Source organism: Mesorhizobium huakuii (assembly GCF_030160235.1).
GTDB classification, from domain to species: Bacteria; Pseudomonadota; Alphaproteobacteria; order Rhizobiales; family Rhizobiaceae; genus Mesorhizobium; species Mesorhizobium huakuii.
Window position 1 is genome coordinate 1 of record NZ_BSNY01000049.1, and the last position, 56621, is coordinate 56621.

Sequence of the window (56621 nt, forward strand, 5' to 3'; positions counted from 1 at the left end):
GCGCGCGCCTAACATGCTGACTTAATGACATATTCTCACAGGCGGTGTTTAAGTCGGGCAAGGCGGGGCTTCGCCATGGTCAGGTCCCTACAACCTGGCACGTCCGCCAGTTGCAGCACACTAGGCTTTGGCTGGTGCCTTGCGGATCTTCTTCAGCGACGACTTAACGGCTGCCGCAGTCGTTCTCGCTGCTACCGCACGAACAGTTCGTTTTGGTTTTTCCGCCGCGGCAGGAGCGGGCGCAGCCACCTTGCGCCCGAGCCCTGATGCCTTCGCCAAGGCCGAACGCGTGGCCGCGTAATTTGGCGCCACCATCGGATAGTCCGCTGGCAGATTCCACTTCTGACGATATTGGTCAGGGGTCAGGTCAAAGTGCTGAAGATGCCGTTTGAGCGATTTGAATTTCTTTCCATCTTCCAGACAGATGATGAAGTCGGGCGTCACCGACTTCCTGATCGAGATCGCCGGTTCCTGCTTGATCACCGGTTCCGTCGCCGGCGTGCCGATGCCACTCAGTGCGGCATGGATGTCGCCGATTAGTTTCGGCAACTCGCCAACCGGTACTGGATTGTTCGATACATAGGCGGCGACGATGTCAGCCGTTATCGACACGGTATCCAGTTTGTTGCCTTGCTCGAGAGCAGTGGTCATATAATTTCCTCTAGTGTATGGGCGAATTGAGCGACGTTTGGTTTCCTCACCCTGCCAACGAGGCAAATAGTACATCTCGTTGTAAAATCCACGTCTTTTGCGCAACATTATAAGAGTAAGCTTCGTTTTTATCGTTCTGATCGACTGTGATACCCTTTCGATCCATTGGGAAGCGAGGAATTTCCCCTCGCTTCCCCGCCATTGCCCCCTGTGCACAGCAGGGCCGCCGGCTCCCCAAGCTGCCAACTGCAGCAATAGTTGGGATCAAATTCCATCAGCTCCGCTCGACCGTGTATAATACCCCATTCAGACAGAAGTGGGCGGCTTGGACCGTCCGCCGCTAGCCAATCAACTCAATGTTCGCTGGTTTCTATGGACTTCATGCCGTTCAGTTCGAATGCCTGCTTTCCCTTCGCGGCCCAAAGGCCCCGCGCATGCCCGCCTTCATCGCTCTGCAGCTTGGCGGCGATCCAAAGCAGCGCTCCATAAATGATGGTGCGATCATCATTGGTCAGATCGACAATGCCTGCTTTGACGACAAGACCGCCAAGTTCGATGAGCTGCCGTGTGCGCTTGCGACGCTCGACCTGCCACGTGCGCATGTCATTGCGAGCCTGTGCCGCCTGCCGGCGATTGTGGGCTGCCCGGTTGTACTGAAGCGCCGCGAGGGTTGCGCTGAGATGCCGGAGCAATTCGCCGGGACCGGCTCTCGAAAAACATCACTCCACGCTTGGCCCATGCCTCGCGCTTTGCGGCGTCTTTCGTCTCGGCAATTGCAACCAGCGCGCCGGCCAGTTCGTCGCTGCTGAGCTCATCGGCGCCGGTGGCGATCACCAGCTCGCCAAGCTGCTGCACCTTTCGCGTTTTGAGCTCTCGCGCTTTTTCTTCCAGCGCCTTCAGTTCGGCGTCGAAATCGCGTGCTTTGCGCATGGCTGCCTCCATCGGTTGTTGATACGGCGATGATAGTGGAGCGCCCGCCGGAAGGCTTCAATGTTGCCGAGACAGCCCGGGACGGGCTGGTCCATCCCGAGATTTTTTCGAGGGAGGGCGCGCTTATACGTCGTGCCGACGTGCGCTTTGACGTGCAAATGATCTGGTCGCTATGGCGATCTATCACCTTCATGTCAAAGTCATTGGCCGCAAGGCAGGCAGCAGCGCCGTGGCGTCGGCCGCCTACCGCTCTGCCTCGCGGCTGCGCGACGAGCGCACGGATCGAAGCCACGACTTCTCGGCCAAGCGCGGTGTTGTCCATTCCGAGGTGATGCTGCCGGAGAACGCGCCGGAAGCCTGGAGCGACCGCCAACGGCTGTGGAACGACGTCGAGGCGTTCGAGGTGAGGAAGGATGCGCAGCTTGCCCGCGAGGTGGAGTTTGCCCTGCCGCGTGAACTGAGCCAGGCGCAAGGCGTCGAGCTGGCGCGCGACTTCGTGCAGGCCGAGTTCGTCAGCCGAGGCATGGTCGCCGATCTGAATGTCCATTGGGACAGGGCAGAGGATGGCAGTCCAAAACCGCATGCTCATGTCATGCTCACCATGCGCTCCGTCGATGAGAACGGCTTTGGCGCGAAGGTACGAGATTGGAACCAGACGGAGCTGGTCGAGCGCTGGCGCGAGCGATGGGCGGAGCTTGCCAACGAGCGCCTGGCCGAACTCGACATCGACGCCCGCATCGATCATCGCAGCCTGGAAGCGCAGGGCATCGCCTTGGAGCCGCAAACCCAGATTGGTGCGCCGGCCCAACGCATTGAAGGCAGCGGCCTCGACGCTGCTGACATTGAAGCGGATCGCGCCGAACAGCATCGTGAGATCGCGCGCAACAATGGCGCGCGCATCATTACCGATCCATCTGTGGCGCTGGATGCCATCACGCATCAGCAATCGACCTTCACGCGAAAAGACATCGCGAAGTTTGCGCATCGCCACAGCGACGGCATCCAGCAGTTCGACGTGGTGGTGGCAGCCATCAGCAACGCACCCGATCTGGTCGAACTCGGCAAAGACGGCCGTGGAGACGATCGCTTCACCACGCGGCAGATGATCGAGACGGAACAGCGCCTTCATCGCGCGGCGGAACGCATGGCCCGGGAAGAACAGCATGCGGTGAGTGACCAGGATCGTGTGACTGCGTTGGCGGATGCCAGGCACCGCGGCCTTGTTCTGTCAGGCGAGCAAAGCGATGCCCTGGATCACATCACCGACGGCCGCGGTCTTGGTGTCGTCGTTGGTTTTGCCGGAACGGGAAAGAGCGCCATGCTCGGGGTCGCGCGCCAGGCATGGGCAGCAGCAGGCTACGAGGTTCGAGGTGCGGCACTTTCCGGCATTGCCGCCGAGAATCTCGAAAGCGGTTCCGGCATCTCTTCTCGCACCATCGCAAGCATGGAACATAGCTGGGAACAGGGCCGTGATCTGCTCACCGCGCGCGATGTCCTGGTGATCGACGAGGCAGGCATGGTCGGCACGCGCCAATTGGAGCGCGTGCTTTCCCATGCGGCGGACCTTGGCGCAAAAGTCGTGTTGGTTGGCGATCCGCAGCAATTGCAGGCGATCGAAGCCGGCGCTGCGTTCCGATCGATCCACGAACGCCACGGCGGCGTCGAGATCGGTCAAGTACGCCGGCAGCGCGAGGACTGGCAGCGCGACGCCACGCGCGATCTTGCAACCGGCAGGATCGGCGCCGCGATTGGCGCCTATGACGCACAAGGCATGGTGCACCAGGCTGCGACGCGCGTCGAAGCGCGCAGCGATCTTGTCGAGCGCTGGGATCGCGACAGGCAGGCAGAGCCTGAAGCAAGCCGGATCATTCTCACCCACACAAACGACGAAGTGCGCGCGCTCAACAATGCGGCGCGCGAGCGTATGCGCGCCGCTGGGGATCTCGGCGACGAGGTTCAGGTGGATGTCGAGCGCGGTGCAAGAAGCTTCGCACGCGGCGACCGGGTCATGTTCCTGCGCAACGAGCGGTCACTTGGCGTCAAGAACGGCACGCTCGGTGTGATCGATGAGGTCAGCACACAAAGCATGGCCGTACGCACCGACGACGGCAGGTCTGTGCGCTTTGACCTGAAGGACTATGCCCACATCGACCACGGCTATGCCGCGACCATCCACAAGGCGCAGGGCATGACGGTCGACCGCACTCATGTGCTGGCGACGCCAGGCATGGATGTGCACAGCGGCTACGTGTCCCTGTCGCGACATCGCGACAGGATGGACCTGCATTACGGTCGTGATGACTTCGCGACGAGCGAACGGCTCGTCCGGACGCTGTCACGCGACCGCGCCAAGGACATGGCGTCGGATTACGATCAGATCGACCCGGTGCAACACTATGCCGAGAGACGGGGGATCACCTTCCGTGAGCGCGTGGTCGAGATCGTGCGCCGGGTCGTTCCGGAGAAGTTGCGCGACAGGATCGGCGGGTTGCTCGACGGGTTGCGCTCGCCCGCAGACGCCGAGCCCGGAAAAGACCGTGGTCATCAGCCGGGAAGGGAAGACGGTCGATCGCAAAACGGCGATGCCGCGCCTGGAAGAGAAGCTTACGCCAGGGGAGCGCAGCGGGAGGCGGATGCGCGGGTGGACCCGGAAGCGGCGTTGCGTAGAGATCGCACGAAGGCGCTTGTGCGCCACGCGAGTGCTCTCGACGCTGTTGCGCGTAGCGGAAATGCGGACGGGCAGGGGACGCCTGACCAGATGCGCGAATTGCGTGATGCGCGCGATGCCTTCGAGAAGGTTCGGCCGCATGGCTGGCGCGATGCCGAAGCGGCTTATGTGAAAAGCCCCGAGCTTGTCCGTGAGGCCGGCGCCGGCCGGGTCAACCGTGTCGTCTTGGCTCTCCAGCTTGAAACCGAAATCCGCACTGATCCAGGCCGCCGGGCCGGCCGTTTCGTGGAAGACTGGCAAAAGCTGAAAAGGACAAGCCAGCACCAATACGAGGCCGGCGATATGTCCGGCTACAGGTCAACGCGCTCGGCCATGTCCGACATGGCCAAGAGTCTCGAGCGCGATCCGCAACTGGAATCGCTGCTCGCCAATTATAAGAAGGCGCTTGGCATCCAGATCGAATCTGGCCGGCGTCTAGGTGTGGAGCTCGCGTTCAGCCACGGCATTGGCAGGGGGCGCGGCATAGGAATCTAAACCCGATTATATACTTTACGTACCAAGAGAACTTCTTCCTATGATTCGCGGCGATAAGGCTGCACGCCCCGGCATCGTCCGGGGCTTTTCGTTAGTGACGAGAGACACCATAACGACTTGGACCGCCACGCCGGCTGATAGTTCCATCTTCAACTCGACCGGCTCGCTGGACATCGGTCGCAACTTCGCCACCGCCAATGTCAACGGCAATATCAAGGAACTGCGCATCGCCAAGGTTGTCTGCCGCTACGGCGCCGATGGTTCGACCTCCGTACCCACTGCGGCGTTCCCGCGAAGCTAAAAGAGATCAGCTACTTCTAAAATTTGTGGATGGGCGAATTGTTTGGCCGCAAGAATTAAGTCAATGGCCAAGGACAAGTTCACCATTGCGGACCTCGATGAGGAGCTGCGGCGCCGCAGCGCAAAGGCGAAGGCGTCGCTTCCAAAGGCCGCTCCTAAGAAAGACTACCCGAACGCCGATCGGTTCGAAGAGGGTGGCCGACGCCTGTACAGCGCTTATGACGCTGCAGATGTTCAGCCCCAGCAAGAGCCTGGACGAAAGGTCTGGATAAAGCTTCGTGGGCTGGCGGCGATCGTTCTGGTTATTGTCGGTGCAATTCTGGTCGCCATCGCCATCAAGGCGCTGCCGTAGCTTACTGAACGAGGCGCACCGCACTGCGCTTGACCGTGATCCCGAGATCCTTGCCGCCGACCGTGACGGTGTCGTCGTCGATGCGAACGACCGCGCCGGTCAACTCGATTTTCTCGCCGCTGCTGATGTTGGGCGTGGTGTTCGCGATCGAGTGCGGCTGAGGATAGGATGGGTTCAATACGCTGATCTTGTCGTCGGTCACCCGCTTGCGCACGGTTGCCGTGATTGCGACGGTGTCGCCTACCTTGATGTCGCCCTTTGCCGTGCCGTCACTCTGGCGTGGCTGGCAACCCGATTCAAGCGATTGCTAATGTTCGCCGATAACCCGCCGCTGGTGTGCCCCCACATAGCGACGGGCTACAGTGGCCGGCGCCTTCCATCCATTGGGGTGGAAATTGCCTGAAAGGCACCGGCCTGGCGGCCCTGGGAGGTCCGCCGCATATTCAAGCTAGCTAAATTTCTCGTTTTCCTCATGGCGTGATCACCTACCCCTCGGCAGAAGCGTCGACAGGAATATATTCCGGAGGCGGAGGGGCGACCTCTTTGGAGATCGCCAGTGGGCAAGGAATACCCGTTCGTAGAAGACACCCTTGGCAAGAAGCTGGAGGCCGGCACCAGCCTGTCGGTGCACTGCATGACATGCCAGCGCAAGGCCGTGCTCGACGTCGCCGAGATGACGAACGGTTCGGGCCGGATCAGCGATGCCTGCATTGGGATTTGCTGAAGATCGTCTTTTGTCATGAATGCCGCGCCGCCTGTCGGAATGACCGGAACCTCCAGTTTACGGGAGGCGGACCTGGGGTCCCGCGTGGCATTCTCGGTCGAAGGCTTCGCTCACGGCGAATTCACCGACCAGCGGCTCGATCACTTCGAGGCGCTTGCCATCGGCAAGATGGTCTGATCCGCATTCTTAGCCACTCCCTTGGTAAGGGAGTGGCCCATCACTGCGAAAGGCGGATTGCGTCGGCGATATCAGCGAGTTAGCCGTTTTGCCTTTTAGGCACTGGTGTGGGCTGGTGCACGTATGACGCCCGGCGGGCGGCCGGGCCCCAGCGCCTACAGGTCGATCTCGCCTTCGTCTTCCGTAAGCTCAAAAGAGCGCGGATAGAAGGCCTTTTCGGTGGCCGCAACCGTCCGGCCGCAGACGATTGCAGCCCTCACTTCAAACCCGCGCTCTTCCAACCGCTTCTTTGTTGCCAGCAGGGTGCCGCCGGTGGTGACGATGTCGTCGATGAGCACCACGGGTCCAGGCTTCACCTTCGGCGCGACCTCCAGATACGGATAAACGGCGTCGAAGCCGCGCAAGCCACCCTTGGACGCCGATTCCAATTTCTTGGTGAACCGTACGATTGGAAGGATCGGATTTGCCATGCTGTCAGGGATAGATTCTTGGACCATTTGAAATGATCGGAAAAATTCCTTGTCGCAGGAGTCTTTTGAAGGCACCGGCACGAGGCCACAATCCCCGTATTCAGCATTCACCCTCTGGGCGATAAAGCGTCCAAATATCGGTCGGGTCTTCTTCGCTTCCTTCTCCTCAATCCTTTGCGGGCCCTTTTTCCACGGTACCGTCAGATAGCCGTTCATCACGCCATGCTTTACTGCACCGCAGAACTTGTAGGACTGCCAGAGCTCGCTCGGACGGGGGGCAAGGTTGTTGTGCGCCCACTGACTGTAGTAGGCGCAGAGGTAATGCACCTTCATGGGCTTTAGCCAATCGCGTCGAGGATATCTTGGACAGAGCTGAGCACCGCGACCTTTGGCGATTTTAGGAACTTGGCGGGCCACTCGAGGTCTCGATTGTCGGCCACCGCTTTCATGATGAACAGCCACCGTCCAAGCCGCACGCATTCAGCCGCCTGGTGAAGCGTTCCCGAACTGTCGGATGCCTCCACAATGACGCTCGCGTCGGTCAGAGCGGCCATCAATCGATTGCGTTTGGGAAAGTCCGAAGGGAATGTCCGGGCGCCTGGCCGGAACTGGGAGATCAACAGATGATGGGTATAGATCTCGGTTTGTATGTCGGCATGGTCTGCGGGGTACGCCTTGTCGAGAGGCGTACCGATCACCGCGATCGTGCTTCCACCTTCCTGAAGGGCTCCGGTATGCGCTGCGACGTCGACACCCTTTGCCAAGCCGCTGGTAACCACGACGCCCGCGTCGACCAGCCCTCGAGCTACGCGGCGGGCGCGCGCGGCGCCGTTTTCCGAGACGTCGCGGGCCCCAATGACAGACACGCATTTCCGCTGCAGCAGCGAGAGATCGCCGGCATAGAATACGTCCATGTCGGCGTCGTTTTGTTCGCGAAACAGGTTTCCTTGGTCGACGTTTGTCGACCGGTGTATTGACGCGAGCAGCTCGGAGAGACGGATACTGGCACCCTTGGGTGCGACATAGCGGCTGCGCCGTCCGGATACTTCCTCGCTCTCGCTCATTCGCTGAAGCACAACGCTCTCCGGCATTTTCGCCGGCTCCTCGATCGTTGATCGTCTTTTAACCTAGCGCGAATCGCCCAGCCTTCAAACAACAGTAGTTGCGACTCCTGTTGAAAATGGAAGGGGTGCCGCCTCCTATGCGAGGGCTAGGGCTATCGCGATCCCGGCACCAACTGCCAAGGCGGTCACGAAATCCGCGGTAAGGTCAATGGCCCAATCCCAAGCGGCCGCGCGCCAGCGCCGTATCGGCCGCCTCTTCTGCAGGCTGATCAATTCATCGAATACGCGTTCCATGGCCCTTCGCGCCGTCGGTCCGAGGTGTAGATCGGCGCCTAGCGAAGTCGAGTTGTGTAGATATGCTGTAGATCAGCCGTTTTGCGGCTGTTCCTGAAAACTCTGTAAGCCTTGGAAATGTTGGCTCCCCGGGCCGGATTCGAACCAGCGACCAACCGGTTAACAGCCGGTTGCTCTACCACTGAGCTACCGGGGAACGGAGGCTCTTTGAGCAAGTGGCGCAGCCTATAGCAAACACCTTTCGGCTTTGCAAAGAAGCATTTCGCTTTTTTCCGAGACTTTTTCGCGCGGCGGTTTCTCGCAATCGGTGGCGTGCGCCCTCATATTAGCCGTCTTGGCGACAGACGCGGAACCGAAAAGGTGCTCGCGGCTTTCGTAAACAGGCTTTTTCGAGTGACCAGCGGGCAGCCATTGGCGATGACGGCAGCAGACGAAAACCGGATACCGGCACGAAAGATCTCGATTTTCGGGCGCGAATTCACCATGCCGCAATCGCGCGGCCTTAGAATCACGATCGGCATTCTTTTGACCATCGGCGGCATTCTCGGCTTTATGCCGATTCTCGGCTTCTGGATGGTTCCGATCGGATTGCTGGTGCTCTCCTACGAATTCGCCATGGTGCGCCGCCACCGGCGCCGCTTCGTCGTCTGGTGGGAGCGGCGGCGGCGACCGGATGGAACGACGAGCACCAGGCCGGGCCTTTGACCGTACGTCCTTCCGCGGCGTTATGCCCTTGTTCGGGTTTCGGATTCTGGCGAATCGGCATTTCGGTTCGCACTTCTCGCCAAATCCTCACGGATTTCCCTGAGAACGGCGGCAGCCGAGGCGAGACGCGCGCAGTCGCGCGGCGAAAGCCTGGCAAAACCGTCTATCGCAAGACAGTCGATGGCATGGCGCAGCAACGCCTCGCATCCTGATCGCGACAAGCCGTCCCAGGTGTTCGTTCCGCTGTCCGGACTTGTCGGCCGCATGGCGCAGTCCTCCTCGTTGCTCAACGGCGGCGGGGGCGTGGAGTTTCTGGTGATCTCCTGCTATACTTAACGATCAACTAATATGCGTCGTGACCCGGCGTGGCCACGGCGCTTGATGTGGAGGGTCGGATTCTTGCAGAGGAAACCGCGCGGATTGCGTGGTGGCCGCTTGACGCCATTTTCGCCGCAACCTATTGGAACCGGGTGGAACGCCGGGAGCAACGAGGCCTCGTGGCGGAGTGGTTACGCAGAGGACTGCAAATCCTTGCACCCCGGTTCGATTCCGGGCGAGGCCTCCAATACCCGGGCTCCCGCGCGCTCAGCGCCGGGGCCTGACGTTCTCATCGAAATGAACCGCGGTTCTGGCGCGGCAAGCGGATTGGTTGGAACATGAGCGCTGATTTCTCCGAGCTTCGCGTCAAGATGGTCGACGGTCAGGTTCGCACCACCGACGTGACCAGCGCCCCACTGCTGGAAGCCATGCTCACCGTGCCGCGCGAGGTTTTCGTCGGCGACCGCCAGCGCGATCTCGCCTATATCGACGAGGACATCCGTATTGGCGACGGCACCGGTGGCGCGCGCTATCTGATGGAAGCATCGCCGCTGGCCAAGCTGATGCAGCTGGCCGAGATCAATGCGACCGATTCGGCGCTCGATGTCGGCTGTGGCACCGGCTACGCCTCGGCCATCCTGTCGCGGCTGGCGAGGTCGGTCGTGGCGCTCGAAAGCGATTCGGCGCTGGCGCAAACCGCGGCGTCCACCCTTTCCGGCCTTGGTTGCAGCAATGTGACCGTGGTCGAGGGCGCGCTGGCGCAGGGACATGCTGCCAAGGCACCTTATGACGTCATCTTCATCGGCGGCAGTGTCGAGAAAGTGCCTGCGCCGTTGCTCGATCAGCTCGCCGAAGGCGGCCGACTCGTCGCGGTCGAAGGGCGGGGCAATTCCGGCGTGGCGAGACTTTTTTTCAAGGCTGGGGGGGTTGTAACCGGGAGACGGGCATTTAATGCGGCAATTAAGCCACTACCGGGATTCGAACGTGAGCATGCTTTTGAATTCTGAATGATTTAGCCTTGCAGCAGAGGCTTTGTCATGGTCGCTTGCATTTGAACAATCGTTGCTGATCCTAGACTGGGGGCACTTTGGGACCGAGCGACAGGGAACGAAACACGTCACTCCGGCTGCTCTAACGAGAAGCTGGCGCGGCGAAGTTCCCATGGAAAACGAATGAGGGATATACCCGTGCCGTCTGTATCCAAGACCCTTTTTGCCGCTGTCCTCGTCTCCGCGACCGCGCTGTCCCCACTGACCGCTTCGGCGGAAACCATCATCGGCGCGCTCGCCAAGGCCTATCAATACAATTCCACGCTGAATTCATCCCGCGCCGGTGTGCGCGTCACGGACGAAGGCGTGGCCATCGCCAAATCAGGCTGGCGCCCGACGATCAACGGATCGGTCGATGGCAATTATCGAAACACACGCGGTAGCGGTTTCAGTCAAAGGACGACGACGGGCAGTGTTGGTATCGTGATCAACCAGAGCCTGTTTGACGGCTTCCAGACCAGAAACAACGTGGCGGCGGCCGAATCCCAGGTCAAGGCGTCGGTCGAGAGCCTGCGCAACACCGAAGAGAATACGCTGTTCAGCGCCGCGACGGCCTATATGGACGTGATCCGCGACCGGCAGATCGCTGTGCTGACCGAGCAGAACCTGCAGTTCCTGACCGAGCAGGCGCGTGCGGCAAGGTCACGTTTCGAAGTTGGTGAAGGCACCCGCACCGACGTCGCGCAGGCCGATGCGTCGCGCGCCTCGGCGGTGGCCTCGCTGAGTGCCGCCCGCGCGCAGGCGCTGGCCAGCGCCGCAACCTATCACCAGGTGGTCGGCGACGAACCCGGCAAGCTCAAGCCTGCTTCGCCGTTGGGCAAGCTGCTGCCGTCGAGTCTCGATGCGGCGATTGCGATCGGGGCGAATGAACATCCGGCCATTCTCGCCACCCAGCATCTGGTCGACGCGGCCGCGTTTTCGGTCAAGTCGGCGGAAGGCGCGCTGTTGCCGCAACTGTCGGCGTCGGCGGGCATTTCAGAGGACTATTTGCACAACAGTCCCCCGGGCAGCAGCCCCAACGGCAATTCGACGTCGGCCAATATCGGCGCGACACTGACCATTCCGATCTATTCGGGCGGGCGGACCCCGGCGGTGGTGCGGCAGAGCAAGGAATCGCTTGGCCAGGCCCGCATCCAGGTTGACGTCAGCCGCGACCAGGTGCGCCAGGCCGTGGCCACCGCATGGTCGCAATACACCGCCGCGCAGCAGAGCGTCTCGGCCAACAAGCAGGTTATCGACGCCGCGCAACTGGCGCTGAACGGCGTCATCGAAGAGCGCAATGTCGGCCAGCGCACCACACTCGACGTGCTCAACGCGCAGGCCGCCGTCATCACCGCCAAGATCAACCAGGCCAATTCCGAACACGATGTGGTGGTGGCGAGCTATGCCATCCTGTCGGCGATGGGGCGTCTTTCGGTCGACCGGCTCGGCGTGCCGGTGACCAAGTACAAGCCCGAAGAGCACTACAACGCCGTCAAGGACAAGTGGTTCGGTCTGCGTACGCCGGACGGCCGCTAAGCGCCGGCGGTCCGACTTGCGTTAGGTCATCCGAGCGGAACCTGGCTTGAAAACCGGTTCCGCTCCGGTTTCTTGATCCATGCCTTGGCATTGGCGCAATTCCCCAGGGAAAGCGCTATACGCTTCCGCCGGAAACCGTTTTCACACTTTTCTCGGAATTGCTTCTAATCTGTTGAAATCCCACATGTCCCCAGATTGGGGATTCTCGTTGGGCGATCCGTCGGTTACGCTGTCGCCATGATTCGAATCCGGCTTCTGCCGGAGCGGAAGACTAACAGGTCACAAAGGCGGCGGATGTGACGATGGCAACGGCAAGCAGCGCACAGCGCGAACCTTCCATGGAAGAAATACTGGCTTCCATCAGGAGGATCATCGAGGACAGCGACAACGGCCGCAAGCAGCCGGGCGAGGCCGAAGAGTTGCGGCAGGATCTGGAGCCGTCGCCGGGCGAGGCTCCCGCTGCCGATGTCGATGCGTTTCGCGCCGAACTGCATGCCGCTCCCGAGCTCAGGAAGCCGGTCGTGCTCGCGGAAGTCCAGGCGCCATCGCCCGAGCCCGCGCGCATGGAAGCGCAGACGCGCGCCGATCCCGTGCCGGTCAAGCCGTCGATGACGCTTGCCGAGGTCAGCGCCAGGATCGCCGCCGAGCCGGCTCGGGCCGGAGAGTCCGCCCCACAGGCCAGCGCGACAAGCGATGCCATCGTTGCCGATTGGCGACGCGAGATCGCGGCGGTCGGAGAGCAGGCGGAAGCGATACCGGACAGGAGCATCCGCAAGCCGGTCGCCCAGCCAGAGGTGTCGGCGAGCGAGCCGGTGGCGGAGGCTGCGTTCGAACGGCCGTCTTCAAGCGAAGCTCCGGCAGGCGCCGCTCAGGCGCGCGCGGCAAGCGAAGCGCCCGTGGCGCGCCCGGCAATCCTTTCCGAACATACCGGCCGGCAGGTCGCGGCTGCCTTTGGCGAACTGTCCGATGCCTTTGCCAGCCGCAGCAAGAAGACATTCGACGAGATGGCCGAGGAGATGCTGCGGCCGATGCTGCAGGACTGGCTGGACAACAATCTGCCGACGCTGGTCGAGCGACTGGTGCGCGAGGAAATCGAGCGCGTCGCGCGCGGCGGGCAGTAAGGCTCACAGCCCAGATCAAAGCGCCGCCCTTGGGCGGCGCTTTTTTTGTTGGGACTCAAGCTCAATTCTCCATTCGGCGGAAAGCCTTACCGGACACCAGGGCGAAGTTTTGTGCCGAGTGCGGGCATGGGCTTCCCACGACCTTCCGTTGAAATGAACACGGGCACGCCTATTTGCTTCTCATGAACCGGGCAGCCCTTGCGGTTGACTTGGCCAAGACCTTCCGATTTACACCAAACCAGCAAAAATCCCGACAGCGCGGACCGTTTCCCCATGCTTGAAAAGACCTACGACGCAAAGACCGTCGAGCCGAAGATCGCCAAAGTGTGGGAAGAGGCGGACGCCTTCCGCGCCGGCGCCGGGGCGGAGGAGGGGGCCGAAGCCTTCACCATCGTCATCCCGCCGCCCAACGTCACCGGCTCGCTGCATATGGGCCATGCGCTCAACAACACGCTGCAGGACATTCTGGTGCGCTTCGAGCGCATGCGCGGCAAGAACGTGCTGTGGCAGCCGGGCATGGACCATGCCGGCATCGCCACGCAGATGGTGGTCGAGCGGCAGCTGATGGAGAAGCAGATCCACCGCCGCGACCTCACGCGCGAACAGTTCATCGAGAAAGTGTGGGAGTGGAAGGCCGAATCCGGCGGCGCCATCTTCAACCAGCTGAAGCGGCTCGGCGCCTCGGCCGACTGGTCGCGCGAACGCTTCACCATGGATGAAGGCCTGTCCAAGGCCGTGCTCGAAGTCTTCGTCACGCTCTACAAGGAAGGCCTGATCTACAAGGACAAGCGCCTTGTGAACTGGGACCCGAAACTGTTGACCGCGATCTCCGATCTCGAGGTCGAGCAGCAGGAGGTCAACGGCAATCTCTGGCATTTCCGCTATCCGGTCGATGGCGAGACATTCGACCCGGAAAATCCGAAAACCTTCATCACGGTGGCGACCACGCGCCCCGAAACGATGCTGGGCGATACGGCGGTGGCGGTGCATCCCGATGACGAGCGGTACCGGCATCTGGTCGGCAAGAACGTCGTGCTGCCGATCGTCGGCCGCAAGATACCGGTTGTGGCGGACGAGTATTCCGATCCTGAAAAGGGGTCGGGCGCGGTCAAGATCACGCCGGCGCATGATTTCAACGATTTCGAGGTCGGCAAGCGCCACAAACTGCCGGCGATCAACATCCTGACTGTTGAAGCCGCCATCAAGTTGAATGACAATGAGGATTTCCTCGCCGGCCTCGATGCGACGCCGGAGCGCCAGGCTGTCTGGGACGAGCTCGACGGGCTTGACCGTTTCGTCGCGCGCAAGAAGATCGTCGAACTGATGGAAGCCGGCGGCTTCCTCGACAAGATCGAGCCGCATCGCCATGCCGTGCCGCATGGCGACCGCGGCGGCGTGCCGATCGAGCCGTTCCTGACCGAGCAGTGGTACGCCAACGCCGCCGAGCTCGCCAAGCCGGCGATCGCCTCGGTGCGCGAGGGCCGCACCAACTTCGTGCCGAAGAACTGGGAGAAAACCTATTTCGACTGGATGGAGAACATCCAGCCCTGGTGCATCTCGCGCCAGCTGTGGTGGGGCCATCAGATTCCGGCCTGGTACGGACCGGACGGGCGTGTCTTCGTCGAGAAGACCGAGGAAGAGGCGCTGAGCGCGGCGATCGAATATTATCTGGCGCTCGAAGGTCCGTGGAAGGCCTGGGTCGAGGACAAGCTGGAAAACTTCCAGCCGGGCGAGATTCTGACCCGTGACGAGGATGTGCTCGACACCTGGTTCTCCTCGGCGCTGTGGCCGTTCTCGACCTTGGGATGGCCGGACCAGACGCCCGAGCTGAAGACCTACTACCAGACCGACGTGCTGGTGACCGGCTTCGACATCATCTTCTTCTGGGTGGCCCGCATGATGATGATGGGCCTGCATTTCATGGATGAGGAGCCGTTCCACACCGTCTATGTGCATGCGCTGGTGCGCGACAAGAACGGCGCCAAGATGTCGAAGTCGAAGGGCAACGTCATCGACCCGCTCGACCTCATCGATGAATATGGCGCCGATGCCTTGCGCTTCACCTTGACGGTGATGGCGGCGCAGGGGCGCGACGTGAAGCTCGACCCGGCGCGCATCGCCGGCTACCGCAATTTCGGCACCAAGCTGTGGAACGCGACGCGCTTCGCCGAGATGAACGAAGTCGCCCGCAATGACGATTTCTGGCTGAACGACGCCAAGCTGACGGTCAACCGCTGGATCCTGACCGAGCTGACGCGGGCCGCGCGGCAGATCACCGACGGCATCACCTCCTACCGCTTCAACGAGGCGGCCGGTGCGGCCTACCGTTTCGTCTGGAACCTGTTCTGCGACTGGTATCTGGAACTGCTGAAGCCGGTGTTCATGGGCACGGACGAGGCGGCCAAGGCCGAGAGCCGTGCCTGCGTCGCCTTCGTGCTCGACGAAATCTACAAGCTTCTGCATCCGATGATGCCGTTCATGACGGAAGAGCTGTGGGCGCAGACGGCGGGGGAGGGCAAGGAGCGCGATTCGCTGTTGTGTCACGCCGCCTGGCCGTCGCCTGACTTCGAGGACGCAGATGCCGCGGCCGACATCAACTGGCTGGTCGACCTCGTCTCCGGCATCCGTTCGGTGCGCTCGGAGATGAACGTGCCGCCGGCGGCGATCGCGCCGCTGGTCGTGGTCGGCGCCAATGATGTGACGCGCGAGCGGCTGGTTCGCGAGGACTCGGCGATCAAACGGCTGGCGCGCGTCGGCGACATCTCGCTGGCCGACGCGGCACCCAAGGGCTCGGCGCAGATCGTCCTCAACGAGGCGACGATCTGCCTGCCGCTCGGCAGCCTGATCGATCTCGCCGCCGAGGCGGCCCGGCTGCAGAAGGAACTGGCCAAGGTGACCGAGGAGATCGCGCGCCTGCACAAGAAGCTGTCGAATGAAAGATTCGTCGCCAGCGCGCCGGCCGAGATCGTCGACGCCGAGCGCGAAAAGCTGGCCGAATATCGCGACGCGCAGGACAAGCTTTCGGTGGCGCTGACCAGGGTTCGCGATGCCGGTTGAGGAGAGATTCGCCGGGCTTTAGCCCTCTCTAAAATGAAGGTCTTTTTGTCTCGAAAGTAGGCATTCCGTAGCGTTAATGTTGACGTAAACGGAAGTTTTAGCCCCATTGTTGCCATAATGTAACAATGGGGCCGAAATGCCCTGAAAATGGCTGTTTTTGAGCCTTTTAGGACGAATTTTCCTCATTTTCCGGTCGGGTAATCACGCGTCTAGCCGTTTTTCAGCCTTGCGAGGCCCATCTGCATTTTGTCGGAAATGCGTTTGGCAAGCATGTACATGTACGCCCCAAGAATTCGTTGTTGCGCCGTTAACCTGAATTGGTTCTAGCTTGCTGCACTAGTTATTCGGGGAGGACATCCATGAACATTTTGCGTCTGAAAGCACTGCTGGGGGCGGGGTGCTTTTCGCTGGCTTTGATCGGGACGGCAATGAACTCGGCGCATGCCGGTGGCATTGAGCGTGGCGGCTACGATATCGATCTTCTGTTCGATCCGGCACCCTTCGCGACGGAAGCGGAATCGACTTATGTCATGCCGCAACGCAAGCTCAAGAATGCGGTGGACACCGATCCGAGCGATGGAATCGTAACGTTCCTCGGCAGCACGGCGAAAGACAGCAAGAGCTACTGGGTGCCGCGCATCGGCGTCAAGGCGCAGATCGTTCAGGGCGTCGACTGTATGTTCGACTATTCCCAGCCTTGGGGCGCACACACAAATCCGGGTCTGTGGGCCGGCGCCGAATCCAACATGGAAACCGATATCAAGAGCAACAATTACGCCACGACTTGCTCGTACAAGATGGATGCAGGCAAAGGCCAGATTCGCTTCATCGGCGGCGTCTATTACCAGGAAGTCTACGGTTTCAAGAAAGATCTGGTGTCGCCGCTGGTACCCGGTTTCCAGGGCACGGGCCAGGTTGATCTGAAAGGGACCGGTTGGGGCTGGCGCGCCGGCCTCGCCTATGAAATTCCTGATATCGCGCTGCGCGCCAGCCTCGTCTACAATTCGCGGGTCAAGCTCGACAATATTTCGGGCACGCTGGACCTGACGCATGTCGGCAGTGTCGTGCTGCCGATCTATGGCTCGACACAGTACATGCCGGACACGGTCGAGTTTAAGTTGCAGTCGGGCATTGCTCCCGGCTGGCTCGCCTTCGGTTCGTTGAAGTGGGTTAATTGGAGCCTGCTGCAGAGTGTTCCGATTTGCGTCGTCGGCACTCCGGCCGCGGCGTGCGTCACAGGCGATAAACTGCATTCAGGCCAGATCACCTCGCTGGATCTGATGTATCGCGACGGCTGGACCGTTACCGGCGGCATCGGCCACAAGTTCAACGATCAATGGAGTGCGGCCGGTCAGCTTTCCTGGGACCGCGGCACGTCACATGGCTACGGCTCGCAGACCGATACCTGGACCGTGGGCGGCGGCGTTGCCTATACGCCGAAGCCCAATATCGAAGTTCGTCTGGCTGGCGCGATCGGCGTGCTGACCAGCGGCCATTCGGGAACGGTGAATGGCGAAAACGGCTATGTGGCCGGCAATGAGGTCAGCTACGACTTCGGCAACGATCTGGTCACTGCCGTTTCGGGCGGCATCAAGATCAAATTCTAACCTATTGAGAATTTTACAAAAAAGGCCGGGCAATGCCCGGCCTTTTTCGTTTGGGCCGGCATTATCGGTGCTCCCGGTATCCAAGCTGCGTTGCATATAAGCCGCACTGGGACCACCTCGTGCGTTTGTGACGTTTTGGCAACACTTTCTGAACAACCCCTGCGCTACAAATCCGCCTGAGGGAATTGCCCATTTCCCGCCATAAACCCGGCGCACCTCGAAAGGGTCTCGGGACACGCGCCAAAAGGCTCGGCGATGGGACAGGCCGCACCGCCCGCGGCAAGGATGAGAATGGACGCCAAGGTCGTTTCAAAGGCTAAGCTCCCTAGCCGCCATGTGACTGTCGGTCCGGCACGTGCGCCGCACCGGTCCTATCTCTATGCAATGGGGCTTTCCGCCGCCGAGATCGCGCAGCCGCTGGTCGGCGTCGCCTCCTGCTGGAACGAAGCTGCCCCCTGCAACATCTCGCTGATGCGCCAGGCGCAGGTGGTCAAGAAGGGCGTCGCGGCCGCCAACGGCACGCCGCGCGAATTCTGCACCATCACCGTCACCGACGGCATCGCCATGGGCCACCAGGGCATGAAGTCATCGCTGGTATCGCGCGAGGTCATCGCCGATTCGGTCGAACTCACCATGCGCGGCCATTGCTACGATGCGCTGGTCGGCCTCGCCGGCTGCGACAAGTCGCTGCCCGGCATGATGATGGCCATGGTGCGGCTCAACGTGCCGTCGATCTTCATCTATGGCGGCTCGATCCTGCCCGGCAGCTACCGCGGCCGCCAGATCACCGTGCAGGACGTGTTCGAGGCAGTCGGCCAGCATTCGGTCGGCACGATCGGCGACGCCGAGCTGCTCGAGATCGAGCAGGCCGCCTGTCCGTCGGCCGGTTCCTGCGGCGCCCAATTCACGGCCAACACCATGGCCACCGTCGCCGAGGCGATTGGTCTGGCGCTGCCCTATTCCTGCGGCGCGCCGGCGCCCTACGAAATGCGTGACCGCTTCAATTTCGCCTCGGGCGAAAAGATCATGGAGCTGATCGCCAAAAACATCCGGCCGCGCGACATCGTCACGCTGAAGGCGCTGGAAAACGCGGCGACCGTGGTTTCGGCCACCGGCGGCTCGACCAACGCAGCCCTGCATCTGCCGGCGATCGCGCATGAGGCGGGCATCAAATTCGATCTCTTCGACGTCGCGAAGATCTTCGAGAAGACGCCCTACATCGCCGACCTCAAGCCCGGCGGCAAATATGTCGCCAAGGACATGTTCGAGGCCGGCGGGATTCCGCTGTTGATGAAGACGTTGCTCGACCACGGCTATCTGCATGGCGATTGCCTGACGGTCACTGGCCGCACTTTGGCCGAAAACATGGAGCACGTTGCCTGGAATGAACACCAGGATGTGGTCCGCCCGGCCAACAGACCAATTACCCAAACCGGCGGTGTCGTGGGGTTGAAGGGAAACCTTGCCCCCGAAGGCGCGATCGTGAAGGTCGCGGGCATGGCGGAGTTGAAGTTCTCCGGGCCGGCGCGCTGCTTCGATTCGGAAGAGGAATGTTTCGAGGCGGTGACGCATCGCAACTACAGGGAAGGCGAGGTTCTGGTCATTCGCTACGAAGGGCCGCGCGGCGGTCCTGGCATGCGCGAGATGCTCTCGACCACGGCGGCGCTCTACGGCCAGGGCATGGGCGGCAAGGTGGCGCTGATCACCGACGGCCGCTTCTCGGGCGCGACGCGCGGCTTCTGCATCGGCCATGTCGGCCCGGAAGCGGCGGTCGGCGGTCCGATCGGCCTCATCCGGAATGGCGACGTGATCTCGATCGACGCCGTGAACGGCACGATCGACGTGGCGCTGACGGAGGCCGAACTGGAGGCGCGGGCCAAGACATGGAAGGTGCGCACGACCGACTACCAGTCGGGCGCGATATGGAAATACGCACAGACGGTCGGGTCTGCCAGGGATGGCGCGGTCACCCATCCGGGCGGTGCGAAAGAAACACACTGCTATGCGGATATCTGAGTTGTTGAGGTCGTCTGTCCTTCCGGCACTGGTCGCTGCGGCGATCTTTGGCGCCGTGGGCCAGGCTTTGGCCTTCGACGACAAGGTGTTCGACGACAAGACAGGCGTGAAGCCGCAGTCGAGCCCCTGGGCGGTGTTCCAGTTCGGCTTCTCCGCCTACAAGAACGGCCACAAGGAACAGGCCGCCGAAGCCTATAAATACGCCGCCGAAAACGGCCAGATCGGCGCCACCTGGAAGCTTGCCCGTATGTATGCCGAGGGCGACGGCGTGGCGCGTGACGACTATGAGGCGTTCAAGTTCTTCTCCGAGATCGTCGACCAGGATGTCGAGCCCGGTTCGCCTGAGGAAAGCTACGTCTCCGACGCGCTGGTGGCGCTCGGCGATTACCTGCGCAAGGGCATTCCCGGCAGCCCGGTCGGCGAGAACGAGGTGGCGGCCCAGGAATATTACATGCGCGCCGCCGCCAACTACCGCAACCCGAACGCCCAGTTCGAGATGGGGCAGATGTTCCTCAAGGGCGAGGGCGGCGTGAAGGCCAGCGTCAAGCAGGCCGGGCGCTGGTTCCAGCTCGCCGCCGAGAAGGGCCATGCCGGCGCGCAGGCGACGCTTGGCCATCTCTTGTTCCAGAGCGGCAAGATCGTTCGCGGCCTGGCGATGATGACCGCCGCGCTCGAACGCGCGTCGCCGGCCGACCAGCCCTGGATCCGCGGCATGCAGGAAGAGGCTTTCGCCGCCGCCGGCGAAGCCGACCGGCGCACGGCGATTTCGCTGGCCGATGACATCCTGACCAAGGGCACCACCAACGCAGACCAGTAAGGTCGTCTGCCGCTCTCCTCCAACAGGGGAGATCAACTACGCGAAAAAATCAATTCTCGGTCGGTTCCGTCGGCACCATGCTGGGCGCGGGCGTCGAGATCGGCGTGACGTGCAGGTGCGGCGCCATCGTGTTTCCGGGGCAGCTGTCGCCGATCTTCGTCCATGACGTATTGTTGAGCACCATCTCGCAGCGCGCCAGATGGCTCTGGTCGGCAACCGTCAGGCAGGCGACCTGGCCGACTGGGTAGGACTTTCCATTGGCAAGACATTCCGGGGAGGCGAAAGCAGGCACCATGGCGGCCGTGGCAAAGGCCAAGCCGATCGGACAGACAACAAATCGAATGGTCATGGGAACCCCGGCCGCCATGATGATCTCCCATCATGCGCCCGATTTGTGGCGATACAAGGTCGTTATGCGACACCGGATCGGGGCGATTCGCCGCCAGAAGGGTCCCGGTCAGGCCGGCTGCAAGGCGAGATCGATTGCCACGGGCACGTGATCGGACGGCTTTTCCCAGGCGCGCACATGCTTTTCGATCGAGGCCGACGAGAAGCGGTTGGCGGCTTCCGGCGACAGCAGCAGGTGGTCGATGCGGATGCCGTTGTTCTTCTGCCAGGCGCCGGCCTGATAATCCCAGAACGTGTAGGTGTCGGGCGCGTCGGTGACCGCGCGCACCGCTTCGGTGAAACCGAGATTGAGCAGCCGCCGGAAGGCCTGTCGCGTCTGCGGTTGGAACAGCGCGTCGCCCAGCCAGTTCTCCGGAAAGCGCGCGTCGATCGGCTCGGGAATGACGTTGTAGTCGCCGGCCAGCACCAGCGCCTCTTCCAGTCTCAGCCGCTCTTCGGCCCAGCGCTCCAGCCGCGCCATCCATGAGAGCTTGTAGGGGAATTTTTTATCGTCATCGATCGGATTGCCGTTCGGTAGATAGAGCGAGGCAACGCGCAGCGCGCCCTTGTCGGTCGAGAACACGCCTTCGATGAAGCGCGCCTGCTCATCGGTGTCGTCGCCGGGCAGGCCCCTGATGACTTCGTCAAAGCGCAGCTTCGACAGCAGTGCCACGCCGTTAAAACCCTTCTGGCCATGGGTTTCGACATTGTAGCCCAGCGCCTCGATCTCGGCGCGCGGGAACTGCTCGTCGACCGTCTTGATCTCCTGCAGGCAGACGATGTCGGGCGCGCTCTCGGTCAGCCAATGGGTCAAGTTGCCGATGCGGGCGCGCACGCCGTTGATGTTCCAGGTGACGATTTTCATGACGGTCTTATTCTTCCTGCGGCGGATGGCGTTCGACGAGGCCGATCGTATTGCCTGCCGGGTCCTTTAGGAAGGCCATCCACTCGCTTTCCCCCGGTGGTCCGAAGGTGCCTTCGGTATCGCGATGGACAAGTGCGGGCGGCGCGGTGAAGGGGACACCCGCGGCTTTCGCCTCGGCGTGGAAGGCTTCGAGGCCGACCATGTCGAGATAGACTATGCCGGCTGGAACGCCGTCGGTGAACAGCAGGCGCACGTCGCCGGCCATGATGAAGGCGATGCCCGGCGGATCATAGCGGGCGTGAACGCCCATGCCGAGCACGTCGCGCCAGAAGGCCAGCGTCGAATCAAGATCGCGTCCGGCCGACAGCGCGACCTGACGGACCGCGCCGATGGCAGGCATGCCGTTAAATGGAGAAGCTCGTGCCGCAGCCGCAGGAGGCGACAGCGTTCGGATTGCGGATCTGGAAGGACTGGCCCATCAGGTCGTCGACAAAGTCGATCACCGAGCCGCCCATATAGACCAGCGACAAATCGTCGATCAGCACCGTGGCGCCGTCCTTCTCGATGGCGACATCGTCGTCGTTGCGCGTGTCGACCAGGTCGAATTTGTAGGAGAATCCGGAGCAGCCGCCGCCTTCGACGGACACGCGCAACGCCGTCTTGCCGGCCTCGCCAGAGACAATCTTGGCGATCCGCCTGGCGGCGGCCTCGGTCATGTCGACTTTCATGGCAGTCTTGGCATCAGCGCCCATGGGCGTCACCTTGCTTTCGGTTTCACATGATAGGTATGAAGCGCAAGGGGCCAAGTCAACTGCGGCAGCATCAGCCATGACCAATGAGTTGGGCGACATCGGGTTCGGCTATCGGCCGCGCGCGGCCTATGCCACCGATCCGGCGCGCTCGCGCGGACGGCTGTTCGACGAGGTCGAGAGCCCAACCCGCACGCCGTTCCAGCGCGACCGCGACCGCATCATCCACTCCACGGCATTCCGGCGGCTCAAACACAAGACGCAAGTCTTCATCGCCCACGAAGGCGACCACTATCGCACAAGGCTGACCCATTCGATCGAGGTGGCGCAGATCGCGCGTGCGCTGGCGCGGGCGCTGCGTGGCGACGAGGATCTCGCCGAGGCTGTGGCGCTGGTGCATGATTTCGGCCACACACCCTTCGGCCATACCGGCGAGGACGCGCTGAACGACAAGATGGCGGCCTGGGGCGGCTTCGACCACAACGCACAGTCGCTGCGCATCGTGACGCGGCTGGAGGCGCGCTACGCCGAGTTCGACGGGCTGAACCTGACCTGGGAGACGCTGGAGGGCCTGGTCAAGCATAATGGTCCGCTCACGGACAGCAGCGGCAAGGGCCTGAAAGGGCCGGTGCCACAGGCGATCCGTGATTATTCCGAGTTGCAGGACCTCGAGCTCGACCGGTTCGCCGGCATCGAGGCGCAGTGCGCCGCAATCGCCGACGACATCGCCTACAACACGCATGACATTGACGACGGGCTGCGGGCAGGGCTGCTTACGCTCGATATGCTGAAAACCGTCTCGCTGCCGGGGAAGATCCTCGAGGGCGTGCGCCAACGCTATCCCAGGCTCGATGACGTGCGCACCGGCCACGAACTCATGCGGCGGCAGATCACCGCCATGGTCGAGGATGTCATCGTTTCGGCGACCGCAAATCTGGAACGCGTCGGGCCGCGCAGCGCCGACGCGGTGAGGGCGGCGGGCGAGACGATGGTAACTTTTTCCGGCGAGATGGCCGCGGCCGAGAAGGAACTGAAGGCGTTTCTCTACAAGCACCTCTACCGGCACGAGGAGGTGATGCGGGTGCGCGCCGGCGCCGAGCAGATCGTCAGGGATCTGTTCGACGTCTATTTCGCCGACCCGCGCGCCATGCCGGACGGCTGGCGCGAGGGGCTGGACCGGGCCGAGGATCGCATCAAGGCGCGCAGCGTCGCCGATTTCCTGGCAGGGATGACCGACACCTATGCGCTCAAGGAACACAGGCGTTTGTTTGACCGCACCCCGGATTTGAGCTAGGGCGGGCGCGATTTTGCCGGCCAACGAGCCGGATTCGCCTAAAACCGCCAGAGCAATACCCATGAACATCTTCGCCGATTTCACCGCGCGAGTCACAAAGGCTGTCGAAGCGCTTGATCTGAAGGACAAGGACGGCGTTTCGCCCGACCTGTCGCGCATTGCCGTCGAACCGCCGCGCGACGCCAGCCATGGCGATCTCGCGACCAATGCGGCGATGGTGCTGGCCAAGCCCACCGGCCAGAACCCGCGCGCGCTGGCCGAGAAGCTGGCGCTGGCATTGCGGGATGACGAGGATGTCGCCGCCGCGGAGGTTGCCGGTCCTGGCTTCGTCAATCTGCGGCTCAAGGACGGCTTCTGGCAGGCGCATCTGTCGGCGCTGCTGGGCGAGGGGCGCAATTACGGCCGCTCGACGATCGGCGCCGGCCGGAAAACCAATGTCGAATATGTCTCGGCCAACCCGACGGGGCCGATGCATGTCGGCCATTGCCGGGGCGCCGTTGTCGGCGACGCGCTCGCCAACCTGATGGCGTTCGCCGGCTACGACGTGACCAAGGAATATGTCATCAACGATGCCGGCGGACAGATCGACGTGCTCGGCCGCTCGGTCATACTGCGGTACCGGGAGGCGCTCGGCGACGAGATCGGCGAGATTCCGCCAGGCCTTTATCCTGGTGACTATCTGGTGCCTCTCGGCCAGGCGCTGGCGAAAGAGTTCGGCCGCAGCCTGCTCCAAATGCCGGAGGATGAGGCGCTGGCCATCGTCAAGGACCGCGCGATCGACGCCATGATGGCGATGATCCGCGATGATCTGGCGCTGCTCAACGTACATCACGACGTGTTCTTCTCGGAGCGCACGCTGCACGCCGACAATGCCAGGAAGATCCGCTCGGCGATCAACGACCTGACACTGAAGGGGCATATCTACAAGGGCAAGCTGCCGCCGCCCAAGGGCGAGAAGCCGGACGACTGGGAAGACCGCGAGCAGACGCTGTTCCGCTCGACGGCTGTCGGCGACGACATGGACCGGGCGCTGGTCAAGTCGGACGGGTCGTTCACCTATTTCGCCGCCGACGTGGCGTATCTGAAGGACAAGGTCGATCGCGGCTTCGTCGACCTGATCTATGTGCTTGGCGCCGACCATGGCGGTTACGTCAAGCGGCTGGAGGCCTTGGCGCGGGCGATTACCGGCGACAAGGTGAAGCTCACGGTGCTGCTGTGCAATCTGGTCAAGCTGTTCCGCGACGGCGAGCCGGTGCGAATGGGAAAAAGGGCTGGGAATTTCGTCACGGCGCGGGAAGTCATTGAAGAGGTGGGCCGCGATGCGGTGCGCTTCATGATGCTGTTCCGCAAGAATGACGCACCACTCGATTTCGACTTCGCCAAGGTCACAGAACAGTCCAAGGACAATCCGGTGTTTTACGTGCAGTACGCCTCGGCGCGCTGCCATTCGGTGTTCCGGCAGGCAAGCGAGCAATTGGGCGAGGCCAACTTCGATCGCAAAAGCCTGGCTGCCGCCGCGGCTTCGCTGACCGACGAGGGCGAGATCGGCCTGATCCGCAAGCTCGCGGAATATCCGCGCCTGATCGAGTCCGCCGCTCTTGCGCTGGAGCCGCATAGGCTGGCATTTTACCTCTATGATCTGGCTTCCAGCTTCCACGGACACTGGAACCGGGGCACGGATAATCCGGACTTACGTTTTGTTAAGGTTAACGACCGACAATTGACGCATGCCAGACTAGGGCTGGTGCAGGCTGTTTCGGACGTTCTGACGTCCGGCCTGACGCTGATCGGAGCCGCTGCGCCCACCGAAATGCGTTAGGTTTGACTAAAAAACCTGTCACCTTTTGCCCACATTGCGCTGGTAAGGGCCAACCCTGCGCGACGTCCATGGCGTCCGAATGAGTGCGAGTTCGGGAACAATAATGGCAGACAGAACCCAGCTGAGAGTAGCCGACAACAACGACGTCGCTGACGATGATCCGTTCGCGGAACTGACCAGGATCATGGGATTCGATCCACGCCAGCCGGTCAAGCAGCAGGCGCGGGTCGAACCGCAGGCCGCTGTTGCCAGTCAGCCCGTGCAAGAGGACGATTTTGACATCGACCTCGAAAAGGAACTGATGGGCGAGTTCGACGCCGGCGACAACGTCGCCGCTCCGATTGTCGAGGCTCATGAGCCGGCATTTGAAACGGCGGCCACACACGCGGCCGACGATGACCTGGCGCTGTCGCTCGACGACGATTTCCATCTGGACTTCACGGGTGCCGAAGAGCAGGGGCTCGTCGCCAGCCATGCCAACCCTGGCGCTGCCGAAGCCGCGCCGTCCGTCGAACCTGCCTTCGATGCCGATTTCGACAATGCCGTCGCCAGTTCGCTCGAAGACGTTTCGCCCTTCGAAGACGATCTGCCGATGGAGGACGAGCTTGCCGCGTCGCTTGATCAGGACTTCCACATCGAGGACCATGCCGCCCAGGTCGAGGACGAAGCCGTCGAGCCCCAGCATGCCGTTGCCGAAGTGCCGGTGGCTGTCGAGCCGGCCGCCGAGCATGAATTCGATGATGCGGTCGCGATTTCGCTCGAGGACGAGCTGATGCTTGACGACCATTCGGCGGATCAGCGCCATGCGGCCGCGGTCGACTATCCGGAGCCGGCGCTGGCCGCCGCGAATGAAGCCCAGGCGGTCGCCGACGAAGATTTCGATGGTCGCTTCGAGGCTGCCATGGCGGATGTCGGTATGGATTTCGACGTTCAGGCAGATGAGCCGGTGGCCTTTAACGCGGCGGAGGCGCACGAAGTGCCGGCTCATGCCGTGGATGCGAGGGACGAGTTCTCAAGCTCCGAAACCGCTCCGGAAGATGATTTCGATCTGAGCTTGGACGACGCGTTCGCCGAGCCTGCCGAAGAGCCGGTCGCCGAGGTCGCGGCTGCCGCGGTCCAGCCGATAGCTCCGGCAATTCCGGCAGCCATCATGGCCGAGCCGGCGCCGGCCCCCGTGGCGGACGAACGAAGCCTCGAAGACGAGTTGAACGCGCTGCTGGGCGCCATGACGGCGCGCACGCAGACGTCGGCCAAGGAGCAACCTGTCGTCGCTCAGCCCGTTGCGGCTCAGCCGCCCACTGCTCCCGTTCCGTCGTATGTGGCCGCGCCTGCAAAGGCCGCTGAGGGGCCTGCCGATCTCGACTGGGATCTCGACGAACATGCGACCGAGGATGCGCATGCCTCCAGCGCCGCCTACGCCGCCGATGCCGATCTCGACAATCTGCTGCTCGATGAGCTTGAGGGCCAGGATTTGGGTGCGGACGCAGCCGATCATGGCGACATCGATTTCGACGATGATGCGTTCGACGCGGCCTTGGCCGGGAATCTCGATCCGCGCGACGAGGCAGCTTCGCCGCAGGATCAGGCCGATTCCCTCGATTGGCTGGCCGAACGCTCCGCGCCGACCGAGCCGACCCGTTCGTGGAGCCGCGTGACACCGGTTCCCCAGCAGCCGGCATTTGCCGCGCAGCCGTCCGCTTCGATGGCGGCAAGGGCCGCCGCGCCTGAAGTGACCCCGGCGGTGGCTGTGGTGCCGCCCTACCGCGCGCCCGAGCCGGTTGCGGCCGCTGCCTATGCGGCGCCTGTATCCGCGCCGCAGCCGCGACCGTCGTCGCGCTACGAAGAAGAGATGCCCGATGTCGAAACGGTCGATGTGCCGGAGCGTGTCGTGGCGCTGGCGGACGATCTCGACATTCCGGAACTGCATTTCGAGGAAGATGAACCAGCCGCGTCGGGCTACGACGATCTCGACGCAGAGTTCGCCAGCCTTCTGACGGAAATGAATTCGGTGGAGGTGCCGCCTGCTCCAGCCGCGCCCGCAAGCAGCACTGCCTATGCCGATGAGACCTTCAATGCCGGTTTCAATCAGGCCTATCAGGCGCCGGCCTATGAAGAACCCAAGCCGGCTTATGGCGGGGTCAAACCTGCCATCCAGCCGGAAGTGCGGACCTATGCGGCGCGGCCGGCGGAAATGCCCGCCCGTGCCGCCGCGAACACTGGCTATGCCGACGCCGCCGACGGCTTCGACATCGACAATCTGCCCGGCAGCCAGCCGGTCTCGCAGGCGGACGATTTCACCGTCGATGAACTCGACTATGATCCTGAACTCGACGAGGCAATGTCCGTTCCGGGTCTCGGCGAGCGGGAAGCGGCCAGGCCGTCGGGCCGCCGTGGCCTGTTCATCGCGGCAATTGTCGGTGCCGTGGCGGTCGCAGGCGGTCTTGGCGCCTTTGCGCTGTCTTTCGGCGGCAAGGGCGGCAGCGAAGCGCCGGTGATCGTCAAGGCCGACAATTCGCCCATCAAGGTCAAGCCGGAAAATCCGGGCGGCGCCGTGGTGCCGAACCAGGACAACAAGGTTTACGACGCGGTGGTCAAGGGCGCGAAGCCCGCCGAACCGGTGCAGCAGAAGCTTGTCACCAATACCGAGGTCCCGGTGGATGTGCAGGCGAAGGATCCGGCCCGTGCCATCGATCTTTCCGCTGGCCAGGGTGCCACCGTCGGCGGAGCCGATGATGGCAATGCCGCGCCGACCGCAAGCGCTGCGCCGGCTGGCAATCTTGCGCCGGCCGACAATGCGGCGCCCGCGCCCAAGTCCGAGGATCGCATCGCGCAGGTGCTGCAGGATGCCGACAAGGGCAACAATACCGATGTCGTCGCCGTCGCACCGCGCAAGGTGAGGACGATGGTGGTCAAATCGGACGGCTCGCTGGTGCCGCGCGAGGATCCGGCACCGGTCGCACCGCAGGTGGCGGCTGCCGAGCCGACCGATCCGGCGCCGCAGCATGTCGCCGCGCCGTCCGCCGATGCCGACCAGACCGGCACCGTGGCCCCGGCCGCGGCCCAGTCGGGCGACGAGCCGGCCCTCAAGCCGGCGGCCAAACCGGCAAAGGCGCAGTCGGCCAACACGCCGGCCAAGGTTGCGATCGCGCCGCAGCGTCCGTCCGACCAGCCCGTTGACGTCGTCGGCGAGGTGAAGCCCGATCAGGTCGCTTCCATCGACCCGGCAACGACGGCGACCGGTAGCGGTTCGTGGTCGATGCAGGTTGCTTCGCAGCCGACGGTGGAAAGCGCCCAGTCGACCTACCAGGATCTGCAGCGCCGCTATGGCAGCGTGCTTGCCGGCCGAACGGCCAACATCGTCAAGGCCGAGATTGCCGGCAAGGGCACGTTCTACCGCGTGCGCGTCGTGGCCCAGTCGCGCAACGACGCCATCAATCTGTGCACCAGCTACAAGGCAGCCGGCGGCAACTGCTTCGTCTCGCGCTAGACGCGTTCAACCCATCAAAGCCGGCGCGGCCCTAGGTCGCGCCGGCTTTTTCATGTGCCCGGCGGTTTTTCATGTGGAAGCAGTTACGGCGTTGGACCGCATGTATTTCCAGACGATTCCCTTTGGCCGCGCGAAGCCCTAGACTCCTGATATGACCGAATCAAAATCCATGATCCTCGGCTGTGCCGGGAAATCGCTCACCCGCGAAGAAATCAATTTCTATCGCAATGAATGCCCGTGGGCCTTCATCCTGTTTGCCCGCAACATCGGCGAGACCGAGCAGATCCGCGATCTGGTCGCCGAGATGCGCGATTGTATCGGGCGGCCGGACGCGCTGGTGTTCATCGACCAGGAAGGCGGCAGGGTGCAACGCCTGCGGCCGCCGCTGGCGCCGAACTATCCGGCGGGCGGGGCGCTTGGCGCGCTGTGGCGCGACGATCATGACGCCGGCGCCCGCGCTGCCTGGCTGATGGCGCGCCTGCACGCTTTCGACCTGTTGCGCTACGGCATCACCGCGGATTGCCTGCCGGTGCTCGACGTGCCGATCGAAGGCGCCAGCGACGTCATCGGCGCGCGCGCCTATGGCAAGGAGCCGCGCGCGGTCATCGAACTCGGCCGGGCCGCCGCCGAGGGGCTGATGTCGGGCGGCGTGCTGCCCGTGATGAAGCACATCCCCGGTCATGGCAGGGCCTTTGCCGACACGCATTTCGAACTGCCAACGGTCGATGCTTCGCTCAGCGATCTGCAGCGGCATGACTTTGCCCCGTTCCGGGAACTCAACGACCTGCCGATGGCGATGACGGCGCATGTCGTCTACAGCGCCATCGATCCCAAGAACCCGGCGACGACTTCAGGCAAGGTCATCGACGAGATCATCCGCCGCGACATCGGCTTTGACGGGCTCCTGATGAGTGACGACACCTCGATGAAGGCACTTTCTGGGGATTTCCCGACAAAGGCGGCGGCGATCCTTGCGGCGGGCTGCGATCTGGTCCTTCACTGCAACGGGGTTTTCGAGGAGATGGCAGGCATTGCGTCGCGCACCACGGGGCTCGAAGGCAAGTCGCTGGAGCGTGCAAAGCGGGCGCTGACCTATATAAGGAAACGCGACGCGGCCGAGGAAACCGAGATACGCGCTGAATTCGCCACCTATTTCGATGCGGTGGCCTAACCAAGGGAAGTGACAAAGGCAGTGGCGGAAACATTGGAAAGCAAGGCCGCGAAGGCCGCACCGATGGACCGCCTGTGGGCCGAGAATGACGATTCACGCGTCACCGGCGATCCGTCGCTGGTCGTCGACGTGGCCGGCTTCGAAGGTCCGCTCGATCTGCTCCTGCACCTTGCCCGCACCCAGAAGGTCGACCTGGCGCGCATCTCGATCCTGGCGCTGGTCGAGCAGTATCTGGCCTTTGTCGAGACGGCGAGGGCGCTGCGGCTCGAACTTGCAGCCGACTATCTGGTGATGGCGGCATGGCTCGCCTTCCTCAAGTCGAAGCTGTTGATTCCCAAGCAGCCTGGCGAAGAGGGCGAGAGCGGCGAGGAACTGGCGGCCGTGCTGCAATTCCGGCTGAAGCGGCTCGAAGCCATGCGTGATGCGGCGGCGCGCCTGGTCAACCGCAACCGGCTCGGCCGCGACGTGTTCGCGCGCGGCATGCCCGAAATGGTCATCATCGAAAAGCGCAACGCCTATTCGGCGTCGCTCTACGATCTCCTGACCGCCTATGCCCAGCAGCGGCAGAAGCAGGCGATCACCAATGTGACGATCGCCAGGCGGGGCGTCTGGTCGCTCAAGGACGCGCGCGACATCCTGACCCGGCTGATCGGCTCGCTGCGCGACTGGACGGCGCTGGACAGCTTCCTAATCCAATACATGACCAGCCCCGAAGAGCGGCGCACGGCGATCGCCAGCTCGTTCGCGGCGACACTGGAACTGGTGCGCGAGCGCAAGATGGATCTGCGGCAGGACGAGGTGTTCGCGCCGATCTATCTGCGCGATCACCGCGCACCGGCAATCAAGGCAGTCGAGGTGGCATCATGAGCGAACGCGCCAACGCTTCGGTTATCCCGTTCAAGGTGGACGATGAACTGGAAGGCGAACTCGACCAGACTTCGGCCGAGAATCCGGTGCAGAATCCGGCCGAGCGCCTGCATATTGCAGAGGCCATGCGCATGGCCGAGGCGATCGTGTTCGCCAGCGCCGAACCCGTCAGCGAAAAGCAGCTTGCCGCCCGTCTGCCCGACGGCATCAATGTCGCCCTGGCCATGGCCGAGCTGCAGCAGGTCTATGCCCGGCGCGGCGTCAATCTGGTGCGGGTCGGCGACGCCTGGGCGTTCCGCACCGCCGGTGACCTCGCTTTCCTCATGAGCCGCGACACGGTGCAGCAGCGCAAGCTGTCGCGCGCTGCGCTCGAAGTGCTGGCGATCATCGCCTATCACCAGCCGGTGACGCGCGCCGAGATCGAGGATATCCGCGGTGTCGAGACGTCGAAGGGCACGCTGGACACGCTGCTCGAGACGGAATGGGTACGCATGCGCGGCCGCCGCAAGACGCCCGGCCGTCCCGTCACCTATGGCACCACCGAAACCTTCCTCGACCATTTCGCGCTCGAGGAAATCCGTGATCTTCCCGGTATGGAAGAGCTGAAGGGGGCGGGCTTGCTTTCGGGCCGCATGCCGTCGAATTTCTCCATTCCGCAGCCGCCTGCCGACCCCGACGTGCTGACAGAGGACGAGGATCCGCTGACCGACATCGATCTCGAGGAACTCGGCCTTCTGACGCCGCGCGTCACGGAAGATTGACCTGCCGGCCCCTGTCCAAGCGCGCCGATAGGTCGTAGATGCGCCGATTGGTAGCGGGCCAGCGAGTCGAAAAAGCGTGACATCCGTCACCCTTTCATAAACTCTGTCGCTGTTGTGTTTGAATCCCAACGCGAAAACGCATAGATCATCGCCAGGGAAAACATTCGAGAGAGATTTGCTATGGGTTCATTTTCGATTTGGCACTGGATGATCGTGCTGGTGATCGTGCTGCTGATTTTCGGCCGCGGCAAGATTCCAGAGCTGATGGGCGACATGGCCAAAGGCATCAAGAGCTTCAAGAAGGGCATGGCGGACGACGACGTGGCGGACGACAAGCGCACCGTTGAACACCGTGCCGACGAGACCGTTTCGGCCGTGAAGGAAAAAGCCAGCAAGAGCTGAGCCAAAAAGTTCTAGTCGGAACAGAGTGCCATGTTTGAAGTCGGCTGGACCGAAATGCTGGTGATCGCGATCGTCATGATCGTGGTCGTCGGGCCGAAGGATTTACCCAATATGCTGCGCACCTTCGGCCGCACGACGGCGAAGTTGCGCGCCATGGCGGCCGACTTCCAGAAACAGTTCAACGAAGCGCTGAAGGAAGCCGAACTCGACGACGTCAAGAAGTCGGTCGACGAGCTCAGGGGCCTCAGCCCCGTTGCCGAGATCCGCAAGCAGCTCAATCCGTTCGAGCAGGCAGCTGCCGATGTGCGCGCCGGCGTCGACGCGGCGATGAAGCCGAAGCCGGCCGCCGATCCCGCAACGCCAGCCGCTTCGACGCCACAAGCGACCGAGCCGTTGAAGAACGGTGCAACGGAAATGCCTGGCGTCAGCGCCGGGGAAGCCACGCCGCCAACGCCGATTTTCCCGGCCATGACCGATGAATCGGTGGTGGCGGTACCCACGGAACCCGTCGTGGCTCCGAAGGCATCCACGGCCAAGAAGGCCGCCAAGGCCGCGCCGGCAGTAAAAGCGCCTGCCAAGGCCTCGGCGAAGGCTATGACGGCAAAAGCCGCGCCTGTGGTAACCGCAAAAGCCGCGCCTGTGGTAACCGCAAAAGCCGCACCAGTTGTGACGGCAAAAGCCGAGCCGGCGCCCAAGGCGTCGGCAAAGGCCGCGACCGCAGCAAAGGCTGCCGCCGCCACTTCGAAAAAACCTGCCGCCGCCAAGGCGACCGATGCAAAGACCGTGGCGAAAGCCGAACCGAAACCCGCGCTAGTGAAGAAGCCGGCGGCCAAGAAGACGGCGGGAGCCGCCAAGTGAGTGTTTCGGACAAGGAAAAGGACGAGATCGAAAAATCGTCGGCGCCGCTGATCGAGCATCTCATCGAGCTTCGCCGTAGGCTGATCTGGTCGCTTGGCGGCTTCTTCGTCGCCTTCCTGGTGTGCTTCTTCTTTGCCAAGAAGCTGTTCAACCTTCTGGTCGTTCCCTTCAAATGGGCGACCAAGTGGGCGGGTCTCGACCCCCACAAGGTCGAACTGATCTACACAGCGCCGCAAGAATTCTTCTTCACGCAGGTCAAGCTCGCCATGTTCGGCGGCATGGTCATAGCCTTTCCGCTGATCGCCACGCAGATCTACAAATTCATCGCGCCCGGCCTCTACAAGAATGAGCGCAACGCCTTCCTGCCGTTCCTGATCGCGTCGCCCATCCTGTTCCTGATGGGCGCGTCGCTGGTCTATTTCTTCTTCACCCCGATGGTGATGTGGTTCTTCCTCGCCATGCAGCAGGCCGGCACGGACGAGCAGGTGCAGATTTCGCTGCTGCCGAAAGTGTCGGAATATCTCAGCCTGATCATGACGCTGATCTTCTCCTTCGGCCTGGTGTTCCAGCTGCCGGTGGTGACCAGCCTGATGACGCGGGTCGGCATGCTGTCGTCCAAGGCGCTGGCCGAGAAGCGCAAATGGGCGATCGTCATCGCTTTCGTCGTCGCCGCCGTGCTGACGCCACCCGACCCGATGAGCCAGATCGGCCTGGCCATCCCGACCATCCTGCTCTACGAGGTCGCCATCTGGTCGGCCCGGCTGATCGAGCGCAGCCAGGAGCGCGAGCGCCTGGCGCGCGAGAAGCAGGAAGCCGGGGAGACCGTGGCCGACAAGACACCGGACGAGCCTCCGGCGCCGGCGGCTTCGTAAGCCGCCAGCGGCGGCGGAAAACGACAACCGCCGCCCAGCCTCATCTTGCATCGGTCAAGGATGCGGTTTACGCCCTCGGAGCTTAGCTCAGGAGCGTTCAAACTATGCTTGACATCAAATGGATTCGCGACAACCCGAAGGCCCTTGTCGAGGCGCTGACCAAGCGCTCGTGGTCGGCCGGCGAGGCGCAGTCCACCGTCGATGATTTGATCGCCAGGGACGAGGCGCGGCGCGAACATGTGACCGAACTGCAGACCAAGCAGGAGCGCCGCAACGCCGCCTCGAAGGAGATCGGCAACGCCATGCGTTCGGGCGATGCAGCCCTCGCCGAAAAACTCAAGGCTGAAGTCGGCGATATAAAAACCTTCATCCAGAATGGCGAGGCGCGTGAGCGCGAGCTCGACAAGGCGCTGAACGACGCGTTGGCGGTGCTGCCCAATGTGCCGCTCGACGATGTGCCGGTCGGCAAGGACGAACACGACAATGTCGTCAAACACATCGTCGGCAAGGTGCCGACGCGACCGAACTGGGTGAAGGAGCATTTCGAGGTCGGCGAAGCGCTCGGCATGATGGATTTCGAGCGGGCGGCCAAGCTGTCGGGTTCGCGCTTCACCGTGCTGAAGAGCGGCCTGGCACGGATGGAACGCGCGATCGGCCAGTTCATGCTCGACCTGCACACGACCGAGCACGGCTATGAGGAAGTGATCCCGCCGCTGATGGTGCGCGACGAGGTGCTTTTCGGCACCAACCAGCTGCCGAAATTCGAGGAGGACCTGTTCTTCACGCCGCATGGGGAGGGCAGGCTTGGCCTGATCCCGACCGCCGAGGTGCCGCTCACCAATCTGGTGCGCGAAGAAATCACCGCGCATGAAAAGCTGCCCCTGCGCTTCACCGCGCTGACGCCGTGCTTCCGCTCGGAGGCAGGTTCGGCCGGCCGCGACACGCGCGGCATGCTGCGCCAGCACCAGTTTTACAAGGTCGAGCTGGTGTCGATCACCGATCAGGAATCTTCGCTGGCCGAGCATGAACGGATGACGCAATGCGCCGAGGAAGTGCTGAAGCGGCTTGAGCTGCCGTTCCGCACCATGACGCTGTGCACCGGCGACATGGGCTTTGGCGCGCGCAAGACCTATGACATCGAGGTCTGGCTGCCCGGCCAGAACGCCTATCGCGAGATCTCGTCCTGTTCGGTCTGTGGCGACTTCCAGGCGCGCCGTATGGACGCCCGCTACAAGGACAAGGACGGCAAGGGCAACCGCTTCGTTCATACGCTCAACGGTTCGGGCACCGCTGTCGGCCGCGCACTGATTGCCGTCATCGAAAACTACCAGAACGAGGATGGCAGCGTAACCATTCCTGAAGTGCTGCGGCCCTACATGGGTGGTCTGGCAAAGATCGAAGCGAAGTAATGCGCATTCTTCTGACCAATGACGACGGCATTCACGCCGAGGGGCTGGCGTCGCTCGAACGCGTCGCGCGCACACTGTCCGACGATGTCTGGGTGGTGGCGCCGGAGCAGGATCAATCCGGCTATGCGCATTCGCTGTCGATCTCGGAGCCGCTGCGGCTGCGCAAGATCGGCGACAAGCATTTCGCCGTGCGCGGCACGCCGACCGATTGCGTCATCATGGGCGTGAAGAAGATCCTGCCCGGCGCGCCCGACCTGATCCTTTCCGGCATCAATTCGGGCGCCAACATCGCCGACGACGTGACCTATTCGGGAACCGTCGCCGGCGCCATGGAAGGCGCGCTGCTCGGCATCCGATCGATCGCGCTTAGCCAGGGCTATTCCTATGTCGGCGAGGATCGCATCGTTCCCTACGAAACGACCGAGGCGCTGGCGCCGGCACTGCTGAAGAAGCTCGTCGCGACGCCGCTGCCGGACGGCGTTCTGCTCAACGTCAATTTTCCCAACTGCCTTCCCGAAGAAGTCGTTGGCACGGTGGTCACCATGCAAGGCAAACTCGTGCACAGCCTGTGGGTCGACGAGCGCCGTGACGGGCGCGGCCTGCCTTACTATTGGCTGCGCTTCGGCCGCGAGCCGGTCGAGGGCAAGCAAGGCACCGACCTCCACGCGCTGCGCAACCGTCTGGTGTCGGTGACGCCGTTGCAGCTCGACCTCACCGCGCATGAGATCCGTGACCAGCTGAGCAAGGCGCTTGCATGAACCTGCCAATCGATGACCGCGAAGGATTTGCCGCTTTCCTGTTGCGCCTGCGCGGCAGGGGGACCGTACCGAAGGCGCTGATCGCGGCTTTCGAGGCAACACCACGACGCGGCTTCCTGGCGGCCCACTTCCACCAACTCGCATGGTCCGACCGTATGCTGCCGATCGAATGCGGCGAGGCGATCGAAGGCGCCGACATGCAGGCGGCGGTTATCGCCGCCCTTGCCATCGAAGCGGGAAACCGCGTGCTCGAGATCGGCACCGGCTCCGGCTATACGGCGGCGGTGATGTCGCGGCTGGCTGCACGGATCGTGACCATCGACCGCTACAAAACCCTGGTCGAACAGGCCAGGCAGCGTTTCGAAGCGCTCGGCATCGGCAATGTCATCGTGCGCCAGGCGGACGGCTCCGGCGGCCTACCAGCAGAAGGCCCGTTCGACCGCATCGTCGCCTGGGCCGCCTTCGACAGCCTGCCGCGCTTTCTGCTCGACCAATTGTCGAGCGGCGGCATCGTCATCGCGCCGATCGGGCCGGAGGAGGGCGAGCAGGTGCTGGCAAAGCTCACCAAGGTCGGCAGCCGTTTCGAGCGCGAGGATATCGGCCTCGTGCGGCTGCAGCCGATCCTGCGCAGCGTCGCCGCGGTCATCTAGTTTCCTGCACAGCATTGGTCCGCGGTCGAACAGCTGTTCGGCCTCCTGATCCATGCCGCCAGCTATCCCCAAATGTTTTAAGAAAATTTTCGTCGGATTCTAATGGGTTAACCGACCAGTAACATTAACGCGCTTTAATCCGATCCAGTTGGTGCAGAGTTTGTGCGGGTTAGTGCGATGCAACTCAGTGTTTTGAAGACAAACAGTCGCAATCTGGCGCGGGGCTGCGCTGTTCTCATGATTGCGGGCGCGGCGGCCGGGTGCAGTTCCCAGGCTTCGCGGTTCAACAGTGTCGACGACGTCTTCACTTCCTCGACGAACAATCAGCGCGCCATCATCAACAAGCAGGATGCCGCACAGCCCTATCCGGGCGATGTCTCGGCCGCGCCGCTCGACGGCAGCCACACGCAGTCGGTGAGCCGCTCCAGCCTCGAACCAGTTTCAAGCCGGCCGTTGCCGCCGCCCGTTTCCGCCCAGGCGCAGCCCGCGCCGGCGCTGGCGCCTGCCGCCAATCCGGTGCGTGTCGCATCGGCACCTGCCATGGTTCGGCCCGCTCCCCATGTCGACAGGACGACAACCGGCACCGTCGAACCGGCCGCCAAGCCGTTCAAGAATGCCCAGCCCGATGCGCCGAAGGTGGCCGAGGCGGGCAGGCCGCACGCGACCGAGATCGTCGTCAGGGACGGCGAGACCATTTCCGGCCTGGCCGCACATTACAAAGTGCCGGCCGATGTCATCATGAAGGTGAACGGCCTGAGCCCGACCAAGGGGCTGAAGACCGGTCAGAAGATCGTCATCCCGGCCTATGCCTATTCGAGCAAGGCCGAGCCGAAGGTCGCCGACGCCAAGCAGTTGAAGGACGGGCCTGCGAAGGACGGCAAGCACGATTTGCCGGCCACCGCGCCGGACAAGGTCGCCGTCCTGCCGCAGCAGCCGAAGCTCAAGGAGGGCAAGTCCGCCGCGCAGGTCGATGCTTCGGCCGCCGCGAGCCAGCCCAAGGAGCCCAAGCCGGCGCAGGTCGCCAAGGCAACCGGCGCCGCCGGCACCTATACGGTCCAGTCGGGTGACACGATGTCCTCGATCGCCAGGAAGACCGGCGTCGGCGTCGTTGCGCTGAAGCAGGCCAACGGCATGAAGGATGGCTTGCTCAAGATCGGCCAGACCCTGAAGGTACCGGCCGGTGGAACCGCGACCGTCGCCAGCGCCAAGCCGGCGAAGGTCGATCCGGTGACCACGGCAACCACGCAGCCTCCGGCAAAGATCACGCCGTCGGAAACGCTGGCATCCTACACGCCGCCGAAGAAGGACGCGAAGGTCATCCAGCAGGCCGAGGACGACGAAGCGGTGGCGCCGGACGCCACGGGTATCGGCAAGATGCGCTGGCCGGTGCGCGGCCGGGTGATCTCCGGTTTCGGATCCGGCAAGGACGGCGTCGATATCGCAGTGCCCTCGGGCACGCCGATCAAGGCGGCCGAGAACGGCGTCGTCATCTACGCCGGCGATGGGCTCAAGGAATTCGGCAATACGGTGCTGGTACGCCACGAGAACGGCCTGGTCACCGTCTATGGCCATGCCAGCTCGATCGAGGTGCAGCGCGGCCAGAAGGTCAAGCGCGGCCAGGAGATCGCTTTGTCGGGCATGAGCGGTACGACGGACTCGCCGAAGCTGCACTTCGAAGTGCGCAAGAACTCGGCGCCGGTCGATCCCTCGACCTATCTCGAATAGAATAAAAAAAGCGATTTGCGGGCCGTCTGACCTCCAGTCCGGCCCGCCGGCTCAGCCCGTTCCGCAAGGAGCGGGCTTTTTCAGTCGCTGCAAATGCTGCCCGCACGGTTCAAAGATGGTCACGGAGCGTGTCGGCGAGCATCTCCTCGAGGCTGCTGGCCTTGACGCCCAGTATCGCCTCGGTGTCGGAGGCATCAACCAGCAAGGGGCTCTCGAAGAGATAGCTCATCTCGATGGCCTCATGCATGTCCAAGGCTTCCATCTCGGGGGCGGAATAGGCACGTATCTCCGTACTCTCTCGTTCGAGCATCGCCGCGGTTTTCTGGATGAGCTCCCGGGGTGAGGCGTATTGGGAGGGAACGTGAAACGCGCGTCCCCACTCACCTTTGTAGCGTGAGGCCGCGACCAGCGTCCTCGCGACGTCCTTGGTGAAGCTCCAGGCGTGCGTTGCGTCGAGGTCTCCAATGAAGGCGGTAGGCTTGCCCTCAATGATGGAGGGCAGCGCTATCAATGAGAAGTAGCTGATCGCGCCATGCCCGAGATAGTCGCTGGAGCGTATTTCGATCGCCGGTACGTCGGCTCGGGCCGCCCGCTGCCACATGATCGTCCTGGCGGTTCCCTTCCTCGAAGTCGGGTCCAGGGGCAGGTCGGAACGAAGCGGGCTATCGGCATTTTCCCCATAGCCATAGAGGTTTCCGAGCACGATGAGCTTGGCGCCGACCGCTTCGGCCGCGCGCACGGTGCCGTCGATGATGGGGAAAAAGTCGGTCGGCCACCGATCATATGCGGCCATGGCGCACATGAAAATGGCATCGGCGCCTCGGCAGATACGCAACATTTCCGAGGCATCCGTGGCATCGGTCTGTATGGTCCGCACGTTCGGCAACGCGTTCGAACCGACGCTTCGGCTGGTGAGAACGACATCATGCCCTTCCTCAGCAAGAAGGCGCGCGGTCTCGCGTCCGACCGGGCCCGCGCCGACAACAACATAGAAACTCATGGCAACCTCTCTTCCAAGCTTGATGGAGAGGCGTGCGTACAGGGTCGCGGCATTGAAAATCGCGCGGGAATTGCCAAATCTTGAACAGGTTTCGCCATGAATCGAGAGAGCATGCGTCCACAATTCGCTCCGGCCCGATCCCTATCCGACGTCGCAATGATCGCCCGGCACATTGAGGCAGGTGTCCATCGCCTGCCGATGGCGCCGCACCATCGCGTCATGGTGCATGCAAGCGCGGCGACGCGCTCCTACTGCAATCAGGTTGGGCGCTATTTCGTCAGGCGCGCTGGCGATATCGACCTGGTGCCGGCTGGCGAGGAGGGCGGTTTCGAAGCTGAAACCGCGTTCGACACGATCGAGATCGTCTTGCAGCCGGCCCTGATGGAGAGGGTAGCGGCGGAACTTGGCGGCAGGGCGCTGCTATCGCGGCTCGACACTCGCCATCTGCTTCGTGACCAGCGCATCGAGCATCTCGCTCGCGCACTCCGGAGCGATCTCGATGCCCCGAGCGGCTCCCTGTTTTCCGACAGCATTGGCGCCGCGCTGGCTGTCAGGCTGCTTGGTGTCGACGATATGGACATCGAACGAACGAACCGCTTGTCGGATACCCAGCTCAAGCGCGTCCTGGAGCATATTGAGGCTGCCCTGCACGAGCCGCTCTCGATCGATCGACTGGCCCGGATTGCCGGCGCGAGCAGCTCGCACTTGCGGACATGGTTCAAGGTGGCGACGGGCGTCACCCTCCATCGTTACGTGTTGCGACGCCGCGTCGAACGCGCGCGTGCCCTGCTGCAGCAGGGCGATCTCAGCACCAGCGAGGTCGCGGAATTGACGGGCTTCGCGCACCAGTCACATCTGGCGCATTGGATGCGCCGCGAGATTGGCCAAACGCCGCGCGACGTGCGACGGACGCGACGCCTCAATCCTTGAGCGGCTTGCCAAGCCGGCCGGCCAGATCCTGCGTGAACTGCCAGGCGACACGGCCCGAGCGGCTGCCGCGGGTCGTCGCCCATTCCAGCGCTTCCGCGCGCAGCTGCTCCGGGTCGATGTCGAGGCCATGATGGCTGGCATAGGCGTTGATCATCTCGAGATATTCGTCCTGCGAACATTTGTGGAAGCCGAGCCACAGGCCGAACCGGTCGGAGAGCGAGACCTTTTCCTCGACCGCTTCGGACGGGTTGATGGCGGTCGAGCGCTCATTGTCGATCATGTCGCGCGGCAACAAATGGCGCCGGTTCGAGGTGGCGTAGAAGATGACATTGGCCGGGCGGCCCTCGACGCCGCCTTCAAGTGCCGCCTTCAACGACTTGTAGGAGGTGTCGTCATGGTCGAAGGACAGGTCGTCGCAAAACAGGATGACGCGGAAGGGCGAGGCCTTCAGCAGACCCATCAGCTTCGGCAGCGTATCGATGTCCTCACGATGGATTTCGATCAGCTTCAGCGGCAGGTCGGATTGGGCCCCTTGTGATTTGGCCCGGGCATTGATCTCGGCATGCACGGCCTTGACCAGCGACGATTTGCCCATGCCGCGCGCACCCCACAACAGCACGTTGTTGGCGGCAAAGCCGGCTGCGAAGCGCTCGGTGTTGTCGACGAGGATGTCGCGGACGCGGTCGACGCCGCGGATCAGGCCGATGTCGACGCGGTTGACCTTGCGCACCGGTTCCAGATAGCCGGGATCCGCCTGCCAGACGAAGCAGTCGGCCTCGCCGAGGTCGGTTTCGGGCACTGGCGGCGGGGCTAGGCGGCCGACAGCCTCGATCAGGCGGTCAAGTTTCTTGTTGAGGGCGTCGATGGTGCTGTCGGTCATTTCAGGTATTTTGGCTCGTTTCCTGGGGCGGGCAGGTGGGACACGTTCGAATCCGTCGGGTTCGAAACCGGTCCCAACCTTTTGTTCGAGCGTGATCTTTTCGGTAAACCGGCTCTCGCTTTTCGCGATCATGCTCTAACACGGGCGAACAGGCCGGAAAAGCAGCCGATTTGGTCGGTCGCGCAGTTGCATTGACAACTTTACCGACTATATTCCGGCCAAATTTCAAGGGGCCGCCAAACTCCGCAGGACGGTTGGCGGCTGTTTTCAAAATTCAGGAGTACCTCGATGTTCGTGACACCGGCATACGCCCAAGGCATTGGCGGCGCCTCTCCCGATATGTTCATCAGCATTTTGCCGTTTGTCCTGATTTTTGTGATCATGTATTTTCTGATCATCCGCCCGCAGCGTACGCAGCTGAAGAAGCGCGGCGAGATGCTGGCGGCGGTCCGCCGCGGCGACACGGTCGTCACCGGCGGCGGTTTCGTCGGCAAGGTGACGAAGGTGATCGACGACAACGAGCTCGAGATCGACCTCGGCGGTGGCACCAAGGTGACGGCGCTGCGCTCGACGATCGCCGATGTGCGCGTCAAGGGCGAACCGGTCGCCAACCAGAACGCCAAGAAATAACCCAATTCAAGGCGGAGCGATCCGCGGACACGCTCTGACGGACGACGCCATATGCTGTATTTTTCGCGCTTCAAGATGATCCTGATCTGGGTGGCCGTCGCCATCACAGTGATCCTCGCCGCGCCCAATCTGTTCCCTGCCAGCACGCTGGCCCAGCTGCCCAGTTGGGTGCCGAAGCGGCAGATGACGCTTGGCCTCGACCTGCAGGGCGGTTCGCACATCCTGCTGGAGATGAACCAGAACGATCTGATCAAGGATCGGCTGGAGACGACGCGCGACGAAATCCGCACGCTGCTGCGTGACGCCAAGATCGGCTATACCGGCCTTGCCGGCACCGGGCGGACCTTGCAGGTCCGCATCACGGATCCGGCCCAGCTCGACGCCGCGAAAAAGGCGTTGAAGACCTTGACCGATCCCGTTGCCGCCGGCCTGTTTTCTGGCGGCTCCATCCAGGAAATGTCGCTGGATGATTCCGAGCCGGGCCTGCTCAAATTCACCGTCACCGATGCCGGTATCAAATACCGCACATCGACCGCATTGGCGCAATCGATCGAAGTGGTCGAGCGCCGCGTCAACGAACTCGGCACCACCGAGCCCATCGTGCAGCGGCAAGGCGACGACCGCATCCTTGTCCAGGTGCCAGGCCTGCAGGATCCGCAGCGGCTGAAGGAAATCCTCGGCCAGACCGCGAAGCTGACCTTCCAGATGGTCGACCAGTCGATGCCGGTGCAGGACGCGCTCAAGGGGCGTCCGCCCGCTGGCTCCTCGGTGCTCTATTCCCAGGACGATCCGCCGGTTCCGTATCTGATCGAAAACCGCGTCATCGTTTCGGGCGAAAACCTGGTCGACGCGCAGGCGACGTACAATTCGCAGAACAACGAGCCGGTGGTTTCATTCCGCTTCGATTCGAAGGGTGCGGCCCGCTTCGGCCAAGCGACCTCGCAGAATGTCGGCAAGCTGTTCGCCATCATCCTCGACAACCAGGTGATCTCGGCGCCGCAGATCCGTGAACCGATCCTCGGCGGCACCGGCCAGATATCAGGCAATTTCACCGCCCAGAGCGCCAACGATCTCGCCGTGCTTTTGCGTGCCGGTGCGCTGCCGGCGACACTGACGGTCATCGAGGAACGCACCGTCGGTCCGGGCCTTGGCCAGGATTCGATCCATGCCGGCAAGGTCGCCGGCATCATCGGTTCGATCCTCGTCGTCGCCTTCATGTTCGTTGCCTACGGCTTCCTCGGCTTCCTCGCCAACATCGCGCTGGCGGTGCACGTGGCGATGATCGTCGGGCTGTTGTCGCTGCTTGGGGCGACGCTGACCTTGCCCGGTATTGCCGGTATCGTGCTGACCATTGGCATGGCGGTCGATTCCAACGTGCTGATCTACGAACGTATCCGTGAAGAACGACGGGCTGGCCGCTCGGTGATCCAGGCGATCGACACCGGCTTCTCGAAGGCGCTGGCGACCATCGTCGATTCCAACGTCACGTCGCTGATCGCCACCGTGGTGCTGTTCTATCTCGGTACCGGCCCGGTGAAGGGCTTTGCCATCACCTACGCCATCGGCATCCTGACCACGGTCTTCACCGCTTTCACCTTCACGCGCCTGCTGGTGTCGATCTGGCTGCGCCGCGCTCGCCCGAAGGAACTGCCGAAGGCGCCGGTGACCTTCATTCCGCCAGGCACCAAGATCCCCTTCATGGGCATCCGCCGCTGGACGTTCGCGCTGTCGAGCTTCCTGTCGGTGCTGTCCGTGGTGCTGTTCATGACGGTCGATATCAATTACGGCATCGACTTCAAGGGCGGCTCGATGATCGAGGTGAAGTCCAAGAGCGGCGATGCCAATCTCGGCGATATCCGCGCCAGGCTGATGGAACTCAACATCGGCGAAGTGCAGGTGCAGCAGTTCGGCGCGCCGAATGACGTGCTGATCCGTGTCGGCACGCAGGATGGCGGCGAGAATGCCGAGCAGACCGTCATCGACAAGGTGCGCGGCGAGCTGCAGGACCAGTATGATTTCCGCCGCGTCGAGGTGGTGGGACCGACGGTTTCCGGCGAACTGGCCAAGCAAGGCACCATCGCCATGCTGGTCGCGCTGGTCGGCATCCTGGTCTATGTCTGGTTCCGTTTCGAATGGCAGTTCGCGGTCGGCGCCATCGTGGCGACGGTGCACGACGTGGTCATGACGCTCGGCTTCTTCGTCATTACCGGGCTCGAATTCAACCAGTCGTCGCTGGCGGCGATCCTGACCATTATCGGCTATTCGCTGAACGACACGATCGTGGTCTATGACCGCGTTCGAGAGGATCTGCGAAAATACAAGCGAATGCCGCTGCCGCAACTGTTGAACAACGCCATCAACGAGACGCTGTCGCGAACGACGCTGACCTCGGTGACGACGATCCTGGCCTTGCTGGCGCTGGTGCTGTTCGGCGGCGAAGTCATCCGCTCCTTCACCATGGCGATGCTGTTCGGCGTTGTCTTCGGCACCTATTCGTCGATCTTCATCGCCGCACCGCTGCTGATCCTGTTCAAGCTGCGGCCGCAGGCTTCGGCCGACGAGGAGAAGCCGGTCAACGGTGGCAAGGCGGTCGCGACCTGACGCGCGGCCCCGAAGGGGTGACAACAGTGGTGACCGGCAAAGGCATCGTCATCCGCGAGGCGCATTTCCCCGGCCGCGCGCCGATCGAGGCTTACGGCAATGGCGGGTTCCGTTTTGCCGACATGTCGCATCGCGGCTCGCTGCTGTGCCTGCCATCCGGCATTCATGGCTGGGAGCCGGCGGACGCTTCGGCGCTGACGGTGGCGGATTTCGAAAAGCTTCTGGCCGAGGCCGACAAGATCGAGATCCTGCTGGTCGGCATGGGCAAGGATTTGCGGCCATTGCCGGCGGCGCTGCGAGCGGCGCTGAAGGAGGCAGGTATTGCCTCCGACCCGATGTCGACCGGCGCCGCGGTGCGGACCTACAATGTCCTCCTGGCGGAAGACCGCGCCGTGGCTGCCGCACTCATCGCCGTCGGTTGATATGTCCGAAAATGCCAAAATCGTCATGGACGCGGTGCGCGCCGCCGACCATGACCGGTATCTGACGGCACTCTACGCGCCGGCCGACAAGCGCGACGCGCTGTTTTCGCTCTACGCTTTCAATGCCGAAATCGCCGGTATACGCGACCGCATTCATGAAGCGCTGCCGGGCGAGGTGCGGCTGCAATGGTGGCGTGACCTCATCGCCGCCGACAATGATGGCGCAGCCATCGGCCATCCCGTCGCCGACGCGCTGAAAGCGACAATTTCCGGCCATCACCTGCCCAAGCTGGCGTTCGACAACATGCTCGAGGCGCGCATCTTCGATCTCTATGACGATCCGATGCCGTCACGCACCGACCTGGAAGGTTATTGCGGCGAGACGGCGGCCGCACTGATCCAGCTTGCGGCAATGGTGCTCGATCCCGTCGAGGCGCCTCGCTTTGCCGAACTGGCGGGCAGGGCGGGCTGTGCGCAGGCCATGACCGGCCTCCTGCTTCTGTTGCCGCTGCACCGCAAGCGCGGGCAGTGTTTTTTCCCGGCCGACGTCCTGGCGGCGGCGGGATCGACGCCGGAGGAGTTTGTTGCCGGCGATGGCGGGCCTGGCGCGCAGCGCGCCGTGGCGGCGATGATTGCGCTCGCGCGAGAACATCTTTCCGCTTTCGAGCGGGGCGCCGCGGCGCTGCCTGTGACCTTGCGCCCGGCATTCCTGCCGTTGGCACTGTCGCGCGCCTATCTCGACAGGATGGAAGGCGCGCGCCATTCGCTGCTCGACGGCGTTGTGCGGCTGTCCGCCTTGCGCCGGCATTGGCTGCTGGTGCGGCGGGCAAGCAAGGGCTGGCCGGCACTTTGACGTAAACGTCAATCGTGCTAAGGACTCGGCCGTGCCGGGAACTGTCGCCAGAGATGACAGGCCGGCCTGGAGGAAGTCCATGAGCTTGCCCGTTCTGGTCGCGATCGTCGTCCTTGGCATTGCGCTGTCGGTTGCCGCGGTGCATTTCACCGGCGGCAGCAGGACGGCCACGCTGGCCGATCCGGATCAGGCGTTGCGGCGTTTCGCCGAGGATTTTCCCGACGAGATCGTCGCAACGGTTCGCCTGACGGCGGATGCCAAAACGGCATTCCTGGACCTTGGGCGAGGGCGCACCGGCATCGTCCACAGCATCGGCGACTGCTTCTTGACGCGGATCGTCACGGCCGCGGATGTCTCGGTGACCAGTCCCGACGAGACGAACACAATTCTGATGCGGCTGAAGGACTTCACGTGGAAGGGCGGCCACTTCCGCTTTGCCAGTGCCGGCGATGCGCAGGCCCTGCTGAAGGCTCTTGAAGCACGCCAATCAGATGCCGCTAGGGAGGCCGCGTGATGGACAGCTATGATTTTCCGCAGGTCACCCAGCTGGCCATTCCGTTCTTCGTCGCCGCTATCCTGATCGAGCTCTGGCTGGTTCGCACCGGCCGTGCCAAGGGCTCGTTCGAGACCCGCGATACGCTGACCAGCCTGATGATGGGCACCGGCAATGTCGTCGCCGGGCTGCTGCTTGGCGTGGTGTCCTACTGGGCGCTGCTATGGCTGTGGCAGTTCCGCGTCTTCAATCTCGGCCTGTCGGTCTGGGTGTTCCAAACCGCCTTCCTGCTCGATGATCTGCGCTACTATATCTATCACCGCATCGCGCACCGGGTGCGCTGGGTGTGGGCCGAGCACGTCAACCATCACTCCAGCCAGCACTACAATCTGTCGACGGCGCTCAGGCAGAGCTGGACGGGCCTGTTCACCTTCATGTTCGTGCTGCAGGCGCCTTTGGTGCTGCTCGGCTTTCACCCGGCGGTGATTGCCTTCACCTTCGGCTTCAACCTGGTCTGGCAGTTCTGGATACATACCGAGACCATCGGCAAGATGTGGGGCTGGTTCGAGTTCATCTTCAACACGCCCTCGCACCACCGCGTCCACCATGCCACCAACCCGCGCTATCTCGATGCCAACTATGCCGGCACGCTGATCATCTGGGACCGCATGTTCGGCACCTTCGTGGAGGAGTTGGAGGAGGACCGGCCGCGCTACGGCATCGTCAAGAATCTCGGCACCTTCAACCCTCTGAAGGTGGCGTTCCACGAGTGGATCGGCATGTTCAGGGATGCCTTCGCACCGGGGCTTAAGCTCAGCGATCGCATCAACTATCTGATCAAGCCGCCCGGCTGGAGCCATGACGGCTCGCGGGACACTTCGGAAAGCTTGAAGGTCGCCTATGTCAGGCGAAATCCCAGCGAAGCGGGGAAGCCGGGGCTGCCGGTGTCGGGCGCCGAGCCGGCGGAATAGCTGCTTGGCTGCTAAGAGGGCTCGCTCGAACCGCCATCGCTTTCGCGGTACTCAACGTTAAGCCGCCGAATCATCAACGCGGCTCGAATATTGCTCGGCGAATTTCTTAAGCCGGTCGCGAACCTCTCTCCAGAAAGGTTCGGTCTCGTGTCCTCGATCGAGGCCTTGACCCGCGCCCGGATCGAGGCCATCCGCTCGGCGTGCTCTTCCTCTTCGCGCCGAAAAGCGCGAAGCGCCGCGCGAATGACTTCACTGGCCGAGCCGAAGGACCCATCCTCGACTTTCTCGCGGATCATGCGCGTCATGGCAGGCGTGACGGTGACGGACAATTTTTCGGGGGATTCCATTGGGTGGCTCCCGAAGGCTTTGCTATTCCGCTGCCTCGGCCTGCGCCGGCAGCCCCAGCCATTGCCGGCAATCGCCCAGCGCGCGCGACGTGATGGCGTGCCGTTTTGCGACGGTCTTGTCCTTGCCGCGCAGGCGCTTGCCGTCGATCTTCACCGCTTCCACCGGCGGGAACAGGCCGAAATTGACATTCATCGGCTGGAAGGAGCGTTTGCCTGGCTCGTCGTCGGAAACGATGTGGCCGCCGGTGATGTGGTTGAGCAGCGCGCCGAAGGCCGTGGTGAGCGGCGGCAGGGACGGCGCATGGCCGAGCCGCTCGGCGGCGGCGAAGCGGCCGGCGAGCAGGCCGATGGCAGCACTTTCGACATAGCCCTCGCAGCCGGTGATCTGACCGGCGAAGCGCAAGCCCGGGCGCGACTTCAACTGCAGCGAGTGGTCGAGTAGCGTCGGCGAATTGATGTAGGTGTTGCGGTGCAGGCCGCCGAGGCGGGCGAAATCGGCATTTGCCAGGCCCGGAATAGTGCGGAAGATGCGAACCTGCTCGGCATGCCTGAGCTTGGTCTGGAACCCGACCATGTTGTAGAGCGTGCCCAGCGCATTGTCCTGCCGCAGCTGGACGACGGCATAGGCCTTCACCGTCGGATTGTGCGCATTGGTCAGGCCCATCGGCTTCATCGGCCCGTAGCGCAGCGTCTCGACGCCGCGTTCGGCCATGATCTCGATCGGCAGGCAGCCGTCGAAATAGGGCGTGCCTTCCCACTGCTTGAATTCGGTTTTCTCGCCGTCGATCAGCGCCTGCACGAAGGCAAGGTACTGCTCCTTGTCCATCGGACAGTTGATGTAGTCCTTGCCGGTGCCACCGGGACCGACCTTGTCGTAGCGCGACTGGAACCAGCAGGTATCCATGTCGATCGTGTCGAAATGGATGATCGGCGCGATGGCGTCGAAGAAGGCGAGCGCATCGGCGCCGGTCGCCTCGGCGATCGACTGGGCAAGCGATGGGGCGGTGAGCGGTCCCGTGGCGATGATCGCCTGGTCCCAGTCCGCCGGCGGCAGGCCGGGAACTTCCTCGCGCTGGATGGTGATCAGCGGGTGCGCCTCGAGCTTTTTCGTCACGGCGTCGGAGAAACCGTCACGGTCGACGGCGAGCGCGCCGCCGGCCGGCACCTGGTTGGCGTCGCCGGCGCTCATGATCAGCGAGCCGGCCAGCCGCATTTCGGCGTGCAGCAGGCCGACCGCGTTGTTCTCGGCGTCGTCGGAACGGAAGGAATTGGAACAGACGAGTTCGGCCAGGCCATCGGTCTTGTGCGCGTCCGTGCCGCGAACCGGGCGCATTTCATGCAGCACGACGGGAACACCGGCTTGTGCCGCCTGCCATGCGGCTTCGGAGCCGGCGAGACCGCCGCCGATGATGTGGATAGGATTTTTGCTCATGAGCGCCGAAATAATCGCTTGGGGCGGCGATTGCAATTGCCGCACGGCGGTAACGGGAATGCTTGATCGGGAAAGCCTGCCCTGAAAACAACAACACCCGCCGGGGGAGGAGGTCCGGCGGGTGTCGTTTTGGGGGTCGATCCTCGGGAGGAGGTGAAGATCGACCGTATTCGTCATCGCCGGGGAGGAGGTCGGCTTTGACGAAATCTCTTTCGCGTTTTGAAAAGGGGCGAAACCCTTTGGAGCAAAAATCGTCTTGCCCCGGGGAAACAACGCCCGCCGCGGGAGGAGGTGCGGCGGGCGCCGTTTGGTTGGCCGACCCTCGGGAGGAGGTGAAGGTCGGACCTATTCGTCATTGCCGGGGAGGAGGTCGGCTTTGACGAAATCTCTTTTGCTATCTTTCAAAAGGGGCAAAACCCTTTGGAGCAAAATTCGTTTTGCTCCGGGGAACAACGCCCGCCGCGGGAGGAGGTGCGGCGGGCGCCGTTTTGGTGGTCAACCCTCGGGAGGAGGATAAGGGCTGACCGTTCGCTGGAGGTCGGGGAGGAGGTCGACCCCAGCGAAATTCCGTTAGATCGCCCGGCGGGCGATGATCTTGATTTCGTCGCGGACGATACCGAGATCGTGCAGCTGGCGGTTCGAAAGGCGACCCAGCTCGGTAACCGTCTCGCGATATACGCGCCAGTTACGATAGTTGCGGATCAGGTTCATTGTCGTTCTCTTTTCAGAAACTTGTTCGGACCATTCGCGGTCCGAAGAATTAGACCGCCTTACGAGCGACGTAAGGAATGTCGCTGCGGCTGATGCCGAGGTCGGTCAGTTCGCGGTTGCTCAGGCGGCTCAGCTCGGACACGGTGTCCCTGTAGCGGCGCCAGTTGCGATAGTTGCGGATCAGGTTCATGGTAGTTCTCGTTTCGTCTTTCTTGCGGATCATTCCGTTTGTGTACGAACCATAAATAGGCGGGCTCATATCGATTTAAAAGCGCTATGGCTGCATGGCAGCAATGCAAATTGTGCAATGCAACATTAACGCGCCTTCACGGACCTGACACAAAGAAGCCAGAATCGGAAAGTGCCGTCGCGTCAACGGTTTGGCTGCTTCGGCTGAAAAAACGACCTAGCGGGGGAGGCAGGACATGGCGGGCTATTCGACACGGGTCAGATCCGACATTGCGCGGTGGCTTCAGGCAGGCCTGATCGACGCCGCGACGGCCGATGCACTGGCGCGTGACGTCGAGGCCAATACGCGCAAGTCACTGAGCTTCGGTTCGATCCTGGCCATGATGGCGGCCCTGCTGTTTGGGGCGGCCATCCTGATCTTCGTCGCCGCCAACTGGGACGCCATCCCGCGGCTGGCGCGGGTCGCGGCGCTGTTTGCCATCATCCTTGGCGGCTATGTCGGCGGCGCGGTGCTGAAGACGCGCGACCATGCGGCGATCGGTGAAGCGCTCTGGATCGTGGCGGCTGCTGCCTTTGGCGGTTCGATCGCGCTGATCGGCCAGATGTATCATCTGTCCGGCGACGAGGCTTCCGCGCTCGTCACCTGGGGTGCCGGTACGGCGCTGGCGGCGGTTGCGTTGCGGTCGAACCCGCTGACCGTCGCTTCGGTCGGCATCGCCGACGCCTGGCTGTTCCTGAAAGGGTTCGACTATTACAGCCGCAGCAACTTTCCGCATGCTTTTGTCGCCATGGCCATCGTGCTGTTCGCCGTCTCGTTCTGGACCCGCAGCCAGGCCGCGCGGCACCTGATCATCCTGTCGCTGCTCTTCTATCTCGTGCTGTTGGCCGGGAATCACGCGACGTTGCCGGTGGCGATCCCTCTGGTCGTCGTCTCCGCCGTGCTGTTCGCGGCTGCCGTCTTCGCACCGGAACCGGTCGACAGGATCGTGCAGCTTGGCGGCCGCTTGCCCCTGCACGCGCTGCTCGGCTTCCTAACCGGGCTCGCCATCATCCAGTTCGAACTGGCTGACGAAAGCACCTACAATAGCGGTTTCGGCATTGCCTCGGTCGTCGCGCTGGCCGGCATCGTCGCCGCCATCGTGCTGGCGGGACGGGAGAGCCGAGGCCTGCGCTGGCTTGCCTATCTCGGCTTCGCCTTCGAACTCGCCATCATCTATGTCGTGACCTTGCAGTCGATGCTCGACACAGCCGGCTTCTTCCTTGCCGCCGCGGTGCTGCTCGGCATCCTGGCGATCATCATCATCCGCGTCGAAAAACGCATGAAGGATCCGGCAACGGGAGGAGCCACGGCATGATAACCGGAAAGAAGCTTGTTATCTCGGCGCTGGTGCTGGCGCTCGTCCAGATAGGGTTCCTGAGCTGGATCATCGCCGGCCGGGCGGCGATCCTGCGCAACGGCAAGGAAGTGCTGCTGAAGATCGAACCCGTCGATCCGCGCGATCTGCTGCGCGGCGACTATATCATCCTCGGCTACGCGATTTCGCGCATTCCGGTGAAAATGATCGCCAACATTCCCGCCGGCAAATTCTCAAGCGACGATACGTCGATCGTGGTCCGGCTGAAAAAGGACGCCGACGGTTATTGGACACCGACCATTGCCTGGTTCGGCAAGGCGCCGACACCGGCCGCCGCCGACGAGGCCGATATTGCGGGCCATGTCGCCGAAGGCTGGGATCTGCGCAGCGAGGGCATGACCATCGCGCCGGACTACGGCATCGAGCGGTTCTACCTGCCGGAAGGCAAGGGGATGGCGATCCAGAACGACATGCGGGTTCGCCCGTTCGGGATAAGGCTTGCGCTTGCCAGCGACGGCACCGCGCAGATCAAGGCATTGGTCGACGGCGACAAGACGCTGTTCGAGGAACCGCTATATTAATAACGATGGATGCCGGTCCCACCGGAGGGCGCGTGTGCCGCTATACGAAATAGCCAGACAGATTTTTCGCAATTATGTTCATTGACTCAGGGAGAACTCCACGGATCAACTCCGGACTTTACTCGTCTCGGCGATGATTTTGGGATAGGGACCACTCGATATTGTGTAGCTGAAGTTTGATACGCCTTTGTCCTGCTTGTGTATCGAGGGGCTGCGCACAACCCAGTCATAGACACCCGAAACCATGCAGCGATCGTTTGCACAGGTGACCACAATGCTGTCATTGCGGACGTTATATACGCGTTCAGGCCATCGCCGGTAATAGTTCCTCTTGTCCTGAATGATTGAACTCAGGTTCGTCAGCTTGCCATAATAGTCGACCGTGCGAGCGTAGGACGCCTGAACTTGAGCAAGAGCGAAGTCGTCGTTGTCGCCATGATGCTCGATGAGGTCCTTGATGAAGGCGACCGCAGCGCTCTCCGCCTGTTGCCTTGCGTCGGGTGCAGGCACTGGCACAGGCGCTGGATCTGGCCTCGTCGACACCTGCGATGTATCCGCGGGCGATTGGTTCGCTTCGACATTGGTCACACGCAATTCTGCCATTTCGCTGGCCGATAGGTATCTTATGTCATGCTTGTCGTAGCTCGAAGCCAATTTAATCAGTTCGGGGTCCACTCCCATTTCGACCACATAGGATGTGATTGCGGCCGTTCCGAGCTGGACACGGGCCTGTGCCTCTTCTCTGGACATCCCGTCAGCCGGTTTCAACCAAGCCCGGTGAACGCCGATCGAACCTGGTTCAGCAACACGGTGGACGCCACCCAGGAAGGCCAGCGAGCAGGCTGAAGCGCACTGCAATTGGCGAAGCTGAAGCGTATCCAACCCTGCCGCGCGGATCATGCGCCCCAACCGAAGCGCGCTGCCGACGTTGCCGCCGGGGGAGTTGAATACGATCATCCGGACCCCGCTGCTCGCAACCGCGTTGCTAAAAGCGTTCAGGGGTTCATTGTCTTTGAACTCGCCGGAAACAACAAGAAACGGCTGTCGCCCTGGAGACGAAGCAGGCGTGTATTCTAGGGCCTCAACCTTACATGTTGCTGCCGCGACAATTGACCCTACCGCCAGAACTAGAGAAACTACACGCACAGCCCGACAGAGCCCCAACCTGCCTGCTGCAAGTAAGGACCTGTCAACAAACTATTTCAAGGGCCTTCTTTGAAAGTTTGATCTTATTCGGAGCGGTCATTGGCCGAAAAGAAATGACGCGGATGAAGGGACGCAAATCCCTACCCCTTTCGGCATCGGAACCTTGAATCCTGGGCGTCTAACGGTTCCGTCGCATCCGCATGCTCCGGCGACATGTGGGTGCTCCACAGCGCGCCGGCCCGGATCAATTGACAGTATGCCGTCGATTGATCAATCATCCCCGGACACCCCATGCGAGATGCACTGCGTCAGCCGTATCCATGACGTTGAGCCCAATCGGCGCCCTGGCCAGCGGGTCGTCGCCCGCAGATTCGCGGGGCCATACCGCTGATCGCCGCGCCTATTGCCGCTGTCTCTGCCATATGCCGGCGACGCGGTGATCACCAATGTCGATTTCAGCAGACAGAAGCAGGAGATTGTTCAGTGCCGCTCGAACTCATCAACCCCGATGATCTGCCAGTTCCAGAGATGTACACGCAGGTCGTCGTCGCGACGGGGTCCAAGCTGGTATTCGTCTCGGGTCAGCAGCCAGAAGACATAAACGGCAAGCTGGTCGGGCACGGTGATTTCGCGGCGCAAGCGCGCCTGGCATTCGCCAATCTCGGCCGGGCGCTCCGTGCGGCAGGCGCGCGGCCCGAGCAGGTTTGCAAGATCACGATCTACATTGTCGATTACAGGCGCGATGAACACGTTCCGATCATCGAAGAAGCGCAGATTTCGCTGTTTGGAGATCACAAACCAGCCAATGTGGTGGTCGGGGTGGCGATAATGTCCCCAGGCTACCTCATAGAAGTCGACGCGATAGCGGTCATTGACGAGGCCATCGGAAGCTAGCGTCGCCACAACTCTTTAAATCGAACGGCTTAAATCTAACGGCTTCAGGTGGCCTGCTACCCGAAGCTCGCAGAGCGAAGGGTGATGAGGATGAAGGGACTCGAACCCCACACCCTCGGCACTGGAACCCAGATCCAGGGCGTCTGCCATGGCTTGGTATCGTCGCCGCTGCGAGCGACTGCCGCGAACGGCATCCATGCGAATGGGTGACAGAATTTTCAGCTAAGCTTTCTGCGAAGCAGGCTGAAATCGACAAGGCGCAGAAGTCTTGTCTTGTCGGTCACAAGCTTGTCGAACGCCGCGTCAAAATCATCTCCGATTGCTTGCCACTCGCCCTTCAACTCGCGAACGCGTCGGGCGCGCAGCCAGTTCTTTATCTTCGCGCCAATCCCGATGGGTTTCAGAATGATGCCACAGCCGTAATCGGCATCGACGGTGAAATAGTCGAGATCCGGATTGCCCAGCACGAAATCGATGTATGCTTTGTAGGTCACGCCGCACCACTCGCCGTCGAAAAAGGAGGGATTGGCTGCAGCCCGGTGAGGGGGCAGGCAGTCATGTACCACCACCGCACCGCCAGGCGAGACCATGCGGAAAGCTTCCCTGATATCTCGCGCAGAGCATTCGTATGTGTGATGCGGATCAACGAACACAAGGTCGAACGTCTGTCCCTTCAGGCGCGCGTCCTTGAGACATGCCGCGATATCGTCGTCGGCGGAGGAGAAATCGACAGGGAGGCCATCGAGCGGCAGCTCTGTCGTCCGATACACCAGGCGCATGCAGGGCTGAAAACCCAATTGCCGTGCTTCCGCGTATCTGAAGCCAGTGGTGCTCGTGTTGATTTCAAGGTAGCTCGTGAGCCCGAAGCGAACCGAGAGCAACCCACAGATGTGCGCCTTGTTCCAGTAATCAAGCGTCATATGACCCCGCCGTTTCTTGGCGAATGGGTTGATCCCATTGCCGGCTATTCTCAGCGATCAATCAGTAGGATTCTCGACGGGCGCATGGCCGCGCGGAGGAAAGACAGTGTCAGGATCAGGAAGAGGCAGAATAAAACAGCCAAGGTCGGTGGTGCGGATGAAGGGACTCGAACCCCCACGCCTTTCGGCACTGGAACCTAAATCCAGGGCGTCTACCAGTTCCGCCACATCCGCATTGTCCGGCAATCCCATGTAGCCATCATTCTGTCAATGTCGGAGACAAGATGTCGGGTCAGGGCCGAAATGTTGGTTATTCGCCTAAACGCGAAGATGGTTGAAAATTGGGCTCGCCTGTGACAAAAGGCGTGTCGAATGTGACGGGACGCGACGATCCGCTTCTACAGAATGTGAAAAGAAGTAGGAAAAACAAGAACTTATTCACATTTTGGAACGCAGTTTGGGAGAGTTTGAGCCGTAATTTCGGTCAAATCGCCAGGTTCCGTACCAAAAGCCATTCCCGGCAAGATTATACCGGCAGGCTGTAAACGGCAGAGGCCGTGGCAGTCTCATTGGTGAAAACAAAGGTTTTACGATGCAGGTCACCGAAACGCTCAACTCCGGTCTCAAGCGCGAGATCAAGATCACCGTGCCGGCCGGTGACATGGAAGCCAAGCTGATGGCGCGGCTGTCGGACGCTCGCAACAAGGTTCGCATCAACGGCTTCCGGCCGGGCAAGGTGCCGGTGCAGCACCTGCGCAAGGTCTATGGCAAGTCGTTCATGGCCGAAGTGGTCAACGAGATCCTCAACGATTCGACCCGCTCGATCATCACGGGCCGCGGCGAAAAGGCCGCCATGCAGCCCGAGGTCATCATGACCGAGGACGAGAAGGAAGCCGAGAAGATCCTGGCCGGCGGCACCGACTTCGAGTTCCGCCTCAACTACGAGGTCATCCCGGCGATCGAGATCAAGGATTTCTCCGACATCAAGGTGACGCGTCAGGTGTTCGACGTGCCGGACGCCGAGATCGACGACCAGGTCAAGCGCGTTGCCGAATCCGCACGCAGCTATGAGCCGAAGACCGGCAAGGCCGCCGAAGGCGACCGCGTCAGCATCGACTATGTCGGCAAGATCGACGGCGAGGCCTTTGCCGGCGGCGCCGGCACCGACCAGCCGCTGGTGCTGGGCTCCAAGGAGTTCATTCCGGGCTTCGAGGACCAGCTTATCGGCACCAAGGCCGGTGACGAAAAGCAGGTCACCGTGACCTTCCCGGAAAATTACCAGGCGGCCCATCTGGCCGGCAAGGAAGCCACCTTCGACGTCACCGTCAAGGAAGTGTCGAAGCCGGGCGAACTGGAGATCAACGACGAGACCGCCAAGAACCTTGGCCTGGAATCGCTGGAGCGCCTGCGTGAGATCGTGCGCGGCCAGATCGAGAACCAGTTCGGCTCGATGACGCGCCAGAAGGTCAAGCGCCAGCTGCTCGACCAGCTAGATGCCGCCTATTCGTTCGAGGCACCGTCGAAGCTCATTGATGCCGAGTTCAACAACATCTGGGCCCAGGTCACCCGCGACCTGGAAGCCGCCGGCCGCACCTTCGCCGACGAAGAGACGACCGAGGAAGAAGCTCGCGCCGAATATCTGCGCCTTGCCGAACGCCGCGTGCGCCTCGGCCTGGTGCTGGCCGAGATCGGCGAGAAGGCCGGTGTCACCGTATCGGACGAGGAATTGCAGCGCGGTCTGTTCGAGCAGGTTCGCCGCTTTCCGGCCAACCAGCAGCAGGAAGCTTTCGAGTTCTACCGCAGCAATCCCGAGGCGCTCA

General features: G+C 62.4%; 55 protein-coding genes and 3 tRNA genes (1 of these 58 running past the window's edge). 38 read left to right on the forward strand and 20 right to left on the reverse strand.

Going from position 1 to position 56621, the window contains the following annotated elements; all coding sequences use genetic code 11:
• Positions 1-120: 120 nt before the first annotated feature.
• From QQK95_RS25095 to QQK95_RS25105, 3 genes are all read right to left on the reverse strand, one after another.
• Complete coding sequence (locus QQK95_RS25095; protein WP_240565170.1) at positions 121-651, reverse strand: Ros/MucR family transcriptional regulator; 531 nt, start codon at positions 649-651, stop codon at positions 121-123.
• 353 nt (positions 652-1004) lie between these two features.
• A complete protein-coding gene (locus QQK95_RS25100) occupies positions 1005-1253 on the reverse strand; it encodes a conjugal transfer protein TraD (RefSeq protein ID WP_240565169.1) in 249 nt (82 codons plus the stop codon).
• Between the two features lies 1 nt (position 1254).
• Positions 1255-1581, reverse strand: a complete 327-nt coding sequence (locus QQK95_RS25105; RefSeq protein WP_240565167.1) for a conjugal transfer protein TraD — start codon at positions 1579-1581, stop codon at positions 1255-1257.
• A 172-nt stretch (positions 1582-1753) separates the two neighbouring features.
• Between QQK95_RS25105 and traA the strand changes: the two genes are divergently transcribed.
• The 3 genes from traA (at position 1754) to QQK95_RS25120 (ending at position 5435) form a co-directional block, all read left to right on the forward strand.
• Positions 1754-4783, forward strand: coding sequence for a Ti-type conjugative transfer relaxase TraA (traA, locus tag QQK95_RS25110; RefSeq protein ID WP_284277090.1), 3030 nt, complete (start codon positions 1754-1756; stop codon positions 4781-4783).
• A gap of 40 nt (positions 4784-4823) precedes the next feature.
• Positions 4824-5084 (forward strand): hypothetical protein, encoded by a 261-nt coding sequence (locus tag QQK95_RS25115; RefSeq protein WP_240565165.1) that lies wholly within the window; start codon positions 4824-4826, stop codon positions 5082-5084.
• 63 nt (positions 5085-5147) lie between these two features.
• Complete coding sequence (locus tag QQK95_RS25120) at positions 5148-5435, forward strand: hypothetical protein (RefSeq protein ID WP_240565163.1); 288 nt, start codon at positions 5148-5150, stop codon at positions 5433-5435.
• Between the two features lies 1 nt (position 5436).
• On the opposite strand, the gene QQK95_RS25125 is transcribed toward QQK95_RS25120, so the two are convergent.
• Positions 5437-5637 carry a hypothetical protein gene (locus QQK95_RS25125; protein WP_240565162.1) on the reverse strand — a complete coding sequence of 67 codons (201 nt, stop codon included), beginning with the start codon at positions 5635-5637 and terminating at the stop codon, positions 5437-5439.
• A 354-nt stretch (positions 5638-5991) separates the two neighbouring features.
• On the opposite strand from QQK95_RS25125, the gene QQK95_RS25130 reads away from it, so the two are divergent.
• Positions 5992-6159: a hypothetical protein gene (locus QQK95_RS25130; RefSeq protein ID WP_240565161.1), complete on the forward strand. Its 168-nt coding sequence runs from the start codon at positions 5992-5994 to the stop codon at positions 6157-6159.
• Between the two features lie 332 nt (positions 6160-6491).
• Here QQK95_RS25130 and QQK95_RS25135 read toward each other — a convergent pair whose 3' ends face one another.
• From QQK95_RS25135 to QQK95_RS25145, 3 genes are all read right to left on the reverse strand, one after another.
• Entirely contained in the window at positions 6492-7139 is a 648-nt protein-coding gene (locus tag QQK95_RS25135; protein ID WP_240565160.1) for a phosphoribosyltransferase, read from the reverse strand.
• Positions 7140-7144: 5 nt separating this feature from the next.
• Entirely contained in the window at positions 7145-7897 is a 753-nt protein-coding gene (locus tag QQK95_RS25140) for a DNA-processing protein DprA (protein WP_240565159.1), read from the reverse strand.
• Positions 7898-8285: 388 nt separating this feature from the next.
• Positions 8286-8360, reverse strand: a tRNA-Asn gene (locus QQK95_RS25145).
• 221 nt (positions 8361-8581) lie between these two features.
• Here QQK95_RS25145 and QQK95_RS25150 point away from each other — a divergent pair.
• The 10 genes from QQK95_RS25150 to QQK95_RS25195 all read left to right on the forward strand — a co-directional run bounded on the left by QQK95_RS25150 (position 8582) and on the right by QQK95_RS25195 (position 20372).
• Positions 8582-8869 (forward strand): hypothetical protein, encoded by a 288-nt coding sequence (locus QQK95_RS25150; protein ID WP_284277091.1) that lies wholly within the window; start codon positions 8582-8584, stop codon positions 8867-8869.
• 180 nt (positions 8870-9049) lie between these two features.
• Positions 9050-9205, forward strand: a complete 156-nt coding sequence (locus tag QQK95_RS25155) for a hypothetical protein (protein WP_284277092.1) — start codon at positions 9050-9052, stop codon at positions 9203-9205.
• Between the two features lie 155 nt (positions 9206-9360).
• Positions 9361-9434 (forward strand) — tRNA-Cys (locus QQK95_RS25160).
• Positions 9435-9525: 91 nt separating this feature from the next.
• Positions 9526-10194 (forward strand): protein-L-isoaspartate O-methyltransferase family protein, encoded by a 669-nt coding sequence (locus tag QQK95_RS25165; protein ID WP_284277093.1) that lies wholly within the window; start codon positions 9526-9528, stop codon positions 10192-10194.
• A gap of 180 nt (positions 10195-10374) precedes the next feature.
• Positions 10375-11754, forward strand: coding sequence for a TolC family outer membrane protein (locus tag QQK95_RS25170; protein WP_284277094.1), 1380 nt, complete (start codon positions 10375-10377; stop codon positions 11752-11754).
• Positions 11755-12056: 302 nt separating this feature from the next.
• Complete coding sequence (locus tag QQK95_RS25175; RefSeq protein WP_284277095.1) at positions 12057-12875, forward strand: PopZ family protein; 819 nt, start codon at positions 12057-12059, stop codon at positions 12873-12875.
• 273 nt (positions 12876-13148) lie between these two features.
• Positions 13149-15932: a valine--tRNA ligase gene (locus QQK95_RS25180; protein WP_284277096.1), complete on the forward strand. Its 2784-nt coding sequence runs from the start codon at positions 13149-13151 to the stop codon at positions 15930-15932.
• A 359-nt stretch (positions 15933-16291) separates the two neighbouring features.
• Positions 16292-17539, forward strand: a complete 1248-nt coding sequence (locus tag QQK95_RS25185) for an OmpP1/FadL family transporter (protein ID WP_284277153.1) — start codon at positions 16292-16294, stop codon at positions 17537-17539.
• 291 nt (positions 17540-17830) lie between these two features.
• Positions 17831-19555: a dihydroxy-acid dehydratase gene (gene ilvD / locus QQK95_RS25190; protein ID WP_284277098.1), complete on the forward strand. Its 1725-nt coding sequence runs from the start codon at positions 17831-17833 to the stop codon at positions 19553-19555.
• The gene (locus tag QQK95_RS25195) at positions 19542-20372 is read left to right on the forward strand and encodes a tetratricopeptide repeat protein (RefSeq protein WP_284277100.1); all 831 of its coding nucleotides are present in this window, start codon (positions 19542-19544) and stop codon (positions 20370-20372) included. The genes ilvD and QQK95_RS25195 overlap by 14 nt, the downstream gene beginning before the upstream one ends.
• A gap of 49 nt (positions 20373-20421) precedes the next feature.
• Here QQK95_RS25195 and QQK95_RS25200 read toward each other — a convergent pair whose 3' ends face one another.
• The 4 genes from QQK95_RS25200 to erpA form a co-directional block, all read right to left on the reverse strand.
• Positions 20422-20739: a hypothetical protein gene (locus QQK95_RS25200; RefSeq protein ID WP_322414492.1), complete on the reverse strand. Its 318-nt coding sequence runs from the start codon at positions 20737-20739 to the stop codon at positions 20422-20424.
• A 90-nt stretch (positions 20740-20829) separates the two neighbouring features.
• Positions 20830-21624, reverse strand: coding sequence for an exodeoxyribonuclease III (gene xth / locus QQK95_RS25205; protein ID WP_172350176.1), 795 nt, complete (start codon positions 21622-21624; stop codon positions 20830-20832).
• A gap of 7 nt (positions 21625-21631) precedes the next feature.
• Positions 21632-22024, reverse strand: coding sequence for a VOC family protein (locus QQK95_RS25210; protein ID WP_284277102.1), 393 nt, complete (start codon positions 22022-22024; stop codon positions 21632-21634).
• Positions 22025-22028: 4 nt separating this feature from the next.
• Positions 22029-22376, reverse strand: a complete 348-nt coding sequence (erpA, locus tag QQK95_RS25215) for an iron-sulfur cluster insertion protein ErpA (RefSeq protein WP_027024881.1) — start codon at positions 22374-22376, stop codon at positions 22029-22031.
• A 76-nt stretch (positions 22377-22452) separates the two neighbouring features.
• Between erpA and QQK95_RS25220 the strand changes: the two genes are divergently transcribed.
• The 13 genes from QQK95_RS25220 to QQK95_RS25280 all read left to right on the forward strand — a co-directional run bounded on the left by QQK95_RS25220 (position 22453) and on the right by QQK95_RS25280 (position 38446).
• Positions 22453-23667: a deoxyguanosinetriphosphate triphosphohydrolase gene (locus tag QQK95_RS25220; protein WP_284277103.1), complete on the forward strand. Its 1215-nt coding sequence runs from the start codon at positions 22453-22455 to the stop codon at positions 23665-23667.
• A gap of 61 nt (positions 23668-23728) precedes the next feature.
• On the forward strand, positions 23729-25486 hold the full coding sequence (gene argS, locus QQK95_RS25225) for an arginine--tRNA ligase (RefSeq protein WP_284277104.1): 1758 nt from the start codon (positions 23729-23731) through the stop codon (positions 25484-25486).
• A gap of 103 nt (positions 25487-25589) precedes the next feature.
• Entirely contained in the window at positions 25590-28973 is a 3384-nt protein-coding gene (locus QQK95_RS25230) for an SPOR domain-containing protein (protein ID WP_284277105.1), read from the forward strand.
• Positions 28974-29124: 151 nt separating this feature from the next.
• On the forward strand, positions 29125-30144 hold the full coding sequence (gene nagZ, locus QQK95_RS25235; protein ID WP_284277106.1) for a beta-N-acetylhexosaminidase: 1020 nt from the start codon (positions 29125-29127) through the stop codon (positions 30142-30144).
• Positions 30145-30207: 63 nt separating this feature from the next.
• Positions 30208-31011, forward strand: coding sequence for a segregation and condensation protein A (locus tag QQK95_RS25240; protein ID WP_027046916.1), 804 nt, complete (start codon positions 30208-30210; stop codon positions 31009-31011).
• Positions 31008-31772 carry an SMC-Scp complex subunit ScpB gene (gene scpB / locus QQK95_RS25245; protein WP_284277107.1) on the forward strand — a complete coding sequence of 255 codons (765 nt, stop codon included), beginning with the start codon at positions 31008-31010 and terminating at the stop codon, positions 31770-31772. The genes QQK95_RS25240 and scpB overlap by 4 nt, the downstream gene beginning before the upstream one ends.
• A 180-nt stretch (positions 31773-31952) precedes the next feature.
• Positions 31953-32174 carry a twin-arginine translocase TatA/TatE family subunit gene (locus QQK95_RS25250; protein ID WP_284277109.1) on the forward strand — a complete coding sequence of 74 codons (222 nt, stop codon included), beginning with the start codon at positions 31953-31955 and terminating at the stop codon, positions 32172-32174.
• Between the two features lie 30 nt (positions 32175-32204).
• Positions 32205-33032, forward strand: coding sequence for a Sec-independent protein translocase protein TatB (gene tatB / locus QQK95_RS25255; protein ID WP_284277110.1), 828 nt, complete (start codon positions 32205-32207; stop codon positions 33030-33032).
• Positions 33029-33904 (forward strand): twin-arginine translocase subunit TatC, encoded by an 876-nt coding sequence (tatC, locus tag QQK95_RS25260; protein WP_284277111.1) that lies wholly within the window; start codon positions 33029-33031, stop codon positions 33902-33904. Before tatB ends, tatC begins: the two co-directional genes overlap by 4 nt.
• A gap of 104 nt (positions 33905-34008) precedes the next feature.
• Positions 34009-35313 (forward strand): serine--tRNA ligase, encoded by a 1305-nt coding sequence (gene serS, locus QQK95_RS25265; RefSeq protein WP_284277112.1) that lies wholly within the window; start codon positions 34009-34011, stop codon positions 35311-35313.
• Positions 35313-36071, forward strand: a complete 759-nt coding sequence (surE, locus tag QQK95_RS25270) for a 5'/3'-nucleotidase SurE (RefSeq protein WP_284277113.1) — start codon at positions 35313-35315, stop codon at positions 36069-36071. Before serS ends, surE begins: the two co-directional genes overlap by 1 nt.
• The gene (locus tag QQK95_RS25275) at positions 36068-36721 is read left to right on the forward strand and encodes a protein-L-isoaspartate(D-aspartate) O-methyltransferase (protein WP_123169180.1); all 654 of its coding nucleotides are present in this window, start codon (positions 36068-36070) and stop codon (positions 36719-36721) included. Before surE ends, QQK95_RS25275 begins: the two co-directional genes overlap by 4 nt.
• A 177-nt stretch (positions 36722-36898) precedes the next feature.
• Positions 36899-38446 (forward strand): peptidoglycan DD-metalloendopeptidase family protein, encoded by a 1548-nt coding sequence (locus QQK95_RS25280; RefSeq protein WP_284277115.1) that lies wholly within the window; start codon positions 36899-36901, stop codon positions 38444-38446.
• A gap of 109 nt (positions 38447-38555) precedes the next feature.
• On the opposite strand, the gene QQK95_RS25285 is transcribed toward QQK95_RS25280, so the two are convergent.
• The gene (locus tag QQK95_RS25285) at positions 38556-39446 is read right to left on the reverse strand and encodes an NAD-dependent epimerase/dehydratase family protein (protein ID WP_284277116.1); all 891 of its coding nucleotides are present in this window, start codon (positions 39444-39446) and stop codon (positions 38556-38558) included.
• A gap of 111 nt (positions 39447-39557) precedes the next feature.
• Here QQK95_RS25285 and QQK95_RS25290 point away from each other — a divergent pair, with 111 nt between their 5' ends.
• Positions 39558-40376: an AraC family transcriptional regulator gene (locus tag QQK95_RS25290; protein WP_284277117.1), complete on the forward strand. Its 819-nt coding sequence runs from the start codon at positions 39558-39560 to the stop codon at positions 40374-40376.
• Here the strand turns inward: QQK95_RS25290 and QQK95_RS25295 are convergent.
• Positions 40366-41256: an ATP-binding protein gene (locus tag QQK95_RS25295; protein ID WP_284277118.1), complete on the reverse strand. Its 891-nt coding sequence runs from the start codon at positions 41254-41256 to the stop codon at positions 40366-40368. The genes QQK95_RS25290 and QQK95_RS25295 overlap by 11 nt on opposite strands.
• A gap of 288 nt (positions 41257-41544) precedes the next feature.
• Between QQK95_RS25295 and yajC the strand changes: the two genes are divergently transcribed.
• The 6 genes from yajC (at position 41545) to QQK95_RS25325 (ending at position 47226) form a co-directional block, all read left to right on the forward strand.
• Entirely contained in the window at positions 41545-41886 is a 342-nt protein-coding gene (gene yajC / locus QQK95_RS25300; RefSeq protein ID WP_010909882.1) for a preprotein translocase subunit YajC, read from the forward strand.
• A gap of 51 nt (positions 41887-41937) precedes the next feature.
• On the forward strand, positions 41938-44487 hold the full coding sequence (gene secDF, locus QQK95_RS25305; protein ID WP_010909881.1) for a protein translocase subunit SecDF: 2550 nt from the start codon (positions 41938-41940) through the stop codon (positions 44485-44487).
• 26 nt (positions 44488-44513) lie between these two features.
• A complete protein-coding gene (locus QQK95_RS25310) occupies positions 44514-44909 on the forward strand; it encodes an Mth938-like domain-containing protein (protein ID WP_284277119.1) in 396 nt (131 codons plus the stop codon).
• A 1-nt stretch (position 44910) separates the two neighbouring features.
• Entirely contained in the window at positions 44911-45762 is an 852-nt protein-coding gene (locus tag QQK95_RS25315; protein WP_284277120.1) for a phytoene/squalene synthase family protein, read from the forward strand.
• A gap of 79 nt (positions 45763-45841) precedes the next feature.
• Entirely contained in the window at positions 45842-46276 is a 435-nt protein-coding gene (locus QQK95_RS25320) for a hypothetical protein (RefSeq protein ID WP_284277121.1), read from the forward strand.
• A complete protein-coding gene (locus QQK95_RS25325) occupies positions 46276-47226 on the forward strand; it encodes a sterol desaturase family protein (protein WP_284277122.1) in 951 nt (316 codons plus the stop codon). Before QQK95_RS25320 ends, QQK95_RS25325 begins: the two co-directional genes overlap by 1 nt.
• Before the next feature lie 11 nt (positions 47227-47237).
• On the opposite strand, the gene QQK95_RS25330 is transcribed toward QQK95_RS25325, so the two are convergent.
• The 4 genes from QQK95_RS25330 to QQK95_RS25345 all read right to left on the reverse strand — a co-directional run bounded on the left by QQK95_RS25330 (position 47238) and on the right by QQK95_RS25345 (position 49906).
• Entirely contained in the window at positions 47238-47573 is a 336-nt protein-coding gene (locus QQK95_RS25330) for a type II toxin-antitoxin system ParD family antitoxin (protein ID WP_284277123.1), read from the reverse strand.
• A gap of 22 nt (positions 47574-47595) precedes the next feature.
• Positions 47596-49005 (reverse strand): methylenetetrahydrofolate--tRNA-(uracil(54)-C(5))-methyltransferase (FADH(2)-oxidizing) TrmFO, encoded by a 1410-nt coding sequence (gene trmFO / locus QQK95_RS25335; RefSeq protein WP_284277124.1) that lies wholly within the window; start codon positions 49003-49005, stop codon positions 47596-47598.
• A 570-nt stretch (positions 49006-49575) separates the two neighbouring features.
• Positions 49576-49716, reverse strand: coding sequence for a DUF1127 domain-containing protein (locus tag QQK95_RS25340; protein ID WP_019858543.1), 141 nt, complete (start codon positions 49714-49716; stop codon positions 49576-49578).
• Between the two features lie 49 nt (positions 49717-49765).
• Positions 49766-49906 (reverse strand): DUF1127 domain-containing protein, encoded by a 141-nt coding sequence (locus tag QQK95_RS25345; protein WP_013531315.1) that lies wholly within the window; start codon positions 49904-49906, stop codon positions 49766-49768.
• A gap of 235 nt (positions 49907-50141) precedes the next feature.
• On the opposite strand from QQK95_RS25345, the gene QQK95_RS25350 reads away from it, so the two are divergent.
• Both QQK95_RS25350 and QQK95_RS25355 read left to right on the forward strand, forming a co-directional pair.
• A complete protein-coding gene (locus QQK95_RS25350; protein ID WP_284277129.1) occupies positions 50142-51260 on the forward strand; it encodes a DUF2157 domain-containing protein in 1119 nt (372 codons plus the stop codon).
• Positions 51257-51841 carry a GDYXXLXY domain-containing protein gene (locus tag QQK95_RS25355; protein ID WP_284277130.1) on the forward strand — a complete coding sequence of 195 codons (585 nt, stop codon included), beginning with the start codon at positions 51257-51259 and terminating at the stop codon, positions 51839-51841. Before QQK95_RS25350 ends, QQK95_RS25355 begins: the two co-directional genes overlap by 4 nt.
• 105 nt (positions 51842-51946) lie before the next feature.
• On the opposite strand, the gene QQK95_RS25360 is transcribed toward QQK95_RS25355, so the two are convergent.
• A complete protein-coding gene (locus QQK95_RS25360) occupies positions 51947-52798 on the reverse strand; it encodes a COG3904 family protein (protein ID WP_284277131.1) in 852 nt (283 codons plus the stop codon).
• A gap of 672 nt (positions 52799-53470) precedes the next feature.
• Between QQK95_RS25360 and QQK95_RS25365 the strand changes: the two genes are divergently transcribed.
• The gene (locus QQK95_RS25365) at positions 53471-53881 is read left to right on the forward strand and encodes a RidA family protein (RefSeq protein ID WP_284277132.1); all 411 of its coding nucleotides are present in this window, start codon (positions 53471-53473) and stop codon (positions 53879-53881) included.
• Between the two features lie 218 nt (positions 53882-54099).
• On the opposite strand, the gene QQK95_RS25370 is transcribed toward QQK95_RS25365, so the two are convergent.
• Entirely contained in the window at positions 54100-54801 is a 702-nt protein-coding gene (locus QQK95_RS25370) for a class I SAM-dependent methyltransferase (protein ID WP_284277133.1), read from the reverse strand.
• A 149-nt stretch (positions 54802-54950) separates the two neighbouring features.
• Positions 54951-55035: transfer RNA gene (locus tag QQK95_RS25375), tRNA-Leu, on the reverse strand.
• Between the two features lie 358 nt (positions 55036-55393).
• On the opposite strand from QQK95_RS25375, the gene tig reads away from it, so the two are divergent.
• A protein-coding gene (gene tig / locus QQK95_RS25380) for a trigger factor (RefSeq protein WP_284277134.1) crosses the window boundary here: on the forward strand, positions 55394-56621 show its 5' portion. 257 nt of this gene lie beyond the right edge of the window; only the first 1228 of its 1485 coding nucleotides appear in the window; its start codon is at positions 55394-55396; its stop codon lies beyond the right edge, outside the window.

Bases quoted from the DNA above. Each gene is read 5' to 3' on its own strand.
- QQK95_RS25095 (WP_240565170.1), bottom strand. From the start codon at position 651: ATGACCACTGCTCTCGAGCAAGGCAACAAACTGGATACCGTGTCGATA.
- QQK95_RS25100 (WP_240565169.1), bottom strand. From the start codon at position 1,253: ATGCGCACGTGGCAGGTCGAGCGTCGCAAGCGCACACGGCAGCTCATC.
- QQK95_RS25105 (WP_240565167.1), bottom strand. From the start codon at position 1,581: ATGCGCAAAGCACGCGATTTCGACGCCGAACTGAAGGCGCTGGAAGAA.
- traA (WP_284277090.1), top strand. From the start codon at position 1,754: ATGGCGATCTATCACCTTCATGTCAAAGTCATTGGCCGCAAGGCAGGC.
- QQK95_RS25115 (WP_240565165.1), top strand. From the start codon at position 4,824: ATGATTCGCGGCGATAAGGCTGCACGCCCCGGCATCGTCCGGGGCTTT.
- QQK95_RS25120 (WP_240565163.1), top strand. From the start codon at position 5,148: ATGGCCAAGGACAAGTTCACCATTGCGGACCTCGATGAGGAGCTGCGG.
- QQK95_RS25135 (WP_240565160.1), bottom strand. From the start codon at position 7,139: ATGAAGGTGCATTACCTCTGCGCCTACTACAGTCAGTGGGCGCACAAC.
- QQK95_RS25140 (WP_240565159.1), bottom strand. From the start codon at position 7,897: ATGCCGGAGAGCGTTGTGCTTCAGCGAATGAGCGAGAGCGAGGAAGTA.
- QQK95_RS25150 (WP_284277091.1), top strand. From the start codon at position 8,582: ATGACGGCAGCAGACGAAAACCGGATACCGGCACGAAAGATCTCGATT.
- QQK95_RS25155 (WP_284277092.1), top strand. From the start codon at position 9,050: ATGGCATGGCGCAGCAACGCCTCGCATCCTGATCGCGACAAGCCGTCC.
- QQK95_RS25165 (WP_284277093.1), top strand. From the start codon at position 9,526: ATGAGCGCTGATTTCTCCGAGCTTCGCGTCAAGATGGTCGACGGTCAG.
- QQK95_RS25175 (WP_284277095.1), top strand. From the start codon at position 12,057: ATGGCAACGGCAAGCAGCGCACAGCGCGAACCTTCCATGGAAGAAATA.
- QQK95_RS25180 (WP_284277096.1), top strand. From the start codon at position 13,149: ATGCTTGAAAAGACCTACGACGCAAAGACCGTCGAGCCGAAGATCGCC.
- QQK95_RS25185 (WP_284277153.1), top strand. From the start codon at position 16,292: ATGAACATTTTGCGTCTGAAAGCACTGCTGGGGGCGGGGTGCTTTTCG.
- ilvD (WP_284277098.1), top strand. From the start codon at position 17,831: ATGGACGCCAAGGTCGTTTCAAAGGCTAAGCTCCCTAGCCGCCATGTG.
- QQK95_RS25195 (WP_284277100.1), top strand. From the start codon at position 19,542: ATGCGGATATCTGAGTTGTTGAGGTCGTCTGTCCTTCCGGCACTGGTC.
- QQK95_RS25200 (WP_322414492.1), bottom strand. From the start codon at position 20,739: ATGGCGGCCGGGGTTCCCATGACCATTCGATTTGTTGTCTGTCCGATC.
- xth (WP_172350176.1), bottom strand. From the start codon at position 21,624: ATGAAAATCGTCACCTGGAACATCAACGGCGTGCGCGCCCGCATCGGC.
- QQK95_RS25210 (WP_284277102.1), bottom strand. From the start codon at position 22,024: ATGCCTGCCATCGGCGCGGTCCGTCAGGTCGCGCTGTCGGCCGGACGC.
- erpA (WP_027024881.1), bottom strand. From the start codon at position 22,376: ATGGGCGCTGATGCCAAGACTGCCATGAAAGTCGACATGACCGAGGCC.
- QQK95_RS25220 (WP_284277103.1), top strand. From the start codon at position 22,453: ATGACCAATGAGTTGGGCGACATCGGGTTCGGCTATCGGCCGCGCGCG.
- argS (WP_284277104.1), top strand. From the start codon at position 23,729: ATGAACATCTTCGCCGATTTCACCGCGCGAGTCACAAAGGCTGTCGAA.
- QQK95_RS25230 (WP_284277105.1), top strand. From the start codon at position 25,590: ATGGCAGACAGAACCCAGCTGAGAGTAGCCGACAACAACGACGTCGCT.
- nagZ (WP_284277106.1), top strand. From the start codon at position 29,125: ATGACCGAATCAAAATCCATGATCCTCGGCTGTGCCGGGAAATCGCTC.
- QQK95_RS25240 (WP_027046916.1), top strand. From the start codon at position 30,208: ATGGACCGCCTGTGGGCCGAGAATGACGATTCACGCGTCACCGGCGAT.
- scpB (WP_284277107.1), top strand. From the start codon at position 31,008: ATGAGCGAACGCGCCAACGCTTCGGTTATCCCGTTCAAGGTGGACGAT.
- QQK95_RS25250 (WP_284277109.1), top strand. From the start codon at position 31,953: ATGGGTTCATTTTCGATTTGGCACTGGATGATCGTGCTGGTGATCGTG.
- tatB (WP_284277110.1), top strand. From the start codon at position 32,205: ATGTTTGAAGTCGGCTGGACCGAAATGCTGGTGATCGCGATCGTCATG.
- serS (WP_284277112.1), top strand. From the start codon at position 34,009: ATGCTTGACATCAAATGGATTCGCGACAACCCGAAGGCCCTTGTCGAG.
- surE (WP_284277113.1), top strand. From the start codon at position 35,313: ATGCGCATTCTTCTGACCAATGACGACGGCATTCACGCCGAGGGGCTG.
- QQK95_RS25275 (WP_123169180.1), top strand. From the start codon at position 36,068: ATGAACCTGCCAATCGATGACCGCGAAGGATTTGCCGCTTTCCTGTTG.
- QQK95_RS25280 (WP_284277115.1), top strand. From the start codon at position 36,899: ATGCAACTCAGTGTTTTGAAGACAAACAGTCGCAATCTGGCGCGGGGC.
- QQK95_RS25285 (WP_284277116.1), bottom strand. From the start codon at position 39,446: ATGAGTTTCTATGTTGTTGTCGGCGCGGGCCCGGTCGGACGCGAGACC.
- QQK95_RS25290 (WP_284277117.1), top strand. From the start codon at position 39,558: ATGCGTCCACAATTCGCTCCGGCCCGATCCCTATCCGACGTCGCAATG.
- QQK95_RS25295 (WP_284277118.1), bottom strand. From the start codon at position 41,256: ATGACCGACAGCACCATCGACGCCCTCAACAAGAAACTTGACCGCCTG.
- yajC (WP_010909882.1), top strand. From the start codon at position 41,545: ATGTTCGTGACACCGGCATACGCCCAAGGCATTGGCGGCGCCTCTCCC.
- secDF (WP_010909881.1), top strand. From the start codon at position 41,938: ATGCTGTATTTTTCGCGCTTCAAGATGATCCTGATCTGGGTGGCCGTC.
- QQK95_RS25315 (WP_284277120.1), top strand. From the start codon at position 44,911: ATGTCCGAAAATGCCAAAATCGTCATGGACGCGGTGCGCGCCGCCGAC.
- QQK95_RS25320 (WP_284277121.1), top strand. From the start codon at position 45,842: ATGAGCTTGCCCGTTCTGGTCGCGATCGTCGTCCTTGGCATTGCGCTG.
- QQK95_RS25325 (WP_284277122.1), top strand. From the start codon at position 46,276: ATGGACAGCTATGATTTTCCGCAGGTCACCCAGCTGGCCATTCCGTTC.
- QQK95_RS25330 (WP_284277123.1), bottom strand. From the start codon at position 47,573: ATGGAATCCCCCGAAAAATTGTCCGTCACCGTCACGCCTGCCATGACG.
- trmFO (WP_284277124.1), bottom strand. From the start codon at position 49,005: ATGAGCAAAAATCCTATCCACATCATCGGCGGCGGTCTCGCCGGCTCC.
- QQK95_RS25340 (WP_019858543.1), bottom strand. From the start codon at position 49,716: ATGAACCTGATCCGCAACTATCGTAACTGGCGCGTATATCGCGAGACG.
- QQK95_RS25345 (WP_013531315.1), bottom strand. From the start codon at position 49,906: ATGAACCTGATCCGCAACTATCGCAACTGGCGCCGCTACAGGGACACC.
- QQK95_RS25350 (WP_284277129.1), top strand. From the start codon at position 50,142: ATGGCGGGCTATTCGACACGGGTCAGATCCGACATTGCGCGGTGGCTT.
- QQK95_RS25355 (WP_284277130.1), top strand. From the start codon at position 51,257: ATGATAACCGGAAAGAAGCTTGTTATCTCGGCGCTGGTGCTGGCGCTC.
- QQK95_RS25360 (WP_284277131.1), bottom strand. From the start codon at position 52,798: ATGATCGTATTCAACTCCCCCGGCGGCAACGTCGGCAGCGCGCTTCGG.
- QQK95_RS25370 (WP_284277133.1), bottom strand. From the start codon at position 54,801: ATGACGCTTGATTACTGGAACAAGGCGCACATCTGTGGGTTGCTCTCG.